This window comes from Pseudomonas sp. 5P_5.1_Bac1 (assembly GCF_025466015.1).
In the GTDB taxonomy this organism is placed as follows: domain Bacteria; phylum Pseudomonadota; class Gammaproteobacteria; order Pseudomonadales; family Pseudomonadaceae; genus Aquipseudomonas.
In genome coordinates, this window is record NZ_JANLNX010000091.1 from 1 (window position 1) to 55,960 (window position 55,960).

At 62.0% G+C, this 55,960-nt stretch carries 50 protein-coding genes, 1 tRNA gene and 1 pseudogene (1 of these 52 cut by a window edge); 28 read left to right on the forward strand and 24 right to left on the reverse strand.

From position 1 onward, the window contains the following. Nucleotides 1-139 precede the first annotated feature (139 nt). From NTD82_RS18405 to NTD82_RS18420, 4 genes are all read right to left on the reverse strand, one after another. On the reverse strand, nt 140-925 hold the full coding sequence (locus NTD82_RS18405; protein ID WP_095159420.1) for a MetQ/NlpA family ABC transporter substrate-binding protein: 786 nt from the start codon (nt 923-925) through the stop codon (nt 140-142). Between the two features lie 175 nt (nt 926-1,100). Continuing rightward, on the reverse strand, nt 1,101-2,042 hold the full coding sequence (locus tag NTD82_RS18410; protein WP_095159421.1) for a sigma 54-interacting transcriptional regulator: 942 nt from the start codon (nt 2,040-2,042) through the stop codon (nt 1,101-1,103). A 69-nt stretch (nt 2,043-2,111) separates the two neighbouring features. Next, nucleotides 2,112-2,693 (reverse strand): alpha/beta hydrolase, encoded by a 582-nt coding sequence (locus tag NTD82_RS18415; protein WP_095159422.1) that lies wholly within the window; start codon nt 2,691-2,693, stop codon nt 2,112-2,114. Between the two features lie 132 nt (nt 2,694-2,825). Further along, a complete protein-coding gene (locus tag NTD82_RS18420; RefSeq protein ID WP_095159423.1) occupies nt 2,826-3,128 on the reverse strand; it encodes a DUF3077 domain-containing protein in 303 nt (100 codons plus the stop codon). Nucleotides 3,129-4,183: 1,055 nt separating this feature from the next. On the opposite strand from NTD82_RS18420, the gene NTD82_RS18425 reads away from it, so the two are divergent. Beyond that, a complete protein-coding gene (locus NTD82_RS18425) occupies nt 4,184-4,624 on the forward strand; it encodes a hypothetical protein (protein ID WP_315974965.1) in 441 nt (146 codons plus the stop codon). A 273-nt stretch (nt 4,625-4,897) separates the two neighbouring features. Here the strand turns inward: NTD82_RS18425 and NTD82_RS18430 are convergent, their stop codons facing one another. The 4 genes from NTD82_RS18430 to NTD82_RS18445 form a co-directional block, all read right to left on the reverse strand. Continuing rightward, nucleotides 4,898-5,299: an ExbD/TolR family protein gene (locus tag NTD82_RS18430; RefSeq protein ID WP_095159424.1), complete on the reverse strand. Its 402-nt coding sequence runs from the start codon at nt 5,297-5,299 to the stop codon at nt 4,898-4,900. 1 nt (nt 5,300) lies between these two features. Continuing rightward, entirely contained in the window at nt 5,301-6,023 is a 723-nt protein-coding gene (locus NTD82_RS18435; RefSeq protein WP_095159425.1) for a MotA/TolQ/ExbB proton channel family protein, read from the reverse strand. 33 nt (nt 6,024-6,056) lie between these two features. After that, on the reverse strand, nt 6,057-6,863 hold the full coding sequence (locus NTD82_RS18440; protein WP_095159426.1) for an energy transducer TonB: 807 nt from the start codon (nt 6,861-6,863) through the stop codon (nt 6,057-6,059). 259 nt (nt 6,864-7,122) lie between these two features. Then, on the reverse strand, nt 7,123-9,474 hold the full coding sequence (locus tag NTD82_RS18445) for a TonB-dependent receptor (RefSeq protein WP_262129720.1): 2,352 nt from the start codon (nt 9,472-9,474) through the stop codon (nt 7,123-7,125). Nucleotides 9,475-9,618: 144 nt separating this feature from the next. On the opposite strand from NTD82_RS18445, the gene NTD82_RS18450 reads away from it, so the two are divergent. The 4 genes from NTD82_RS18450 to NTD82_RS18465 all read left to right on the forward strand — a co-directional run bounded on the left by NTD82_RS18450 (nt 9,619) and on the right by NTD82_RS18465 (nt 13,547). Further along, nucleotides 9,619-10,569: a LysR family transcriptional regulator gene (locus NTD82_RS18450; RefSeq protein WP_095159428.1), complete on the forward strand. Its 951-nt coding sequence runs from the start codon at nt 9,619-9,621 to the stop codon at nt 10,567-10,569. Nucleotides 10,570-10,669: 100 nt separating this feature from the next. After that, complete coding sequence (locus tag NTD82_RS18455; protein WP_262129723.1) at nt 10,670-12,283, forward strand: alkaline phosphatase family protein; 1,614 nt, start codon at nt 10,670-10,672, stop codon at nt 12,281-12,283. Between the two features lie 320 nt (nt 12,284-12,603). Beyond that, nucleotides 12,604-12,843 carry a DUF2789 domain-containing protein gene (locus NTD82_RS18460; protein ID WP_095159430.1) on the forward strand — a complete coding sequence of 80 codons (240 nt, stop codon included), beginning with the start codon at nt 12,604-12,606 and terminating at the stop codon, nt 12,841-12,843. A gap of 65 nt (nt 12,844-12,908) precedes the next feature. After that, nucleotides 12,909-13,547 (forward strand): NADH:ubiquinone oxidoreductase subunit N, encoded by a 639-nt coding sequence (locus NTD82_RS18465; RefSeq protein WP_095159431.1) that lies wholly within the window; start codon nt 12,909-12,911, stop codon nt 13,545-13,547. Nucleotides 13,548-13,554: 7 nt separating this feature from the next. Here the strand turns inward: NTD82_RS18465 and NTD82_RS18470 are convergent, their stop codons facing one another. Together NTD82_RS18470 and NTD82_RS18475 are read right to left on the reverse strand one after the other, a co-directional pair. Beyond that, complete coding sequence (locus tag NTD82_RS18470; protein WP_095159432.1) at nt 13,555-13,995, reverse strand: CBS domain-containing protein; 441 nt, start codon at nt 13,993-13,995, stop codon at nt 13,555-13,557. A 148-nt stretch (nt 13,996-14,143) separates the two neighbouring features. Next, on the reverse strand, nt 14,144-16,003 hold the full coding sequence (locus tag NTD82_RS18475) for a DUF3857 domain-containing transglutaminase family protein (protein WP_262129724.1): 1,860 nt from the start codon (nt 16,001-16,003) through the stop codon (nt 14,144-14,146). A 233-nt stretch (nt 16,004-16,236) separates the two neighbouring features. Here NTD82_RS18475 and NTD82_RS18480 point away from each other — a divergent pair, with 233 nt between their 5' ends. Then, entirely contained in the window at nt 16,237-17,145 is a 909-nt protein-coding gene (locus tag NTD82_RS18480; RefSeq protein ID WP_262129725.1) for a hypothetical protein, read from the forward strand. A gap of 49 nt (nt 17,146-17,194) precedes the next feature. Next, complete coding sequence (locus tag NTD82_RS18485) at nt 17,195-17,764, forward strand: hypothetical protein (protein WP_262129727.1); 570 nt, start codon at nt 17,195-17,197, stop codon at nt 17,762-17,764. 94 nt (nt 17,765-17,858) lie between these two features. Here the strand turns inward: NTD82_RS18485 and NTD82_RS18490 are convergent. Then, a tRNA-Arg gene (locus NTD82_RS18490) sits at nt 17,859-17,935 on the reverse strand. A gap of 354 nt (nt 17,936-18,289) precedes the next feature. Here NTD82_RS18490 and gabD point away from each other — a divergent pair. The 3 genes from gabD to NTD82_RS18505 all read left to right on the forward strand — a co-directional run bounded on the left by gabD (nt 18,290) and on the right by NTD82_RS18505 (nt 22,536). Next, nucleotides 18,290-19,732 carry an NADP-dependent succinate-semialdehyde dehydrogenase gene (gene gabD, locus NTD82_RS18495; RefSeq protein ID WP_095159436.1) on the forward strand — a complete coding sequence of 481 codons (1,443 nt, stop codon included), beginning with the start codon at nt 18,290-18,292 and terminating at the stop codon, nt 19,730-19,732. Nucleotides 19,733-19,910: 178 nt separating this feature from the next. Then, a complete protein-coding gene (gene gabT, locus NTD82_RS18500) occupies nt 19,911-21,188 on the forward strand; it encodes a 4-aminobutyrate--2-oxoglutarate transaminase (RefSeq protein ID WP_262129728.1) in 1,278 nt (425 codons plus the stop codon). Between the two features lie 136 nt (nt 21,189-21,324). Next, a complete protein-coding gene (locus NTD82_RS18505; protein ID WP_262129729.1) occupies nt 21,325-22,536 on the forward strand; it encodes a response regulator in 1,212 nt (403 codons plus the stop codon). 221 nt (nt 22,537-22,757) lie between these two features. Here the strand turns inward: NTD82_RS18505 and NTD82_RS18510 are convergent, their stop codons facing one another. Together NTD82_RS18510 and desA are read right to left on the reverse strand one after the other, a co-directional pair. Further along, entirely contained in the window at nt 22,758-23,735 is a 978-nt protein-coding gene (locus NTD82_RS18510; protein WP_095159439.1) for a GGDEF domain-containing protein, read from the reverse strand. A 143-nt stretch (nt 23,736-23,878) separates the two neighbouring features. Continuing rightward, nucleotides 23,879-25,063, reverse strand: a complete 1,185-nt coding sequence (gene desA, locus NTD82_RS18515) for a delta-9 fatty acid desaturase DesA (protein WP_095159440.1) — start codon at nt 25,061-25,063, stop codon at nt 23,879-23,881. 148 nt (nt 25,064-25,211) lie between these two features. Between desA and dibA the strand changes: the two genes are divergently transcribed. The 6 genes from dibA (at nt 25,212) to NTD82_RS18545 (ending at nt 31,349) form a co-directional block, all read left to right on the forward strand. Continuing rightward, on the forward strand, nt 25,212-27,104 hold the full coding sequence (dibA, locus tag NTD82_RS18520) for a phosphodiesterase DibA (protein WP_262129731.1): 1,893 nt from the start codon (nt 25,212-25,214) through the stop codon (nt 27,102-27,104). Between the two features lie 214 nt (nt 27,105-27,318). Beyond that, nucleotides 27,319-27,501 carry a sulfur starvation response protein OscA gene (gene oscA, locus NTD82_RS18525; RefSeq protein WP_095159442.1) on the forward strand — a complete coding sequence of 61 codons (183 nt, stop codon included), beginning with the start codon at nt 27,319-27,321 and terminating at the stop codon, nt 27,499-27,501. Between the two features lie 55 nt (nt 27,502-27,556). Continuing rightward, nucleotides 27,557-28,564 (forward strand): sulfate ABC transporter substrate-binding protein, encoded by a 1,008-nt coding sequence (locus tag NTD82_RS18530; protein WP_262129732.1) that lies wholly within the window; start codon nt 27,557-27,559, stop codon nt 28,562-28,564. A gap of 87 nt (nt 28,565-28,651) precedes the next feature. Continuing rightward, entirely contained in the window at nt 28,652-29,470 is an 819-nt protein-coding gene (cysT, locus tag NTD82_RS18535) for a sulfate ABC transporter permease subunit CysT (protein ID WP_262129733.1), read from the forward strand. A 13-nt stretch (nt 29,471-29,483) separates the two neighbouring features. Next, entirely contained in the window at nt 29,484-30,356 is an 873-nt protein-coding gene (gene cysW, locus NTD82_RS18540; RefSeq protein ID WP_095159445.1) for a sulfate ABC transporter permease subunit CysW, read from the forward strand. Nucleotides 30,357-30,359: 3 nt separating this feature from the next. Next, nucleotides 30,360-31,349, forward strand: coding sequence for a sulfate/molybdate ABC transporter ATP-binding protein (locus tag NTD82_RS18545; protein ID WP_095159446.1), 990 nt, complete (start codon nt 30,360-30,362; stop codon nt 31,347-31,349). Nucleotides 31,350-31,397: 48 nt separating this feature from the next. On the opposite strand, the gene tcyN is transcribed toward NTD82_RS18545, so the two are convergent. The 4 genes from tcyN to NTD82_RS18565 all read right to left on the reverse strand — a co-directional run bounded on the left by tcyN (nt 31,398) and on the right by NTD82_RS18565 (nt 34,732). Continuing rightward, nucleotides 31,398-32,147, reverse strand: coding sequence for an L-cystine ABC transporter ATP-binding protein TcyN (tcyN, locus tag NTD82_RS18550; RefSeq protein WP_095159447.1), 750 nt, complete (start codon nt 32,145-32,147; stop codon nt 31,398-31,400). Continuing rightward, nucleotides 32,144-32,818: a cystine ABC transporter permease gene (gene tcyL / locus NTD82_RS18555; protein WP_262129737.1), complete on the reverse strand. Its 675-nt coding sequence runs from the start codon at nt 32,816-32,818 to the stop codon at nt 32,144-32,146. The genes tcyN and tcyL overlap by 4 nt, the downstream gene beginning before the upstream one ends. After that, the gene (tcyJ, locus tag NTD82_RS18560; protein WP_371864345.1) at nt 32,815-33,609 is read right to left on the reverse strand and encodes a cystine ABC transporter substrate-binding protein; all 795 of its coding nucleotides are present in this window, start codon (nt 33,607-33,609) and stop codon (nt 32,815-32,817) included. The genes tcyL and tcyJ overlap by 4 nt, the downstream gene beginning before the upstream one ends. A gap of 124 nt (nt 33,610-33,733) precedes the next feature. Further along, entirely contained in the window at nt 33,734-34,732 is a 999-nt protein-coding gene (locus tag NTD82_RS18565; protein WP_262129738.1) for a D-cysteine desulfhydrase, read from the reverse strand. A 264-nt stretch (nt 34,733-34,996) separates the two neighbouring features. Between NTD82_RS18565 and epsC the strand changes: the two genes are divergently transcribed. The 6 genes and pseudogenes from epsC to NTD82_RS29410 all read left to right on the forward strand — a co-directional run. Next, on the forward strand, nt 34,997-35,932 hold the full coding sequence (epsC, locus tag NTD82_RS18570) for a serine O-acetyltransferase EpsC (protein ID WP_175652950.1): 936 nt from the start codon (nt 34,997-34,999) through the stop codon (nt 35,930-35,932). 270 nt (nt 35,933-36,202) lie between these two features. After that, nucleotides 36,203-38,203 (forward strand): choline transporter BetT, encoded by a 2,001-nt coding sequence (gene betT / locus NTD82_RS18575; RefSeq protein WP_095159452.1) that lies wholly within the window; start codon nt 36,203-36,205, stop codon nt 38,201-38,203. A 137-nt stretch (nt 38,204-38,340) separates the two neighbouring features. Beyond that, nucleotides 38,341-38,823, forward strand: coding sequence for an Hcp family type VI secretion system effector (locus NTD82_RS18580; protein WP_262129741.1), 483 nt, complete (start codon nt 38,341-38,343; stop codon nt 38,821-38,823). Beyond that, nucleotides 38,820-39,530, forward strand: a complete 711-nt coding sequence (locus NTD82_RS18585; protein WP_262129744.1) for a DUF4225 domain-containing protein — start codon at nt 38,820-38,822, stop codon at nt 39,528-39,530. Before NTD82_RS18580 ends, NTD82_RS18585 begins: the two co-directional genes overlap by 4 nt. A 373-nt stretch (nt 39,531-39,903) precedes the next feature. Beyond that, the gene (locus NTD82_RS29405; protein ID WP_371864346.1) at nt 39,904-40,071 is read left to right on the forward strand and encodes a DUF4225 domain-containing protein; all 168 of its coding nucleotides are present in this window, start codon (nt 39,904-39,906) and stop codon (nt 40,069-40,071) included. An 819-nt stretch (nt 40,072-40,890) separates the two neighbouring features. Beyond that, nucleotides 40,891-40,978, forward strand: a pseudogene (locus NTD82_RS29410) (hypothetical protein); the annotation flags it as partial. A 115-nt stretch (nt 40,979-41,093) separates the two neighbouring features. On the opposite strand, the gene NTD82_RS18590 reads toward NTD82_RS29410, so the two are convergent. Next, nucleotides 41,094-42,134 carry a LacI family DNA-binding transcriptional regulator gene (locus NTD82_RS18590; RefSeq protein WP_262129745.1) on the reverse strand — a complete coding sequence of 347 codons (1,041 nt, stop codon included), beginning with the start codon at nt 42,132-42,134 and terminating at the stop codon, nt 41,094-41,096. A gap of 214 nt (nt 42,135-42,348) precedes the next feature. On the opposite strand from NTD82_RS18590, the gene NTD82_RS18595 reads away from it, so the two are divergent. Genes NTD82_RS18595 through NTD82_RS18610 form a run of 4 tightly spaced genes read left to right on the forward strand, consistent with a single transcriptional unit; the run spans nt 42,349 to nt 47,910 of the window. Continuing rightward, nucleotides 42,349-44,601 (forward strand): TonB-dependent receptor, encoded by a 2,253-nt coding sequence (locus NTD82_RS18595; protein WP_410017068.1) that lies wholly within the window; start codon nt 42,349-42,351, stop codon nt 44,599-44,601. 1 nt (nt 44,602) lies between these two features. Beyond that, entirely contained in the window at nt 44,603-45,934 is a 1,332-nt protein-coding gene (locus tag NTD82_RS18600) for an LLM class flavin-dependent oxidoreductase (RefSeq protein WP_262129747.1), read from the forward strand. 11 nt (nt 45,935-45,945) lie between these two features. Next, entirely contained in the window at nt 45,946-46,983 is a 1,038-nt protein-coding gene (mgrA, locus tag NTD82_RS18605; protein WP_262129748.1) for an L-glyceraldehyde 3-phosphate reductase, read from the forward strand. Between the two features lie 3 nt (nt 46,984-46,986). Beyond that, nucleotides 46,987-47,910 carry a sulfonate ABC transporter substrate-binding protein gene (locus NTD82_RS18610; RefSeq protein WP_262129749.1) on the forward strand — a complete coding sequence of 308 codons (924 nt, stop codon included), beginning with the start codon at nt 46,987-46,989 and terminating at the stop codon, nt 47,908-47,910. Between the two features lie 129 nt (nt 47,911-48,039). On the opposite strand, the gene tauD is transcribed toward NTD82_RS18610, so the two are convergent. The 5 genes from tauD to tauA (NTD82_RS18635) form a co-directional block, all read right to left on the reverse strand. Continuing rightward, nucleotides 48,040-48,873: a taurine dioxygenase gene (gene tauD / locus NTD82_RS18615; protein ID WP_262129751.1), complete on the reverse strand. Its 834-nt coding sequence runs from the start codon at nt 48,871-48,873 to the stop codon at nt 48,040-48,042. Between the two features lie 23 nt (nt 48,874-48,896). Then, the gene (tauC, locus tag NTD82_RS18620; RefSeq protein WP_262129752.1) at nt 48,897-49,733 is read right to left on the reverse strand and encodes a taurine ABC transporter permease TauC; all 837 of its coding nucleotides are present in this window, start codon (nt 49,731-49,733) and stop codon (nt 48,897-48,899) included. Then, nucleotides 49,730-50,524: a taurine ABC transporter ATP-binding subunit gene (gene tauB, locus NTD82_RS18625; protein ID WP_262129753.1), complete on the reverse strand. Its 795-nt coding sequence runs from the start codon at nt 50,522-50,524 to the stop codon at nt 49,730-49,732. Before tauB ends, tauC begins: the two co-directional genes overlap by 4 nt. Before the next feature lie 14 nt (nt 50,525-50,538). Next, nucleotides 50,539-51,516: a taurine ABC transporter substrate-binding protein gene (tauA, locus tag NTD82_RS18630; RefSeq protein ID WP_175652940.1), complete on the reverse strand. Its 978-nt coding sequence runs from the start codon at nt 51,514-51,516 to the stop codon at nt 50,539-50,541. A gap of 225 nt (nt 51,517-51,741) precedes the next feature. Continuing rightward, on the reverse strand, nt 51,742-52,716 hold the full coding sequence (gene tauA, locus NTD82_RS18635) for a taurine ABC transporter substrate-binding protein (RefSeq protein WP_262129754.1): 975 nt from the start codon (nt 52,714-52,716) through the stop codon (nt 51,742-51,744). A 341-nt stretch (nt 52,717-53,057) separates the two neighbouring features. Here tauA (NTD82_RS18635) and NTD82_RS18640 point away from each other — a divergent pair, with 341 nt between their 5' ends. Next, nucleotides 53,058-54,389, forward strand: a complete 1,332-nt coding sequence (locus tag NTD82_RS18640) for an OprD family porin (protein WP_262129755.1) — start codon at nt 53,058-53,060, stop codon at nt 54,387-54,389. Nucleotides 54,390-54,554: 165 nt separating this feature from the next. After that, the gene (locus tag NTD82_RS18645; RefSeq protein WP_095159464.1) at nt 54,555-55,193 is read left to right on the forward strand and encodes a peroxiredoxin; all 639 of its coding nucleotides are present in this window, start codon (nt 54,555-54,557) and stop codon (nt 55,191-55,193) included. Nucleotides 55,194-55,367: 174 nt separating this feature from the next. On the opposite strand, the gene ycaC is transcribed toward NTD82_RS18645, so the two are convergent. After that, nucleotides 55,368-55,960: the 3' portion of an isochorismate family cysteine hydrolase YcaC gene (ycaC, locus tag NTD82_RS18650; protein ID WP_175652878.1), read on the reverse strand. It continues 37 nt past the right edge of the window; only the last 593 of its 630 coding nucleotides appear in the window; its start codon lies off the right edge, out of view — the gene reads right to left on this strand; its stop codon occupies nt 55,368-55,370.

Consider the following 55,960-nt stretch of genomic DNA (forward strand, 5'->3'; position numbering starts at 1 on the left):
AAGCTCGGCCATAGGGTTTGTTTGCGTTTGCTGTAGGAGCGAGCTTGCTCGCGAAGGCCACAACTGGCCTGACTGACTGGCATTACGCCGCAACGGCGGTTTTTACGATTCAGCTTCGGTTTCCTGGCGCCTCAGTCCATCAGAACGCCGGCAGTACCGCGCCGCTGTACTTCTTCTCGATAAAGGTTTTCACCTCAGGCGAGGTCAGGGCCTTGGCCAGTTTCTGGACGGCATCGCTGTCCTTGTTGTCCGGACGGGCCACCAGGAAGTTCACGTAAGGCGAGTCGCTGCCTTCGATCACCAGCGCGTCTTTCGCCGGGTTCAGACCAGCTTCCAGCGCGTAGTTGGTGTTGATCAGGTCCAGGTCGACCTGGTCCAGCACACGCGGCAGCATGGCCGATTCCAGCTCGCGGAATTTCAGTTTTTTCGGGTTCTCGGCGATGTCTTTCGGGGTCGCCAGGGCGTTTTTCGGATCCTTCAGGGTGATCAGGCCAGCCTTCTGCAACAGCAGCAGGGCACGACCACTGTTGCTGCCCTCGTTCGGGATGGCCACGGTAGCGCCTTCCTTCAGCTCGCTCAGGCTCTTGACCTTCTTCGAGTAGCCACCGAACGGTTCGACGTGAACGCCGATCACGGTCACCAGATTGGTGCCTTTGCCTTCGTTGAAGTTCTTCAGGTACGGCAGGGTCTGGAAGTAGTTGGCGTCCAGACGCTTCTGGTCAACCTGCACGTTCGGCTGCACGTAGTCGGTGAAGACTTTGATTTCCAGGTCCACGCCTTCTTTGGCCAGGGTCGGCTTGATCAGCTCGAGGATTTCAGCGTGGGGAACCGGAGTCGCGGCAACCACCAGTTTTTCACCGGCGTGGGCAAAACCGGCAACCGACAGCGCGGCGGCCAGGGCGGTCATCAACAACGTCTTTTTCATGTGCAGTCCTTATTGGTATCCGCGCCTTGTGGGCCTCGGTAAGTGTTGGTTGGCCGGGCCCGTATTGCCCGGCGTGAGGCGGACAATACCGAGATTTTTTATTCCTTAAAAATATCTTTTGCTTAGCTGGTTATGCCTTTTTGTTCGCACCCTGCCATGCAGGACGCGCAACGCTCTAGCTCGCGGCTTGTGTGAGACGCAACAGGGTTTTCTCCAGCAAACGCTGCAACGCTCGACGCTCCGCGGCGTCGCCTTGCTTGCTGATGTGCTCCAGCCGTTCGGCCAGCGCCGAAAGTGGCGTCGGCAAATTCAGGTGTTCCGGCAGGATCTCGTCACCGCTGCCCAGCAACAGGGCGAAGTGAATGACGTTCTCCAGTTCGCGGGTATTGCCCGGCCAGTCGTGCAACTCCAGCACCCGCTGCGCCGCCTCGCTCAGCAGCGGCACCGGCAGGTTCAGCCGTGGGCTGTAGATCCCGATGAAGTACTCGGCCAAGGGCAGGATGTCGCCAACCCGCTCGCGCAGCGCCGGCAGTTCCAGCCGGCCTTCGTGGAGGTAGTCGTACAAGCGCTGGTGGAAGCGCCCCGCCGCCACGGCCTGGGCCAGGTCGATGCTGGTGGCCGCGACCAGGCGCACGTCCACCGAATGCGCCTGCTGCGCGCCGACGCGAGTGACCTCGCGGTTCTCCAGCGCCGCCAGCAGCTTGACCTGAATCGCCAACGGCAGGTCGGCGATTTCGTCGAGATAAAGGGTTCCGCCGTTGGCCGAGCCGAACCAGCCGGCGCGGCTGCTGGCCGTGCCGCTGTGGGCCCCTGCGGCGTAGCCGAACAGCTCGGCATCGGCGTAAGTCGGGCTGATCGCCCCGCAGTTGACCGAGACGAACAGCCCGCCGCGATCACTGGCGCGGTGAATCTGCCGTGCCAGCAATTCCTTGCCGGTGCCGGATTCGCCGCGGATCAGCACCGGCAGCGCCAGCGGCGCGAGAATTTCCAGTTCCTCGCGCAACTGGCGCGAACGCGGATCGACAAACACCAGCGCCTTGGCGCGGATGCTCAGCGGGCTCTTGTCGAGTTCGGGGAAGGTCAGCAGCGGCTGGCCGAAAGTGTCTTGTGCAGTCATGGCAAAACTCCCGCCCGGGCACTCCTGGCCCGGGCGTTAAGCGGTAAAAAGAAAAAGAGTGCGGTGGAATCAGGCGCGGCGAAGGGCGCCTTGTTCCAGACGGCTTTGCAGGCGGTACAGGTAGGCGAAACCCTGCTCCCAGCGGCGATGCCCGGATTTGACGTTGATGTGTCCGGCGCCGCCGAGCACGCCGGCTTCGGCGCCCCAGGCACGGGCCAGTTGCATCGCCCGTGGGGCGCTGACGGCCGGGTCGTTGTCCGACGTGACCACCTGGCTCGGGAACGGCAGTTGTTGCATGGGAATCGGTGCGAAGTTACGCAGCGCCGGCGCGCAGGCTGGGCGTTCGACATCTGCCGGCGCAACCAGCAGCGCCCCGCGTACCCGCCGCAGCAGCGCCGGGCTGGCCTGGGCCGCCCAGTGGGAAACGGTGATGCAACCGAGGCTGTGAGCGATCAGAATCACCGGCGCGTCGTCGGCGGCAATCGCCTGCTCCAGCGCGGCGACCCAGTCCTCGCGCTTCGGCGTCAGCCAGTCGGCCTGCTCGACACGGGCGCTATTGGGCAGCGTGCTGTGCCAATGGCTTTGCCAGTGCTCGTCTGGCGAACCTTGCCAGCCGGGGACAATCAGGTAACGGATCGACTCGTTGCGCATGGGGAATTGCCTCCTGCTGCGGTTGCGTGCATGCCGGCAAGTATTAGCGCTGGGGTTATATCCGTAAAGGAATAAGAAGCTATTTATTAATAACCAAAACAAGAGAAGGACCGCAGGGCGGTCCCGTTGTCGTTACTCGGTGGCTTGCTGCCATTCGGCCTTTTCCATGCCGTCGATCAGGGCATCGATCAGCGCCTTGGCGGCTTCCACGCCGTGCATCGCCAGCCAGACGAAGTTCGCTCTGCCGGCGTCTTGTCCGGTCGCTTCCTGGGCGGAGTAGTAAGCGCAGCGCAAGAACATCGAGGCGTGAACCAGGGTGCTGTGGGGGTCGATGCCGGCGTTGACAGAAAACAGAGGAGGGTGGTCGGCGGGGCATTCGCCGAAGTGGCGCGTGCAGGTGGGGGATAGGGGTGGGTCGGGGACTATTTTTTTCATCAGGAACTCCGGTGCGATATGGAGCTGATACCCGACCGTTTCCACACGGATAGGGTGGCAGCTGTACGCGGGGTGGAAAACCGGGGCACTGGAGAACCCGGCAGACCCGAAGGCCTCCCGCGCACAGCCGCCATAGCGACTGAACTCCAATACCCGGGTTTCCACGCCCGATCGCCGCTTTGACAGCGACCGGAGAAGCCTAGAGGGTGTGGGTTTCCCGGGCAAGGAAGGTGGGACCGACAGACCGCGTAGGGTACGTCCTAGGAGTTTTGGGTTCCACAAACTTTGTGTTTGCAGGTGTCTGGAATGGGGCTGTCTGGAGGTCGCGTCAGGGCCACCAGGCGCATGCCGATAGATATTTTTCGCTCTCAAGATCGAGCGCCGCCCGCGCGGCGCATCGCGAGCAAGCTCGCTCCTACATTGGTTGCAACGTGCCATGGCCTGACAGAGAGGCGTTGCCTGCTCTTGGCGCTTGGCGATGAATCGCGGGGAGGCTGTTGAGGTCGACTCGATACCGCGTCGTACAAACAAGGCTGCCAACCATGGCCTGGCAGACATAGGCACGTTGCAAACCTCTGTCTGTAGGAGCGAGCTTGCTCGCGATGCGCCGCGCGAGCGGCGCTCGATCTTGAGAACCCTGAAAACCTGTCGGCATGCACCTCATAGCCTGCATGCAGCCGCGAAATACCAATATCCAACAAAGGGGGGCGGCTGCATGCGCGGTGGAAAACCGAGTGAATGGCGAAACCCGGCAGGCCATTACGCCTCACGCACACAGCCGCCATAACGGGCGGGCCTGGAGAACGCGAACCCTAACCCTCAACTCCAGATCCCGGCCAGCAAGTTTGTGTTTGGAAATCTGTGACAGCCATCGAATACGGCGCGGGGTGTGAGGGCCTGCACGATTCCATTCGTACGGGTACCACCTCGCTGTAGCGTTTGAACAAACTTGCGTTGTTGTCGCGTCATTCCACCGCCCGTACGCTGCCTCGCTTTCCAGACGAGGGCACGTCATGAAGTGGAAGGATCTGATCATCGGCGGCAAGACATTATCGATGGCGCACTTACAGCCATTCGATTTGATGTTTGATGTGGCGGACGAGCAGGTCACGGTCAAATTCGAATTTGGCTTTCACTGCTTCACTGATGAAAAAGGCAAGGGAGAGTCGTTGTGCTTCAGGCATGAACGCCGTTATTTCTGTGAGGACCGGTATCACTGCAGCACCCAACTGCGCGACTACATGGAGCGACGCTTCTACAACGGTCTGGCGGTTCCGTATTTTGTTGAAAACAACCAACGGTACTACTGCCTGGACCTGCACGATTACGCAATTTTCTTCTCGATCAGCAAGCCCGCGAACACCACCAACCTACTCAAGCTGCGAGTCATCTCAGCCTATGAAGTCGCGACGTGGGGGCGGCATTCACTTCCTCGTGGAAAACCACACAATGTGCGTTACATCCTGGAAGTGCGTAATGCCGGAAAATCCATCTGAAAGCAAAAAGCCCCGAGGCTTTCGCACTCGGGGCTTTTGCTGAATCTGTATATCGGCCTGTTCTTTCGCCTTCGCTTATCCCGCTCACTGGCTAGGAGAGGCTTTCGCCTCCGAAATCGATACCCCCTTTCGGGTTCCGGTCCGTATCGATGGGGGCAAATCTACCGCTGCCTGACCTCTTCGTCAACCTGGGGTCCCCGTTACACCTGTCACAAAAAAAGGCCAGCCCCTGCCACAGGACCGGCCTTCAAGTTTGCCTGAGTTGCGTGTTGCTCAGCGGGCGGTGATCACCGAAAGCTTGGTAATCCCCGCACGTTCGATGGAAGCCATGGCGCGGGCCACTTCTCCGTAATTCACACCGTCATCAGCCTGCAGTTGCACCCGCACATCGGGGTCTTTGGCCTTGGCCGTCTGCAAGTTGATCTCCAGCAGATCCGGCTGGATTTCGTCCTTGTTGATAAATACCTTCCCTGCGCCGTCGATGCTCACCACCAGCGGGTCTTTCTGTTCCACCGGGGCCACGGCCTCGGTCTTGGGCAGGTTGATCGGGATCGCGTTGGTCAGCAGCGGCGCGGTCACGATGAACACCACCAGCAGTACCAGCATCACGTCCACCAACGGGGTGACGTTGATCTCACTCAGTACTTCATCACTGTCCTGGGTCGAAAAAGCCATGTCACACCGCCTCTTTCACGGGCTGGCCGGCCTGGGTGTTGGCCTTGTGCAGCGTTGGGTGGGCGATGACGCGGAAGGCACTCTTCTGCGCGAGGCTGTAGAAGTCGTGGGCGAAGTCGTCGAGGTCAGCCGCAGTCAGTTTCAGGCGACGCAGGAAGTAGTTGTAAACCAGCACCGCCGGGACGGCGACGGCGATACCCACGCCGGTGGCAACCAGTGCCGCACCAATCGGGCCAGCCACGGTTTCCAAGCTCGCGGAGCCCGCGGCGCTGATGCCTTTCAGGGCTTCCATGATGCCCCAGACAGTACCGAACAGACCGATGAACGGCGAGGTGCTACCGATACTGGCGACCACGGCCAGGCCGGTTTCCAGCGAGCGGCGTTCACGCACGATCTGTTGGCGCAGGGCACGTTCCAGGCGGTCCTGGTGGTTGATCGACTGGCTCAGGTCAGCGGCATGGCCAGGCTCGCCAACGGCGATGGCGGCATAACCGGCCTGGGCGACGCGGGCAGCGGAACCCGGTTGGGTCTGCGCCAGGTCGGCGGCCGAGTCGAGACTGGACGCGGCCCAGAATTGTTTGTGGAAGCGTTTGTCCTGGTTCTTCAGGCGGACAAACTGCACGGTCTTGACCAGGGCCAGGCCCCAGGTGACGACGGAGAAGCCGACCAGCAGCCAGATCACCGCGCTTTCGATGGATTCAAGTGGGGAGGCCAATACGCTCATGATGTGTTCTCTCTCGGGTTACGCGAATTTGGGTTAGCGAATCTTGAAATCGATGGGCACGCTCACCCAGCCTTCCTGGGCGACATCGCCCTGCTTGGCCGGGACGAAGCTCCAACGCTTTACCGCTGCCAGCGCGGCGTCATCGAGTTGGTCACGTCCGCTGCTTTTCTGGATCTGGATCTCGCCCGGCTTGCCGTTGGCGAGCACCTTGACCCGCAACAGCACCGTGCCTTCCCAGCCGCGACGCTGGGCCAGCGACGGGTATTCCGGCGCCGGGTTTTTCAGGTACGCCGCGTTGGCCGAAGCCGGGGTCACCGGGGCGGGCGCGGGCGGTGCCGGCGGTTGTGGCGCGGCGACCGGTGGAGCCGGGGTCGGCGGTGGTGTCTGCACCGGCGGCTGCGGTACCGGCTTTGGCACGGGCTTGGGCACAGGTTTTGGCTTGGGCACAGGCTTGGGCGGCGGCGGCTTCACGGCCAGTTCATCTTCCACCGGTGGTGGCGGCTCGACCGGAGGCGGTGGCTGGACCACGGGCGGCGGCGGTTCTACCACCGGCGGCGCCGGCTGGGAGAATTCGATGGTCATCGGTGGAATTTCTGGCGGTACGACCGGCAGAACCGGGGTCGGCGCCTGGCTGATCCAGTACGCGGCCGCGCCATGCAACACCAGGGCAAACACCCCAAGCAGGACTTTCTCACGACGGTTCAGGGCGCTGCGCGGCGTGCGCTGCAAGCGCTGCTGCGCCAGCGGAACACGGTGCGGACGGCCGAGATCGACCAGTTCGCCCGGCGCCGGGCGCCACAGCACATCGAGGGCGCTGGCGGCGGTCTGGACATTACCCATTGATAGACTCCTGGGGGTTCAATGCATTTCCTTCGAAGGCGGTCGGTCAGGGATGAAAAGCGCCTTCGCTTGCGGTGGATGATCGGGGCGAGACGCTTATCTCTGAAAGTAATCTTTAAAGTTATGGATAGAACTTGTTCGAATATGAGGTTTTGCCGAATCGCTACAGCCCGCGTATTTCAAGGGCTGTAGCGATGCGGGCATTTCGCCATGCTTTTGCGGCATGAAAAATATTCCTCAAAGGCATGGGGAAATCGCCTCAGAAGTCGTAGCGACCGGTCACGCCCAGGGTTCGCGGCGTGCCGAGCAGGCCTTCATAGCCACCGTTGGCCGCACTCCACAGCGTGGTGTAGTAGGTCTTGTCGAAGGCGTTTTTCACCCACAGGGAGACATCCCACTGGCCTTGACCGAGGTCGCCGCGCAGGCCGGTGGAGAGGTTGACCACGGCGTAGCTGGGGATGCGCGCGTAGTCCGAATCCTCGACCACGCCCACCGCTTTGGAGCGGAACGCATAGCTGGCGGTGACGTAGGGTTGCAGGCCGTTGTCGAGGTCCCACTGGTACTGGCCGTTGGCGTTGGCGATCCATTTCGAGGCGCCGACCACCTGGTGCCCGGAGAGGTCGCAGGACGCCGGGGCACCCGGTTGCAACGACACTTCCGGCGGGCACGGGGCATCTTTGTAGGAGAGGTAGCGGACGTCGTTGTAGGAGCCGTTGACGTTCAGCGTCAGCCCGCGCACCGGCACCAGGGTGCTTTCGAATTCCACCCCGCGTGAGCGCACTGAGCCGGCGTTGGTCAGGTACTGGACGCGGTTGGCTTCGTCGTAGGCGTTGGTCTGGTAGCCGTTGACCTGGGTCCAGAACAGGTTGGCGTTGAGTTGCAGGCGCTTGTCCCACAGCGTGCTCTTGAAGCCCAGCTCGGCGTTGTTGGCGCGCTCGGTGCCGACCAGCAGCGAATCGGCGCCGGCGACGGGCGCGGTGGCGACCGTCAGGTTGACCCCGCCGGACTTCTCGCCGTGGGACAGGGTGGCGTAGCCGAGCAGGTCATCGCTGAAGCGATAGCTGAGGTTGAGCAGCCCCGACGGGCTGGCGCTGTACTGGTTGAGGTCACCCGACTCGTAGGCGCCGACCCGGCCCTGCCGCGCGGTCGCCGCCGCCCCGGCGACCGCCGCGCCGCCCAGCGGAGCGTTGCGGTTGACCCAGGCGCTCTTCTCTTCATAGGTGCCGCGCACGCCCGCGGTGAAATCGAGGCGGTCGCTGAGGTGCCAGGTGCCTTGGGCGAACAGCGCGAAGCTGTCGGTTTCGATATGGCCCTTGCCGATAGTGGTGACGTTGGCCAGGGCGCCGGTCGGCGTGCCGTTCCAGATGTCGGCCTGCGGGCCGTAGTAGTTGAAGGAGCGGTTATCCAGGTCGGAGCCGAAGTAGTAGGCGCCGAGCACGTAGTCGAAGAAGCCGCCCGTGGGCGAGGCCAGGCGAAATTCCTGCGACCACTGCTTGTCGCGCACCGAGACGCCGGCGTTGTAGGCGGCCGGCACGTTGAGGCCGTCGTCGTTGCGCGGGGTGAAATCCCACCAGCGGTAGCTGCTGACCGAGGTCAGGGTGAAGTCATTGTCGAGGGTCCAGTTGGCTTCCAGCGAGGTGCCGCCCTGGAACACGGTGACGTGCTGGTCGTTGTCCAGATTGACCTTGCGCTTGCTGCCGTCGACCAGCGTCGCACCCGCCGCCGCCGCGCGGGTTTCGTAGCGGTTGACGCCGTTGATGGTCGGCCCGGTGCTGAACAGCACGCGGGTGCCGGCGCTGGAATCTTCCTCGTTGTAGTCGCCGATCCAGCGCAGGTTGAAGCGCTCGTTGGGCTTGTACAGCAGTTGTCCGCGGAAGCCCTGGCGCGAGCCGCCGTTGAGGGTGTGGCCGTCGTATTCGTTTTTGATGTCGCCGTCGTTGCGGGTGCGGTAGGCCGAGAAGCGTCCGGCGAGGGTGTCGCTGAGCGGGCCGGAGATCGTGCCCTTGGTCTGGAAATAGCCGTCCTCGCCCACCGAGGTTTCGATGCTGCGTTCCGGAGTGAAGCTCGGCGCGCGGGTGCTGATATTGATGACCCCGGCGGTGGTGTTCTTGCCGAACAGGGTGCCTTGCGGGCCGCGCAGGACTTCAAGCTGCTCGATGTCCATCAGGTCGAAAACGGCCATGCCCGGGCGCCCGAGGTAGACGTTGTCGAGGTACAGCCCGACGCTGCCTTCCAGGCCGTCGCTGGCCGGGTTGTTGCCCAGGCCGCGGATCGACACGCTGGACTGGCGCGCATGCATGTAGGCGACGTTGACGCTGGGCACCAGTTGCTGGAGGTCCTGGATGCGGTAGATGCGCTGGCTTTCCAGGGCCTGGCCGTCGAGCACGCTCATGGGGGTCGGCACGTCCTGGGCGCTTTCTTCGCGGCGGCGGGCGGTGACGGTGACCGTCTTCAACTGGCTGTCGGACTTGGCGGCGGGGGCTGGCTCGGCGCGGCCCGCATCGGCGGCCTGCGCCGGCAGCCAGTGCGCGCTGCCCGCCAGCAGCAAGGCCAGGGGCAGGCGCTTGAGCCGCCGTGAAGACAAGGGTGCAGCGGAAGACGAAAGGCTCATGAGCGGCTCCTGTTCAGGAAATTCTTATTCCCTGAAGTTATTTATTTATGTTTTTACATATGTTTACCGAATAAGAGATTGCCTTTATAAGGAGTGCAACCGAGGCAGAGCAAATGCATTTGCCCGATACTTTTTATGTGAAAAATGCATATCGATCTTCGCCAACTCCGCCACCTGATCGCCCTCGCCGAGCACCGCAGCTTCGTCGCCGCGGCGAGCGCGGTGAACCTCTCGCAATCGGCGTTCAGCCGCAGCATCCAGGCGCTGGAGCACAGCGCCGGGTGTCAGTTGGTGGATCGCTCGAACAAGGAATTGCCGCCGACCAAACAAGGGCTGGTGGTGCTGGAACATGCGCGCCGGCTGGTCAGTGGCGCGTGCCAGTTGAGCAACGAGATCCGCCAGTTCAACGGCCTGGAAGCCGGCGAACTGCGCTTTGGTTGTGGCCCGGCGCCCGCGGCGGGACTGGTGCCGCGGGCCATCGCCGGCTTCATCGAGCGCTACCCGAAGGCGCGGGTGCAGTTTCAAGTTGATGACTGGCAGAGCCTGAACCGCCGCCTGCTGGCCGAGGACTTCGAATTCTTCGTCGCCGACACCCGTAGCTTCGAGGCCGATCCCACCTACCAAACCCTGCGCCTGAAACCGCGCCGCTGGTATTTCTGCTGCCGCGCCGGGCATCCGCTGGCCGCCCGCGCCAGCGTCAGCGCCGAGGAATTGCTGCAGTACCCGCTGGCGGTGACCCTGCGCCCGCCAAACCTGCGCAAGGTCATCGCCGACCTCAGCGGCCACCCGGACGTGGAGGCCAATGTCGAATGCGAAAACAGCCACAGCCTGCTCACCGTGGTCCTGCACTCCAACGCCATCGGCATCTGCGGCGCCTACAGCGACAGCCTGCGCAGCACGCGGGGCGAGCTGGTGCGGCTTAAGATCGACGGGCTGAACGACGACTGTGAAGAGCTTTACACCCGCTACGGCATCGTCAGCCGCGCGCGCCAACGCCTGGCGCCACTGGCCGAGGCGATGATCGAGCAGATCGTGCGCACCGATCAGAACGAGGAAGACCTCGACGCCGCCGCCCTGGAGCGCCTGGCCGTGTAAGGCGTTGCGCCGGACGCATCGCCGGTATTCGGCAAATGCGCTTGTCGCCGGGCGCCGTGGCGGCGAAAACAGTCGCCTGCCTTTTCATTCGGTGACTGCCATGCCCCAGCCTTCTCCCGTGCGCAACGTGCTGTACATCATGTGCGACCAACTGCGTCGCGATTACCTGTCTTGCTACGGCCATCCGCACTTGCACACGCCGAACATCGACCGCCTCGCGGCGGCCGGCGTGCGCTTCAGCCGCGCCTACACCCAAGGCACGATTTGCGGGCCGTCGCGGATGTCGGCCTACACCGGTCGTTACGTCAGCAGCCATCAGGTGGCGTGGAACGCCGTGCCGTTGCCGCTGGAAGAACTGACCCTCGGCGACTACCTGCGTCCGGCCGGCATCCGCACCGCGCTGGTGGGCAAAACCCACGCCACGCCCAACCTCGACGCCCAGCAGCACCTGCACCTCGACCCGGCCAGCGCCGCCGTCGAGCAGCTCAACGAAGTGGGTTTCGAACCTTATGTGCGGCATGACGGCATCTTCCCCGACGACCCGCTGTTCGCCGAGAAACGCGAAACTGCGCCCTACACCCGCTACCTGCGCGAGCACGGCTTTGACGGCGACAACCCTTGGCACACCTGGGCCAACGCCGCCGAGGGCGAGCACGGCGAGGTGCTCAGCGGCTGGCACATGCGCAACGCCCATTTGCCGACCCGCCTGCCGGAACAGCATTCCGAGACCGTCTACACCACCGACCGCGCCATCGACTTCATCCGCGAACAGGCCGAGCAGCCGTGGTGCCTGCACCTGTCGTACATCAAGCCGCACTGGCCCTATATCGCCCCGGCGCCGTACCACGCGCTGTATGGCGCCGCGCAGGTGCAGCCGGCGGTGCGCGCGGAGGGCGCGCAGCTCAGTGACCACCCGGTGTACGCCGCGTTTCGCCAGCATCAGGAAAGCGTGAATTTCTCCCGCGACGACGTGCGATTGAAGGTGATCCCGACGTACATGGGCCTGATCAAGCAGATCGACGACCAGCTTGGCCGGCTGTTCGACGAACTGCAGAGCAGTGGCCGCTGGGACGACACACTGATCGTCTTCACCAGCGACCACGGTGATTTCCTCGGTGACCACTGGCTGGGGGAAAAGGAGTTTCTGCTGGAGCCGGCGGTGGGTGTGCCGTTGATCGTGCGCGATCCGCGTGCGCCGGCGGATATCACCCGGGGCACGGTGGATGAGCGGCTGGTGGAAACCATCGATGCCGTGCCGACCTTTCTCGACGCCCTCGGCTTGCCGCCCGCTGACCACCGGCTGGAGGGCCGTTCGCTGGTGCCGCTGCTGCATGGGAGCGCACAAAGCTGGCGGCGCTACGCGATTGCCGAGTACGACTACGCCTTCCAGTCACCGGCGCGGGAACGGCTGGGCCAGCCCATCGATCGTTGCCGCATGACCATGGTGCGCAGCGAGCGCTGGAAGTACCTGGCGTATGACGGTTTCAGGGCGCAGTTGTTCGACCTGGAGAATGACCCGGGAGAATTGAACGACCTTGGCGCTGATCCGGCGTATGCGGCGGTGCGCGAGGAGCATCAGGGGTATCTGTGGGAGTGGCTGCGCGGTTTGAAGCGCCGGACCACCATCAGCCATGCCGAAATCGAACGGCGAGGGCAGTGGTTCAGGTATGGCGAACCGCGTGAGGACAGTGTGGTGAAGATTGGGGTTTGGTGATTGGCGGGACTGGCATGTCTTCAGGGTCCTTGAGATCGAGCGCCGCCCGCGCATCGCGAGCAAGCTCGCTCCTACAGTGATTGCAACGTGCCATGGCCTGACAGACATAGGTACGTTGCAAACCTCTGTAGGAGCGAGCTTGCTCGCGATGCGCTGCGCCGGCCGCGCTCAATCTTGAAAGCGCTGAAGAACTATCGCCTAGCACTTGGTGGCCATAACCAGATCCTCTGAGCCCCAAAACAGCACCGACCATTCCCTGACCTAAACTTTCACTCCCCAAGGCGATCAATCCCTTAACCCCCCAGCCCAAGGAGTGCCCCATGGAATTGACCAACCACAAATTCTCGGAACTGTTCAAACAGCTTGGCCTGCCCGACGATCCCAAGGGCATCGATCAATTCATCACCAGCCATTCGCCGCTCAAAAATGAAATCAAGCTGGTGGATGCACCGTTCTGGACGCCCTCGCAGAGGGCCTTTCTCAAGGACCAGTTCATTGAGGATTCCGATTGGATCGTGATGGTCGATCAGCTTAACGAGGCCCTCAGAAATAAACGCTGAGCGGCACCCTATGTCCCCAGTTGGCGTTGCTATGCTCAGAAAAAAACAACAAGGGGACAGCGCCAATGAAAGACCCCTACGCCGTTGGCTTCTGGGCTGCCGTGACAGCCTTGAGCCTGCTGACCGCCGGTTATTTCTACGGGGTCAGGGAAGTCCACCAGCTCGATCAGGCCCGGCAGTTCCTCTACGGATCCGCCGGTCTGATTGCGGCCCTCGCCTTGAGCGCGTTGGCCTGGATTCGCTGGCAACTGCTCAAGGTGCGCCGACGCCAGTTGGAACAGGGCCGGACGATGGTCGCTATCTGGAACACCAAGGTGGCGCTGCGTCGGGTCGAAACCGTGTTCGATCGCTATTTTTGGGGGAGTTACTGGCAACCTGGGCGGACCTTCCAGGAAGTCATGGGCGAACTCGAAGGCACGCCGCTCGAGCGCAGCCTGGAAGCCCTCAAGGCGCAGTGCCAGGAACTCGATCAGGAAATCCACGACCACCACCGCCACTGGCTGAACAATGCCCGCGAGCTGTCCAGCGTGGCGGCGGCCATGGCCCGCGAGCGCTACCAGCTCGACCTGTGCGATTCGCAACAGAGCCAGCGGCGCGGCGGCGCGGTGCTCAACCGCGACCTGGAAGTGCTGGTGTACACCTGGTCGGCGCGGTTGCGCAGCTTCGACCACCAGCTCGACGAGCTGGAGGGCGAATACCGCTGAAGGGCGCTCATTCGCCGCGGATGTACTGCTCCAACTGACGAATCAGGTCAGCCTGTTCGGCGATGGCTTCCTTGACCAGGTCGCCGATCGACAGCAGGCCGAGCAGCTCGCCGTTCTCGACCACCGGCAGGTGCCGCAGGTGACTGTCGGTCATCATGTTCATGCAGGTGTCGACATTCTGGTGGGAATCCACGGTGATCACCGGCGAACTCATGATCTCGCTGACCGCCGTGCCGACCGAAGACCGGCCCTTGAGCACCATCTTGCGCGCATAGTCGCGCTCACTGACGATTCCCACCACCTTGCCGCCCTCGACCACCGGCAGCGCACCGACGTTTTTCTCGGCCATCACCAGCAGCGCTTCCAGCACCGTCTGGTGAGGCTTGATGGTGTAGACCTGCTGAACGTGCTGGGACTTCAACTTCAATAGCTGTGCCACGGTTTTCATTGCGCGCCCTCTGCATGGGGGTTGGGTGTAGGAACGCCAGATACCCTCAAGAATCGTGCACGCGGGGCAAGGGGGCAAGGCCGAAAACGGCATGAACCCGATTGAAAAGCGTCATCGCCGGTTTTTTTGTCGCCTTACCCCCGCTGGATCAACTTTTCTGCACGATCACCTGGCTGCCCAGGTCATGAATCATCGCTTCCAGCGTCGGCTGCAAGGCGCGGAACATCTCCGGCGAGCAGACCGCTCCCGGGTTATGGAAGTCCAGGCGCCGGGTGACCACCACGGTGTTGCCCTCGCGGCGGTAGTCGGCGCTGTAGTCGACGTACTCGGCCTTGAGCGACACCGGCTTGGGCGTGGCGATGATTTCCACCTGGGCCGGGAATTCGAAGCGGGCGACTTCCTCGGTCACCCCGGAAATGCAGGTGAACGCCTGGTTCCGTTCCTTCTCGGTGACGAAGCCGAACACGTTCTGCGCGATGCCGCCGGTGAAGCTGCTCAGGGTCGGCATACCGATCGGGCCGGGCAGGTTGACCAGGTTGCGGGTATGGCCGGTGATCGTCAGCGCGAAGTTGTAGCCCTGCTTGTCCAGTTTCTTGCCCTCGACGGAGCCGCTGCCGGACTGGCCATAGGCGCTGAGGATGCGCTGCATGAGCATGTCCCGCTCGGCCGCCGGCATGTTGCGCAGGCCGTAGCGGTTCAGCTCGGCGGCCCAGCCCTGGATGGTCGAGTCATGCTTGAAGTCCGCCGCGCCGCTGTCGCTGATGTTGAAGGTGGTGGTGCTTTTCACCAGGCTTGGCTGCACCGCTGGGGTGTGGCCGAGGGTGGCCGGACCGGTCAGCACGGTGGGTTTGTCGAGCACCGGAACGGGCAGGAAACCGGCGGCGATGGCTTTCATCGTCGGGTCCAGGTACAGGTCCAGGCTCGGCACGTAGGTAATGCTGTGGTTGATCACCCCGAGGGTCGGCACTTTCGGCAACACGTAGGCGGTGCCGAGGTTGACCAGCGCCGGCGTGCCGTGGATATCCACCGCCTCCAGCAGGGCCAGCAGCAGCGCGACATGGTCCTTGCAGTCGCCATAGCGGTTGCTCAGCACGGTATCGGCGGCATGCGGCACCACGCCGCCGGCACCGATATAGACGGCGACGTAGCGGATGTTCTTGCGCACCCAGTCACTCAGCACCAGGGCCTTGGCCCGTGGCTCGCTGACGTTGGCGGTCAGCGATTTTGCCAGCTCGGCGATGGCCGGGGTCACCTCGACCTTGGCCCGCGCCGCGTAGGCTTGGGCGAAGGCGGCGTAATCCTTGAAGGTCGATACCGCCAGGTACTGGCCGTAGTCGGCGTAAGCCACTGAGCCGATCTCCCGGCGCGGTTGCTTCGCGGGCTGGTAGTCCCAGCGGTAGACCTTGCGCCCGGCCTCGGCTTTCGGGCTCGATGCCTTGAAACCCTTGGCTTCGGCGTTCAGCGCGAGCCCGGCGGGGAGGTCGTAGATCAGGGTCAGTTGCTGGGTCGGGCTCAGTTCAGGGAATACCAGTTCCTCGAACTGATCGGGGAACAGCGCCGTGTTGCGCTGGCGCGTGTAGGTCAGCACCAGCCGGTCGCCGACCGCCACCTCGGGGAAGATCACCACTTTGACCAGGCTGTCGAAGAACATCGGCGCGTCGGCCGACGCCTGCTCCTGTTGTTCCTTGATCTGCTCGGCGCTGACCGCGACTTTGCGGCCGTCGGGCTTCTGGGTGTACGCCTCGACCACATCGAGCGTTTCCAGGGTGCGGTTGTAGGACAGGGACTGCTGGGCGCGGGCCTTGATCGCACGCTCTTCGTTGATCAGGTAAACCTGCTCATGGCGTACGTCGAAACTGCCATCGGCTTCTACGCGGGTGGTGCGGATGTCTTTTTCCACGGTGATCGAGGTGTCGTTGCCGTCTTCGGCAGCGTGGGCCAGGTTCAAGGTGAACAGGCAAACCAGCAGGCCCAGCCACTGTGCCGGGCGTGAAACGAACCACTTCATAGAGATCCTTCTTGCAAAAATTCCAGGACTGACAGACGAAATGCGAATCAGTTGTAGGAGATTTTGCCTGAGAAGGTGGCCGTGATGGAATGTTGCCCCTCGTGGCTCATGTGTCACGAGGCCATGACCGCATTTGCCACGTACCCTTCGCGCTTGCACGCATCGCAGGTTAAATTGCCATTATTTCCCGGCCATCGCCCGTGCCGCGGCACATCGAGCAAGGAGCAACAACCATGAGTCTGTGGGACGACCTGAAGAAGAAGGCCATCGACGCCAATCCCGAACTGGCCGCCAAGGCTGCCCAAGCGCTGGAAAAGGCCAAGGAAATGGCGGTGGAAGCCGGTCAGAAGGCGGCGCCGATCCTCAAGGAAGCCGGCGGCAAAGCCGCGGCCTACGCCCAGGAAAAGACGCCGATCCTCAAGGCCCAGGCGCTGAAGGCCATCGACGATGCCAAGGTCAAACGCGCCGAGCTGCGCGAGCAGGCCAAGCTCGACAAGGCGGCCCGCGCGGAAATGATCCGCACCATGTACGACATCACCCTGAATCCCGACGACGTGAACTTCATCGAAGAGCCGTTCAATCACTTCGATCGCCAGTTCAGCTTCTTCATAGTCAACGGCCAGGTGCTCGACACCCAGAAGCGTAACCAGACCCACCTCGACGCCAGCCACTCACACAGTGGCGGCAGCGGCTACATCGCCAACGGCTACGGCTCGATGAGCGGCGGATCGTCGTCCTTCCATATCAGCTCCAGCAACGTGCAGGAGCATGAATTCTGGGTCCGTGATGACGAAGACGGCAAGGAATCGTGCTTCCAAGTGCACAACACGCGCCTGCGTCTTCGCGAGGGGCAGCAGGTCAGCATGGTGTTCATGCACCCGGTGGACAGCAAGGTCGGCAAGATGGTCGCGCTGTACAACCACAACGCTGAAGAAAACTTCGTCATCAACGACCCGGCGCAGATCAACCAGTTGTTCGGCATCTACCTGGAGGAGCCGGGCTTCTTCAACCAGAAAGAAGTGCTGACCACCCGCAACCGGCTGTTGCAAGCGCTGGACACCCGCCTGGTGCAGCTCGCCGCCTACATGGCGCAACACGGCGCACGGCGGGGCCGACTGATCGAAGGCGAGCGGGTCGAGTGAAATACAACGCGACACGTCACAGATGATTTCAAACCACAAGGACCACCCCGTGTTTTACCCAGCGACCCTGAAAAAACTCATCGGCCTGCCGGCCGCGCTGCTGCTCGCGACCTTCTGCGCCAATGTCCAGGCGGGCGGTCTGATCGACCTCAAGGAAGGCGCGGGCAAGGACGTCGCGGCAAGACTGGGGATCAGCGCCCATCGCTACATGCTCAGCACCGACTTCAGCCCGGCTCGGCCGTACAGTTCCGTGGTGCTCAGCAACAGCGAGGGCATGGACAAAGACACCGTGGTCCACAACGCTTTGGTCCACAGCGCGGAAGGCGGCGCCCGCATGCTGTTCAGTCGCTTTGCCGCGTGCGGCAAGCCGCGGGTCGTGGATAACGTCGTGATCGAAGTGAACAGCCAGCCCATCGGCGCGCTGTATGAGTGCCGGATCGACGAAAAAGGCAACCCGGTGTCCATTTACCTGCCGACCTCGCCGGCGGCCCAGCAATTCATCGTCAACGCCTTCATGACCCACAAGCTGGTGCCGGTGGTGCTGGACAAATACACCGTGGCCTTCAGCACCGAGGGGTTCGGCGAGGTGTGGCAGCAGAAGAGCAAGCCTGTGCTTTGATGCGTCAGGGCAGGCTGGCGGTGATGCGGTCGAGTACTTCGGAAAACGGCAATGAAAAAGGCCCCGTGATTGCTCACGGGGCCTTTTCTGTAGATGGCGCACTCGGCGGGATTCGAACCCACGACCCCTGCCTTCGGAGGGCAGTACTCTATCCAGCTGAGCTACGAGTGCAACGCGGGCGCCATGATACCCATCTGCCGGGGCGCCGTCCATCGCCAGAACCGCTGTGCTGTATTTCCCACGGAATGAAGGTTCTCTCTGGCGGTCTGTTTAATAAGGACGACACGACTCGTCGCATTTTGTTCTTTTTTTCGAACGCCCTATTGTCCTTTTTCCTCGTTACTCCTAGGATTCGTTCGAGATTTCAAACGCTCTTGTCTGGTGCTGATACACACGAGCTTTTCTCTGTGGCTTGTGTCGTGCTTCGGCCCGGTGTGTGAATTCCTGACGGCAGCCCTCTCCGGGCTCCTTTTTCAAATCCAATAATTCGCTCCGTGCCAGCACGGTGCTGTTAAGGAAGCCGACATGCAGCTTAAAGACGCCCAATTGTTCCGCCAGCAAGCCTATATCAACGGTGAGTGGCTGGATGCGGACAACGGCCAGACCATCAAGGTGACCAACCCGGCCACCGGTGAAGTCATCGGTACCGTGCCGAAAATGGGCGCCGCCGAAACCCGTCGCGCCATCGAAGCGGCCGACAAGGCCCTGCCAGCCTGGCGTGCACTGACCGCCAAAGAGCGCGCTGGCAAGCTGCGCCGCTGGTTCGAACTGATGATCGAGAACCAGGACGACCTGGCTCGTCTGATGACCACCGAACAAGGCAAGCCGCTGGCCGAAGCCAAGGGCGAAATCGCCTACGCCGCTTCCTTCATCGAGTGGTTCGCCGAAGAAGCCAAGCGCGTCTACGGTGATGTCATTCCTGGCCACCAGCCAGACAAGCGCCTGATCGTTATCAAGCAGCCAATCGGTGTTACAGCGGCCATCACTCCGTGGAACTTCCCGGCAGCGATGATCACCCGTAAAGCCGGCCCGGCCCTGGCCGCTGGCTGCACCATGGTCCTCAAGCCTGCTTCGCAGACTCCTTACTCCGCTCTGGCTTTGGTCGAGCTGGCTACCCGTGCCGGTATCCCGGCTGGCGTGCTGAGCGTGATCACCGGCAGCGCTGGCGAAGTCGGCTCCGAGCTGACCGGCAACTCGCTGGTGCGCAAACTGTCCTTCACTGGCTCGACCGAAATCGGTCGCCAACTGATGCAGGAATGCGCCAAGGACATCAAAAAAGTTTCCCTGGAACTGGGCGGCAACGCGCCGTTCATCGTGTTCGACGACGCGGACCTGGATAAGGCCGTCGAAGGCGCGATCATTTCCAAATACCGCAACAACGGTCAGACCTGCGTCTGCGCCAACCGCATTTACGTGCAGGACGGTGTCTACGAGGCCTTCGCCGAGAAGCTGAAAGCCGCGGTCGCCAAGCTGAAGATCGGCAACGGTCTGGAAGAAGGCACCACCACCGGCCCGCTGATCGACGGCAAGGCTGTTGCCAAGGTTCAGGAACACATCGAAGACGCCGTTTCCAAAGGTGCCAAGGTGCTGTCCGGCGGCAAACTGATCGAAGGCAACTTCTTCGAGCCGACCATCCTGATCGACGTGCCGAAGACCGCTGCTGTCGCTAAAGAAGAGACCTTCGGCCCACTGGCGCCGCTGTTCCGCTTCAAGGACGAGGCCGAAGTCATCGCCATGTCCAACGACACCGAATTCGGTCTGGCTTCGTACTTCTACGCCCGTGACATGAGCCGTGTGTTCCGTGTTGCTGAAGCGCTGGAATACGGCATGGTCGGCATCAACACTGGCCTGATCTCCAACGAAGTCGCGCCATTCGGCGGGATCAAGGCGTCGGGCCTGGGCCGTGAAGGTTCCAAGTACGGCATCGAGGACTACCTCGAAATCAAATACCTGTGCATCAGCGTCTGATCCACGGTTAAGGCTTTACCTCTGCCAGCGGGGCGCGAGAGCGACGCCTCGCTGGCCTTTTTTACATAGATACATCCGGCCACCGGGCCCCTGCAGCAGTCGATCAACGAATGCTGACTGCAGTTGAATACCGGCGCCATCTTGAATCTCGCCACCACGCTGGCGAATTGAGGACTTTATGAGCAAGACCAACGAATCCCTGATGCAACGTCGTGTCGCCGCTGTTCCACGCGGTGTTGGCCAGATCCACCCGATCTTCGCTGAAAGCGCGAAGAACGCCATCGTTACCGACGTTGAAGGCCGCGAGTTCATCGACTTCGCCGGCGGCATCGCGGTACTGAACACCGGTCACCTGCACCCGAAAGTCATTGCTGCCGCTGAAGCTCAGCTGAAAAAGCTGACTCACACCTGCTTCCAGGTACTGGCCTACGAGCCGTACGTCGAGCTGTGCGAGAAAATCAACGCCCGCGTTCCAGGCGACTTCGACAAGAAGACCCTGCTGGTCACCACCGGCTCCGAAGCCGTTGAAAACGCCGTGAAGATCGCCCGTGCTGCCACTGGCCGCGCTGGCATCATCGCCTTCACCGGCGGCTACCACGGTCGCACCATGATGACCCTGGGCCTGACCGGTAAAGTCGTGCCTTACTCCGCAGGCATGGGCCTGATGCCAGGCGGCATCTTCCGCGCCCAGTTCCCGAACGAGCTGCACGGCGTGAGCATCGACGAGTCGATCGCTTCCATCGAGCGCATCTTCAAGAACGACGCCGAGCCACGTGACATCGCCGCAATCATCATCGAGCCAGTTCAGGGCGAAGGCGGTTTCCTGCCTGCTCCGAAAGAGCTGATGAAGCGTCTGCGCGCCCTGTGCGACCAGCACGGCATCCTGCTGATCGCCGACGAAGTACAAACCGGCGCTGGCCGTACCGGCACCTTCTTCGCCATGGAACAGATGGGCGTCGCGCCTGACCTGACCACCTTCGCCAAATCCATCGCTGGCGGCTTCCCGCTGGCCGGTGTGTGCGGCAAGGCCGAGTACATGGACGCCATCGCCCCGGGCGGCCTGGGCGGCACCTACGCCGGTTCGCCGGTTGCGTGCGCCGCGGCCCTGGCCGTTCTGGAAGTGTTCGAAGAAGAGAAACTGCTGGAGCGCAGCCAGGCTGTTGGCGAGCGTCTGGTTGCCGGTCTGAAGCAAATCCAGGCCAAGCACCCGATCATCGGTGACGTGCGTGCCCTGGGCTCGATGATCGCTGTTGAAGTCTTCGAGAAAGGCACTCACACCCCGAACGCTGCCGCCGTTGCCCAGGTTGTGGCCAAGGGTCGTGAGAAGGGTCTGATCCTGCTGTCCTGCGGCACCTACGGTAACGTCCTGCGTATCCTGGTTCCGCTGACCGCTGAAGACGCGCTGCTGGACAAAGGTCTGGCGATCATCGAAGAGTGCTTCGCTGAACTCGCGTAAACTGTGATCCGCTAGAAAAAAACCCGCTTCGGCGGGTTTTTTTTCGTCCCAGGGAACAGGTTGAGCGCTAAGGTTTCCATAGGAGACACCTTGGAAGGTGCACCGGACTGCGTGTGATGGCTGTAAGGAGAACCTGATGACTGCTGTAGATCCACCCGCTGCTGCACCCAAGGTGTTGATTGCCGAAGGTGATCCGTGGGTGCGCGACATGCTCACGCAAATGCTGCTGAGCGTGCGCTGTGACGCCAAGGTGAAGGTCTGCGCCAATGGCAACGAAGCGCTGGAAGGACTGACCGGGCAACCGGACCTGATCATCGCTGCGCGTGAACTGCCGGGCCTCGACGGCCTCGACCTGCTGCGCAAGGTCCGATCGCGACCGCGGACGCCGGTGCTGCCGTTCATCCTCATCAGTAGCCGTGCCGACGTGGCCAGCGTGCGCGAAGCCCTGCCGCTGGCACCCACGGCCTACCTGAGCAAACCGCTGAACCTCGACTCGCTGCGCCAGCGCCTTGAAGAGCAACTGCTCAAGCTCGGCGAGGCGGTCTCCTGCGAAGTGCCGCCGCTGCGCGCGGGGTTGACGCTGGCGCGCTTTATCGAAGAACACCGCGCTACCGCCGATGGTGGCCCGTTGTTCGCCGATGTGCAGCAGGCGATCAAGCGCGCGCTTAACCCGCAGGGGCTGGACCTGCGGGTGCTGGAAGAAGAAGTGCGTTCCGATCCGCAAATCACCGCCGTGCTGATCGCCGCCGCCAACAGCGCCGCGCTGCACCGCGAGGGCGCCGTGCAGACCCTGCTGCAGGCGCTGAACAAGCTGGGGACCACCCAGAGCATGAACCTCATCCTTGGCCTCGCGCTCAAGCGCAGCGCCCGTCTCAGCGACCCGGTGCTGGCGCGTTATGCCGAGCAGTACTGGAACCTGTCGCTGCGCACGGCGGAGTACGGCCGGACTCTGGCACAAATGCTCGAACTCGACCTGGAGCGCTGCTACTGCGCCGGGTTGCTGCATTGCCTGGGCGACCTGGCGCTGCTGCGTTGTCTGCAGGAGTGGCGTTTGGCGGGTGGCGAGCTGGACGAGAACGAAGTCGAACTGTCGCTGAGCCAATCCGGCGCGGGCTACGGCTCGGCGCTGCGAGCGCGCTGGCGCTTGCCGCTGGAGCTGCGCGAGTTGATCGCTGCGGTGTACCAATTGGGCGGTGGCGTGTATTCCCGCGAAGACCTGGTGATGAACCTCGCCGGGCAGATGGCGCGGTTGACGCCGGAAGAAGGGCTGGATGAGCTGGCGGCGGGGAAGACGGCACGGTTGCTGAAAGTGGGGCGGGCGGAGTTGGAGCGGTTGCGGAAGGTGTGAGGTTTCAGGGCCTTATCGCTGTATAGATATCTACACAGTTCATGGTCAAGTCGTGGCTGCCATGTGTCAGCCGATATGTCTTCAGCGCCCTTGAGATCGAGCGCTGAAGAGCTATCGCGTAGCACTTGGTGGCCATGGCCAGATCCTCTGACAGGCAACTCGTGGTCGCCACACAATTCCGAGATGGATAGATACCCCATGCAGCGATGAGGCCATTGAAATCACCCCAAAACGATCTGATTCTTGCCCTTGCGCTTGGCCTCATACATCGCCGCATCCGCCCGGGCAAACAGGTTATCGAGCACTTCATCGTCCTCGATCATGCCGGTCAGTCCCTGACTGACCGTCACGCCGTACGTGTGCCCTTCATGGCTGAAACTCAGCCGCTGAATCTCCCGCTGCAGCCGCTGCGCCACCTGCATCGCCAGCTCTGGCGTGCAACCCGGGAACACCGCCGCGAACTCCTCGCCACCAATCCGCCCGAACAGGTCGCCCCGGCGTAGCGCCGCCTTGCCGCTGTCGGCGATGCGCTGCAAGACTTGATCACCCTCGGGGTGGCCGTAGGTGTCGTTTACCTGCTTGAAGTCATCGATGTCCAGCAGCAGGAACGACAGCGGCGCACCATCCTGACGGGCCTTGTCGAAGGCCTGGCCGGCGCAGTCGAAGAAGTGCCGGCGGTTGCTGCTCTGGGTCAGCACATCGGTGGTGGCCAGGCGTTGCAGCTCGCCTTCGAGCAGTTTCTTCTCGGTGATGTCCTCGGCCATGCCCACCACGATCAGCCGCTGGCCGTCGGCCTGCTGGTTGATGAAGCATTTGTCGCTGAGCCAGCGCACCTGGCCGTCGGCGGCGATGATGCGGTACTCGCGATCTTCTACCGCGCCCTTGACCAGCACCTCGGCGAGGCTGCGTTCGGCGTAATCCAGGTCGTCGGGGTAGATGCTGTCGCGCCACTGGTTGTAGTCGGCCAGCAGCAGGTTCGCGGGACGGCCGAAGATACGCTCGTAGGCCGGGCTGACGTAGAGCATCTGCCGGGATTCCCAGTCGAAGGCCCAGAGAATGGCGTTGACGCTGTCGAGCAGGGAGCTGATCAGTTGCTCGCGCTCGCTCAGGCGGGCGACTTCGCCCTGAGCATGCATGAGCGCCAGCAAAACCTGAGCCGCCTCGGGAGGCGGATTGAACGGTGGGGTGCTATTGACCATGTTCGCAGTACTTCTTGTAAGGCGGGGACGTGCGGCCACGACCCGACCCGCCAGGCTGGCGGGCGACATGTTGGTAAGAGCGAAATGAAGGGGGGAAGTTCCAGGCGGAGCGCCCGCTGGCGGGGCGCTCCGATCAGTGGCCATCAGGCCAGGGCAGGGCGCAGCGAGTAGGTTTTCAATTGCGCGGCGAACTCGCGCAGCGAGTGGATACCGCTGGCCTCGGCCTCGTGGACCCAGTCCTTGATCGCGGCGAGCATGTCGTGGCCGTTGGCGCTGGTGCGGGCCCAGATCTGCTGTAGCGCCAGGCGCTTCTCGTAGATGGTCTTGAGCGCCTGGCTGTGCTCCAGCATGGTCTGGATGCGCTGGTGATGACGATCTTCCAGCAGGCTGGTCTCGCGCGACAGCAGGCGCTTGGCGCGGCGGAACTGATGGCGCACTGAGTCATCGACCCGGGCCAGTTCCTGCTTGACCAGCGGGCCGATTACCAACTTGCGGTACTGGGCCATGATCTGGAAGCGGTTGTTGAGGATCGCCATGGCGGTGTCCATGTCCAACTGGCCCTTGCCTTCGACCCGGTGGGCGATCGGCGCGACGCGTTGCACCTTGGCCAGGCGCAGCCAGGTGAACAGCTTGATCCAGGCCCAACCCATGTCGAACTCCCAGCGCTTGACCGACAGCTTGGCCGAGTTGGGGTAGGTGTGATGGTTGTTGTGCAGCTCTTCGCCGCCAATCACGATGCCCCATGGCACCAGGTTGGTCGCGGCGTCGCGGCATTCGAAGTTGCGGTAGCCCACCGCGTGGCCAAGGCCGTTGACCACGCCGGCAGCCCAGAACGGAATCCACATCATCTGGATAGCCCAGATGGTGATGCCGATGGTGCCGAACAGCAGCAGGTCGATCACCGCCATCAGCGCGATGCCGCCGAGCTTGTAGCGCGAGTAGAGGTTGCGCTCGATCCAGTCTTCGGGGCAGTTCTTGCCGTAGATGCGCAGGGTTTCCGGGTTCTGCGCTTCGGCGCGGTACAGCTCGGCGCCCTTGCGCAGCACCGTGGACAGCCCCTTGATCACCGGGCTGTGCGGGTCATCCACGGTTTCGCATTTGGCGTGGTGCTTGCGGTGGATGGCGGTCCACTCGCGGGTGTTCTGCGCCGTGGTCAGCCACAGCCAGAAACGGAAGAAATGCTTGAGGCCGGCGTTCAGTTCCAGGGAACGGTGCGCCGAATAGCGGTGCAGGTAGACCGTGACCGCAACGATGGTCACGTGGGTCATCAGCAGGGTGACCGCCAGCAATTGCCAGGCCGACAGGTCGAGTAAACCGTAGTACCACATAGGTGGATATGCCCTCTTAGAGCGGAAAAACAGCGATGAGTATTATCACTGGCATGTTAAATAAAACCAGTCGGCCTTTTTGATAGGAGGTCAACGAGGAATTCTGCCCTATAATGCCCCATCTTTTGATGTGGGCATCTGTGACCCTATGTCTGTTTCTGCACGAGACGCCCTGAGAATGGCCGCGTTTTACCTGGTGCTGTCAATTCTCTGGCTGGTGGTTTCTGATCAAATATTAAGCAATGTTTTCGATGATCCGGCCCAGATGGCGCGCTGGCAGCTTATCAATGCCTACACATGGGCCGCCTGCAGCGCCTTGCTGATCTTCGTTTCCCGCGTGCGTTTGCTCAATTTCATCGGCCTTGGTGCGCGCTTGCGCCGCGAAGACCGCGAACGCCTGCGCATGGCCGCGGCGGTGTTCGACAGCACCCTCGAAGGCGTGCTGGTCAGTAACGCCGATGGCATCATCGTCCATGTGAACCGCGCCTTCATGCGCATCACCGGCTACCAGAAGGACGAAGTCATCGGTCAGCGACCGAACAAGTTCAAGTCCGGCCGCCACGACCAGAAGTTCTACCAGCAGATGTACCAGACCCTGCACGACAAGGGCGAGTGGAGCGGCGAGGTCTGGAACCGGCGCAAAAGCGGCGAGGTGTACCCGCAGTGGCAGACCATTTGCGCGATCCGCGACGATGGCGGGATGTTGACCCACTATGTTGCGGTGTTCAGCGACATCAGCGTGATCAAGCACACCGAACGCGAGCTGGCCTATCTGGTCCACCACGACCCCCTGACCGACCTGCCCAACCGCTTGCTGTTCAACGACCGCGCCCAGCAAGCGCTGGCCACGGCGCAGGCCAACAAGCGCGGCTGCGCCTTGCTGCTGCTCGACCTGGACCACTTCCAGAGCATCAACGACAGCCTCGGCCACAACATCGGCGACCAGTTGCTCAAGGCCGTGGCCGATCGTCTCAAACTGGTGATCGACCCCGGCGTCACCTTGGCGCGCCTCGGCGGTGATGAATTCGCCATCCTCAGCGAAAACTGCTCTCAGGTCGGCCAGGCTGCGGACCTCGCGCAACTGATCGTCGATGTGCTCAAAGAGCCCTACGAACTGGAAAACCACCGCCTGTTCAGCAGCGCGAGCATTGGCATCAGCCTGTTCCCCAGCGATGCGCAAAGCGCCGAGCAGTTGCTGCGCAACGCCGATGCCGCGTTGTTCAAGGCCAAGAGCAACGGCCGTTCCGGCTATGCCCTGTACACCGAAGAACTCACTGCTCATGCCCAGCAGCGGGTCGAAACCGCCATCGAACTGCGCCGCGCGTTGGAGCAGGGCGAACTACGGGTCTACTACCAGCCGGTGCATGACCTGTTCAGCGGCCGGATGATCGGCCTGGAATCGCTGGTGCGCTGGCAGCATCCCGAACGCGGGCTGGTGCCGCCGGGGGAGTTCATCCCGATTGCCGAGCGCACCGGGCTGATCGCCGATATCGACACCTGGGTCATGCGCCAGGCCTGTTCGCAGATGGTGGAGTGGCTGGCGCAAGGGCGGGCGCTGGAGTTCGTCGCGGTGAACGTTTCCAGCCGGTTGTTCGCCAACCGCGACATGTACCAGCAGGTCGCCCGGGTGCTGGACGAAACCGGGCTGGAGCCGTCGCGGCTGGAGGTCGAAGTGACCGAAAGCGCGGTGATGGAAGACCCCGAAGTCGCCCTCGAACAACTGCATCGCCTGCGTGAACTGGGCTTGCGCCTGGCCATCGACGACTTCGGCACCGGCTACTCGTCGCTGCTGCGGCTCAAGCGCTTGCCGGTGCAGAAGCTGAAGATCGACCAGGGCTTCGTCGCCGGGTTGCCCAATGATGACGATGACGTGGCGATCGTCCGGGTCATCATCGCCCTGGCGCGCAGCATGGGGATGCAGATCCATGCCGAGGGCATCGAGCAGTCCGAGCAGGCGCGCTTCCTGCTGGAGCACCAGTGCGACATGGGCCAGGGCTACTGGTACGGGCGGCCGGTGCCGCCACAGGATCTGCGCTTCTAAGCCGCAAGCTGCAAGTCACAGCAGATCCGCGCCGTTGCTACCGCTTTTTCTTGCAGCTTGCCGCTTCAAGCTTGCAGTTGATTTTTCAGTTATATAAACATTCTTAAATAGTATTTTTAAGAATATTCAGCCCTCTCTAAGATTGCCCCTACACCAGGCGCAGTCACCTTCCTACACGCTGCTCCCGGGCCCCCTTATTCACAGGAGCACGAGCATGAGCGCATCTCTGCGTAGCGTTGACGGTCAGGACGAAGCCACCATCCTGCGTGAAATCCAGAGCGCATTGCGTGACCTGCGATTCGGCGCGGTGGAAATCACTGTGCACAACGCCCAAGTTGTACAGATCGAACGCAAGGAAAAATTCCGCCTGCAGAACTCCAGCAACAAACCAAGCTGAAGCGCTGCCAGCCGCACCAACACATTAGAAAAAAATGCCAATCGGGAGCTTCACCATGTCTATCCGCCGTTATGCCCTGGCTGCACTCGCCAGCGCCGTTTTTGCCGGTTCCGCCATCGCCAAGGACTACGAGCTGTTGAACGTGTCCTATGACCCGACCCGCGAGCTGTATCAGCAGTACAACGCCGAGTTCATCAAGCACTGGCAGCAGGCTCACCCGGACGACAAAGTGAAGATCCAGCAGTCCCACGGCGGTTCGGGCAAACAGGCCCGTGCCGTGATCGACGGCCTGCGCGCCGACGTGGTGACCCTGGCCCTGGCCGGTGACATCGACGAAGTCGCCAAGCTCGGCAAGACCCTGCCGGAGAACTGGCAGACCCGCCTGCCGGACGCCAGCACCCCGTACACCTCGACCATCGTGTTCCTGGTCCGCAAGGGCAACCCGAAAGGCATCAAAGACTGGGGCGACCTGATCAAGAAAGACGTTTCGGTCATCACCCCGAACCCGAAAACCTCCGGCGGCGCTCGCTGGAACTTCCTCGCCGCCTGGGCCTACGGCCTGAAAGCCGGTGGCAGCGATGCCAAGGCGCAGGAATACGTGAAAGAACTGTTCAAGCACGTACCGGTGCTGGATACCGGCGCCCGTGGTTCGACCATCACCTTCGTCAACAACGGTCAGGGTGACGTGCTGCTGGCCTGGGAAAACGAAGCGTTCCTGGCGCTGAAAGAAGACGGCGGTGCCGACAAGTTCGAAATCGTCGTGCCGTCCCTGTCGATCCTCGCCGAGCCGCCAGTGGCCGTGGTCGACAAGAACGCCGAGAAGAAAGGCAACGAGCAGATCGCCGAGGAATACCTCAAGCACCTGTACAGCCCGGCTGGCCAGAAGATCGCCGCCGACAACTTCTACCGTCCGCGTGACGCCAAGGTGGCCGCTGAATACGCCAAGCAGTTCCCGAAACTGGACCTGGTGACTATCGACAAAGACTTCGGCGGCTGGAAAACTGCCCAACCCAAGTTCTTCAATGACGGTGGCGTTTTCGACCAGATCTACACGGCGCAGTGATTGTTGCCCGATAGAGCAGGAGCCGTTTCGTAGCCAGCATGGGCCCGGGCATAGTCCCGGGCTCAATGCGTTCAACCAAGGACCTTTATGTCTCGTCGTATATCCCCCGTCATACCCGGCTTCGGGCTGACGCTGGGTTACACCTTGGTGTACCTCAGCTTGATTGTGCTCATACCGCTGGGGGCCATGTTCGTGCATGCCTCCCAGCTCACCTGGGAGCAGTTCTGGGCCATCGTCAGTGCACCGCGGGTGCTCGCGGCACTGAAGCTGAGCTTCGGCACCGCCCTCTGCGCCGCCATCATCAACGGCCTGATCGGCACGTTGCTGGCCTGGGTGCTGGTGCGCTACACCTTCCCCGGCCGCAAGATCATCGACGCGATGATCGACCTGCCGTTCGCTCTGCCCACCGCCGTGGCCGGTATCGCCCTCACCGCGCTGTACGCGCCGTCCGGCTGGGTTGGCCAGTTCGCCACCGACCTCGGTTTCAAGATCGCCTACACCCCGCTCGGCATCACCCTGGCACTGACCTTCGTCACCCTGCCGTTCGTGGTGCGCACGGTGCAGCCGGTGCTGGCCGACATCCCGCGTGAAGTCGAAGAAGCCGCCGCCTGCCTCGGCGCCAAGCCGCTGCAGGTGTTCCGTTATGTGCTGGCGCCGGCCTTGCTGCCGGCGTGGCTGACCGGCTTCGCCCTGGCCTTCGCCCGTGGGGTCGGCGAGTACGGTTCGGTGATCTTCATTGCCGGCAACATGCCGATGAAGACCGAGATCCTGCCGCTGCTGATCATGGTCAAGCTCGACCAGTACGACTACACCGGCGCCACTGCCATCGGCGTGCTGATGCTGGTGGTTTCCTTCATCCTGCTGCTGCTGATCAACTTGCTGCAGCGGCGTATCGAAACCCCTTGAAGGAGGCCTGAGCATGTCTGCATCTTCTGTTGGCGTAGCCGCTTCGGCCAATGCCGCCCGCCGTGGCAGCGATTCCGCGCGGCGTATCCTGATCGGCCTGGGCTGGCTGGTCTTCGCCCTGTTCCTGCTGTTGCCGCTGGTCATCGTGGTGTCCCAGGGCCTGAAAATGGGCCTGGGCACGTTCTTCGAGGCGATCTTCGAAGCCGACGCCCTGTCCGCGCTGAAACTGACCCTTATCGCCGTGGCCATCTCGGTGCCGCTGAACCTGGTGTTCGGGGTTAGCGCAGCCTGGTGCGTGAGCAAGTACAACTTCCGCGGCAAAAGCGTGCTGGTCACCCTGATCGACCTGCCGTTCTCGGTCTCGCCGGTGATCGCCGGTCTGGTCTACGTGCTGATGTTCGGCGCCCAGGGCTTCCTTGGCCCATGGCTGCAGGACCACGACATCCAGATCGTCTTCGCCCTGCCGGGGATCGTCCTGGCGACCATCTTCGTCACCGTGCCCTTCGTTGCCCGTGAACTGATCCCGCTGATGCAGGAGCAGGGCACCCAGGAAGAAGAGGCCGCGCGCCTGCTGGGCGCCAACGGCTGGCAGATGTTCTGGCACGTGACCGTGCCGAACATCAAATGGGGCCTGATCTACGGCGTGGTGCTGTGTACCGCGCGGGCGATGGGTGAGTTCGGCGCGGTGTCGGTGGTGTCCGGCCACATCCGCGGCGTGACCAACACCTTGCCGCTGCATGTCGAGATCCTCTACAACGAATACAACCATGTCGCGGCCTTCAGCGTGGCCAGCCTGTTGCTGATCCTGGCGCTCTTCATCCTGCTGCTCAAGCAGTGGAGCGAGAACCGCATTAACCGTCTGCGCCAAAGCGCAGCGGAGGAATAATTCATGTCGATCGAAGTTCGTAATGTCAGCAAGCGCTTCAATGCCTTCCAGGCCCTGAACAACATCAACCTGGATATCCACAGCGGCGAGCTGGTGGCCCTGCTCGGCCCGTCCGGCTGTGGCAAAACCACCCTGCTGCGCATCATCGCCGGCCTGGAAACCCCGGACGACGGCAATATCGTGTTCCACGGCGAGGACGTTTCCGGCCACGACGTGCGTGATCGCAACGTCGGGTTCGTGTTCCAGCACTACGCCCTGTTCCGTCACATGAGCGTGTTCGACAACGTCGCCTTCGGCCTGCGCATGAAGCCCAAGGGCGAGCGCCCGAACGAAAGCCGCATTGCCGAGAAGGTCCACGAGCTGCTGAACATGGTCCAGCTCGACTGGCTGGCTGATCGTTATCCGGAGCAGCTTTCCGGTGGTCAGCGCCAGCGTATCGCCCTGGCCCGTGCCCTCGCGGTCGAGCCCAAGGTGCTGCTGCTGGACGAACCGTTCGGCGCGCTGGACGCCAAGGTCCGTAAAGAACTGCGCCGCTGGCTGGCGCGGCTGCACGAAGACATCAACCTGACCTCCGTGTTCGTGACCCACGACCAGGAAGAAGCCATGGAAGTGGCGGACCGCATCGTGGTGATGAACAAGGGCGTGATCGAACAGATCGGCTCGCCGGGCGAGGTTTACGAGAACCCGGCCAGCGATTTCGTCTACCACTTCCTGGGCGATTCGAACCGCCTGCACCTGAGCGAGAACCACCACGTCCTGTTCCGTCCGCATGAAGTGTCGCTGTCGCGGCATGAAGTGGAAGGCCACCACGTCGCCGAAGTCCGCGACATCCGCCCACTGGGCGCCACCACCCGGGTGACGTTGAAAGTGGAAGGGCAGAGCGAGCTGATCGAAGCCGAAGTGGTCAAGGACCACGACAGCCTGACCGGGCTGGCGCGGGGCGAGACGTTGTTCTTCAAGCCGAAGGTCTGGCAGAAAGTCGAGAACATCTGACGGGGCTGCGGGGCTCATCGCTGCATAGGCGATGAGTCCCGAGAATGCTCAGGCCGACCCGAGAATCTTGCCGAGAAACTGCCGTGTCCGCTCATGCTGCGGATTGGCAAACAGCGCCTTCGCCTCGCCCTGCTCGACGATCACACCCTTGTCGAAAAAGATCACCCGATTGGCGACGTCGCGGGCGAAATTCATTTCGTGGGTGACGATGATCATGGTGCGCTTTTCCTCGGCCAGGCCGCGGATGGTCGCCAACACTTCGCCCACCAGCTCCGGGTCGAGCGCCGAGGTGGGTTCGTCGAAAAGGATCACTTGCGGCTCCATCGCCAACGCGCGTGCGATGGCGACCCGCTGCTGCTGGCCGCCGGAGAGCCGGCGTGGGTAGGCATCCTCTTTGCCCGCCAGGCCGACCTTGGCCAGCAAGGCCCGGCCCAAGGCCTCGGCTTTGTCGCGCGGGGTCTTCTTCACCACCACCGGGCCTTCGATGACGTTTTCCAGGGCGGTTCGATGGGGGAACAGGTTGAAGCTCTGGAAGACGAAACCGACCTCTTGGCGCAAGCGCCGGATCAGTCCCGACTGCTGGCTGAGCGGGCGGCTGCCGTCGATCTCGATATCGCCGACGCGGATCACCCCGCTGTCGGGGGTTTCCAGCAGGTTCAGGCAGCGCAGGAAGGTGGTCTTGCCCGAGCCGCTGGGGCCGATGATGGCGATGACCTCGCCGGGCTCGACCGTCAGGTCGATGTCTTTGAGCACGGTCTGGCCGTTGAACTGCTTGTTCAGCCGTTGTACCTGGATCATCGTCGCGGCTCCTCGTCATGCCGGTTGACCCGGGTTTCCATGCGCTGCTGGACGTGCGCGAGGACGCTGCAGAGCACCCAGTAGATGACCGCCACCGCGAGGTACATGGTGAAGACTTCGAAGGTGCGCGCGGTGATCAGTTGCGCCTGGCGGAACAGTTCGGGCACCTGGATGGTGGCCGCCAGGGCGGTGTCCTTGACCAGCGAAATGAAGCTGTTGCCCAGCGGCGGCAATGCCGTGCGCAGGGCTTGCGGCAGGATCGCCCGGCGCATCGCCTGGGTGCGGGTCATGCCGATACTGGCCGCCGCTTCCCACTGGCCACGGTCGATCGACGCGATCGCGCCGCGGAGGATTTCGCAGATGTACGCGGCCATGTTCAGCGACAGGCCGATCAGCGATGCCGGGATCGGGTCGAGTTCGATCCCGATCTGCGGCATGCCGAAATAGATCACGAACAACTGCACCAGCAGCGGCGTGCCGCGAAAGAACGACACGTAGATCCGCGCCGGCCAGTCCAGCAGCGGTGTCTTCGACAGGCGCATCAGTGCCAGGGCAAAACCGAGCACCAGGCCGAAGAACATGCCGCCGACACTGAGCAGCACCGTGTAGCCAGCGCCCTTCAGCAGGAAGGGCGCGGAGTCGGCAACGAGTTGCAGGCTTTCAGCGATCATTGCGTGACATCAGCACCGAAGTATTTCTCCGACAGCTTGGCCAGCGTGCCGTCAGCCCGCAGCTTGTCCAGTGCCTGGTTGATGGCGTCGAGCAGTTCCGGCTCGCCCTTGCGCAGTGCGATGCCCGACTCCAGGCGCGAGAAGGCGGCGCCGGCGAGTTCGGTGTCCTTGGCTTTCTGGGCGTATTCGAGGGCGGCGAGGCGGTCGATCAGGATGGCGTCGATGCGGCCGTTGCGCAGGTCGGCGAACTTGCTCGGGTCATCCTCGTAGGTGCGCACGTCGGCCTTCGGCACGTCCTGCTTGACCCACTGTTCGTAGTTGGTGCCCAGGCCGACGCCGACTTTCTTGCCGGCCAGGTCGGCGGCGGCATTGATATTCAGCTCCGCGGCCTTTTTCTTCAGGATCAGTGCCTGGATGCCGGACACGGTGTAGGGCTTGGAGAAGTCGTATTTTTTCTTGCGCTCTTCGGAGATCGTCACCTGGTTGACCACCACGTCCAGGCGCTTGGATTCCAGGGCGGCGAGGATGCCGTCCCATTTGGTCGGCTGCACCTTGGCCTTGACCCCGAGTTGCTTGGCCAGGGCCTCGGACAGTTCCACCTCGAAGCCGGTGAGCTTGCCGTCGGCATCGACGTAGCTGAACGGCGGGTAGGTGCCTTCCAGGCCGATGTTGATGACGCCCTTGTCCTTGATGGTCTGCAATTGCTCGCCGGCGATGGCCTGGCTGAGCACGCTGGCGCCCAGAACGATGCCGGCGCCGATACCCAGAATGCGTTTGGTGAAAACGGAAATCGTCATGCCCTGTCCCCAATCTTGTTGTGAAAGTGGTGGTGACTATAGGGCGCGATTCATAGAGTCAAAAAATAATAAAAAAGCATTTTCCTATAGCGGTTTGACCTATAAACCGACGCCAGTTTCAGCGTTTACAGACATCAGGGTAGGCGAATAATGCCGGGGCCCCGCCGGTGTGCAGAAAAATCAGCGGACCGTCATCGAATCGCTGCCGGGCGATGCCGTCCAACAGGCCGGCCATAGCCTTGCCGGTGTAGACCGGATCGAGCAGCAGCCCTTCGTGGCTGGCCAGTAAACGGATAGCCGCGAGGCCGCCAGCGTTGGCTTCGCCATAGCGTGGAGCGTAGTACTCGTCCCACAAACGTACCTTGAACGCGTCCGGCAAACGGACGCCCAACAACTCCGCGGTGCGCTCGGCGAGGCCCTGGACCTTGGGCAGTTGCGCCTCTTCGCTGCGCGACACGGTGATGCCGATCACCGGCAGGTCCGGCAAGCGCTCGGCCAGCGCCAGGGCCAGGCCGCTGTGGGTGCCGGCGCTGCCGGACGCGAGCACTACGCCGGCGAAGGTCTGGCCGCTCTGTTCGATCTGCTCGGCCAGTTCCAGGCCGGCGCGCACGTAACCCAGCGCGCCAAGGGCGTTGGAGCCGCCGATGGGCACCAAGTACGGCTTGCGGCCGCTGGCGTGCAGGCGCACGGCGAGGGCTTGCAGCAGGTCGTCGGCGTTGTCGAGGTTGTCCACCAACTCGACCTTGGCGTCGAACAGGTCCAGCAGCAGGCGGTTGCCGTTTTCCAGGTAGCTGGCCGAGTCGGTGCCGATCGGGTTTTCCAGCAGTGCCACGCAGCCGAGGCCGAGGCGGGCGGCGAGGGCGGCAGTCTGGCGCACGTGATTGGACTGGATCGCGCCGGCGGTGATCAGCGTGTCGGCGCCCTTGGCCAGGGCATCGGCGGCGAGGTACTCGAGCTTGCGCAGTTTGTTGCCGCCGAGGGCCAGCGGGGTGAGGTCATCGCGCTTGATCCAGATCTCGCGCCCGGCCCAGTCGGAAAGCCGCTGAAGTTTTTCCAGCGGGGTGGGCGTGGCGAGCAGTTCCAGGCGATTGAAGCGGGCGAGTTGTCGTTCGATCATGGCGGAAGTCGGTTGTAGGAAAATTCGAGCATAGGCAGGCATTCGGGCATGGGCAACCGTGCCTGGCAGCAGCACCGGATGAATTCTGCAGGAGCGAGCTTGCTCGCGATGGCCGCCTGAGGCAGGCCTAATCGGCTTATGCCATCTATATAGCCAACCGGCATAAACCATTATTTTTTCCCCCCCCGTTTCATGTCGTAGAGTGCGGTTCAAGAGAGCGGCCTTCCCCTTCCAGTCCCATGCCGCCGAGCAGGAGAAACAACCGTGAGCGACAACGCGCAATCCGGGTATTGGCAACTTCAGTCCATCGTCGGCCAGCTTCGTTCGGCCCGCGATCAGTGGCGCACCCGCAATGGCCGCAGCAGCGGCGAGCAGGGCGGGCGCGAATTGCCGTCGCGTGAGGCCGTGCGACAGATCCTCGAACAGTTGTGCGGCGCGCTGTTCCCGATGCGTCTGGGTCCGGTGGACCTGCGTGAAGAAAGCGAAGACTTCTACGTCGGCCACACCCTCGACGCGGCATTGACTTCACTGCTGGCCCAGGCCCGCCTGGAACTGCGCTATGCGGCGCGGCACGGCCAGGCCGAGGACGCCAATGTCGACGCCACCGCCCTGCGCCTGATCCAGGAATTCGCCGCCGCCTTGCCGGCCATGCGTGTCCTGCTCGACACCGACGTTCTGGCCGCCTTCCACGGCGACCCGGCGGCGCGCAGCGTCGATGAAGTGCTGCTGTGCTACCCGGGCGTGCTGGCGATCATCCATCACCGTCTCGCCCACCACCTGTACCGCGCCGGCCTGCCGTTGCTGGCGCGGATCAGCTCGGAGCTGGCGCACTCGGCGACCGGTATCGACATTCACCCTGGCGCGCAGATCGGCCCGAGTTTCTTCATCGACCACGGCACCGGCGTGGTGATCGGCGAGACCGCGATCATTGGCGAGCGGGTGCGCATCTACCAGGCCGTGACCCTCGGCGCCAAGCGCTTCCCCGAAGACGAATGCGGCAAGCTGCAGAAGGGTCACCCGCGTCACCCGATCGTCGAGGACGATGTGGTGATTTATGCCGGCGCGACCATTCTGGGACGGATCACCATCGGCAAGGGCTCGACCATCGGCGGTAACGTCTGGCTGACCCGCAGCGTGCCGGCGGAGAGCAACTTGACCCAGGCGAACCTGTTGCAGCATGCGGATGGGGCGCAGAAGTAAGAGGTCGTTTGGAGGCCTGATCGCGAGCAAGCTCGCTCCTACAGGCGTTGTTATAAACGCCCGATTTGTAGGAGCGAGCTTGCTCGCGATCAGGCCCCAAAAAACCAACGCTAACGGTCGGCTATCGGTCGCTTCAAATTCGTATCCATGTTTAACTTGAACGCTTGTTCAAATTAAACGCTGGTGAACTGCCGGTGTTCATCAGGAGGATTAGCCTTTGCTGAACCCGTTCAATCCGACCACTTTCCCGCCTTGCGAGGTGCACCGCCCATGAGTGCGCCGTCAAACAATTCCCGCGACAAAATCCGCATGAACCCACCGGTGTTCTATTTCGCCGCCGGCTTCATCCTGCTCTTCGCCCTGATCGTGATCGCCAACCCGCAAGCCGCGGGCGAGTGGCTGCTGGCTGCGCAGAACTGGGCGGCGCACACCGTCGGCTGGTACTACATGCTGGCGATGACCCTGTACCTGGTGTTCGTGGTGGTCACCGCGCTGTCGGGTTACGGCAAGATCAAGCTCGGCGCCGACCACGACCAGCCCGAGTTCAGCTACCTGTCCTGGGCCGGCATGCTGTTCGCCGCGGGCATCAGCATCACCCTGTTTTTCTTCTGCGTTTCCGAACCGCTCACCCACCTGATGCAACCGCCCCAGGGCGAGGCCGGCACGGTGGAGGCGGGGCGTCAGGCAATGCAGCTGCTGTTCCTGCACTGGGGCCTGCATGGCTGGGGCGTGTTCGCCTTCGTCGGCATGGCCCTGGCGTATTTCGCCTACCGCCACAACCTGCCGCTGGCGCTGCGTTCGGCGCTGTATCCGCTGATCGGCAAACGCATCAACGGACCCATCGGCTACGCGGTGGACGGCTTCGGCATCATCGCCACGGTGTTCGGCCTTGGCGCTGACATGGGCTTCGGCGTGCTGCACCTGAACTCCGGCCTCGACTACCTGTTCGGCGTCCCCCATAGCCAGTGGGTGCAGGTGGCGCTGATCGCGCTGATGATGGGCGCGGCGGTGATGGTGGCGGTGGCCGGGGTGGAGAAGGGCGTGCGGGTGATGTCCGATATCAACCTGTTCCTGGCCTGCGCGCTGCTGCTGTTCGTGCTGTTCGCCGGGCCGACCCAGCACCTGTTCAACACCCTGATCCAGAACCTCGGCGACTACCTCGCCGTGTTGCCGCGCAAGAGCTTCGACGTCTACGCCTACACCCAGGCCAATGACTGGCTGGGCAACTGGACGGTGTTCTACTGGGCCTGGTGGATTGCCTGGGCGCCGTTCGTGGGGCTGTTCATCGCGCGGATTTCCCGCGGTCGGACCATCCGCGAATTCGTCTTCGGCGTGCTGCTGATCCCGCTGGGTTTCACCCTGGCGTGGATGTCGATCTTCGGCAACAGCGCCCTGAGCCAGGTCCTCGACCACGGCATGACCGCGCTGGCCGACTCGGCCATCGAAAACCCGTCGATGACCCTCTACCTGCTGCTGGAAACCTACCCGTGGAGCAAGGTGGTGATCGCCGTCACGGTGTTCATCAGCTTTGTGTTCTTCGTCACCTCGGCCGACTCCGGCACCGTGGTGCTCTCGACGCTCTCGGCCAAGGGCGGCAGCACCGACGAGGACGGGCCGAACTGGCTGCGGGTGTTCTGGGGCGTGATGACCGCGCTGGTCACCAGCGGCTTGTTGTTCGCCGGCAGCATCGACTCGCTGAAGTCTGCGGTGGTGCTCACCTCGCTGCCGTTCTCGCTGATCCTGCTGGCGATGATGTGGGGGCTGCACAAGGCGTTCTACCTGGAATCGCAGCGACAGATTGCGCAGATGCACTCGCTGGCGCCGTTCGCCGAGTCGCGGCGCGGTCGCGGCGGCTGGCGCAAGCGCCTGAGCCAGGCCGTGCACTTCCCGTCACGCGATGAGGTGTACCGCTTCATGGACGACGTGGTGCGTCCGGCGATTGCCGAAGTGACCGAGGTGTATGCCGAAAAGGGCCTGAACGTCATCACCCAGGAAGACCCGAGCCATGACAACGTCAGCCTGAAGATCGGGCATGGAGAGGAACAGCCGTTTATCTACCAGGTGCAGATGCGCGGCTACTTCACTCCGTCCTTCGCCCTCGCCGGGCTGGGCACCCAGGAGCAGAAGAACCGTCGCTACTACCGCGCCGAAGTGCACCTGAGCGAAGGCAGCCAGGATTACGACCTGATGGGCTACAGCAAGGAGCAGATCATCAACGACATCCTCGACCAGTACGAACGGCATTTGCAGTACTTGCATCTGGTGCGTTGAGGACACGAGTTCGCGGGATGGCCGCTCGGCCCTTCCGCGAACTTGCTTAATTTCCCCAAGCTCTTTCAGAAACGTCTCACAGACGCTGCCGTGTCACCTCTCTAGGCTGCGAACTCCAACCTACAAGGAGTTCGACGATGGCCAGCCACAGCTACCTGAGCATCACCGGCAAGAAAATGGGGCTGATTTCTGCCGGATGTTCCACCCAGGCCTCCATCGGCAACAAATGCCAGGCCGGGCACACCGACCAGATCCTCATACTGGCGTTGAACCATGCGATGACCAGTGTCAGCAACCTCTCCGACGCTGTTCACAATCCCCTCGTCCTCCACAAGCTCCTCGACAAATCCAGCCCGCTGTTGGCGCAGGCACTGGCTGATCGGGAAGAAGTGTCCTGCGAGATCGATCTCTATCGCACCGCCGACGCGACCCAGCAAAAGTACTTCACCCTAGAGCTCAAAGGCGCGCGGATCGTCGGCCTCACCCTCGATATCCCTGACGTACTCATGTTCAACGATGCCGAGCCCACCGAGCAGGTGGTGCTGCGCTACGACAGCATCACCTGGGTTCATCACGCCGCCAGCACCAGTGGCTACGCCTTCTGGGGCATGAACGAATGAGCACGCGGCCCTCGCCCTATCGTCTGGATAACCAGCTCTCGGAGCTTCATCAAAGTGCGGCGAACCTGACGCGGTATGCCTGCATTGTCAGTTCCCGGCATATCAAGGATGGGGTGTTGCGGGGGCGGTTTAATCGGACGATGGCGTATTACGTGCGGCAGGTTTTGGCGGATGTGAGGAGTGCGAAGATCCCGCCTGAGGATGGACTAAAACACATTCAATCCTGGCACGATGAACTTAAGCCACATTTTGATACCGGTAGTGGGGTTGTTGGTCTGAGAGCCGCCTTTTATCAGATTTTTGATGGGGCGGATCTGTGTCGATCACGCGCAGGCTGCGTTATCGGACTTCCTATGGCAGTGCATGGCTTCAATAATTTTTACGAAAACGGTCGTAATCTCTGGACCGGGCGGTCTGACGCTACCGGCCCGGTGAGGTGGGCCTATCGGAGTGCCGCTGGCTGGATGGGCGAAGATCCAGCCAGAGGTGATATTGCTTATGGCTCTGTGGATATAACCTTCTCTGCAGTCTCATTTCTAAGGCCTGTGCCGAAGAGAGGCGCTTGGAAATTATTTAGATATATAGACTCTGATATGCAGCTCGCCTACGCAAGGATGGGCAAAGGTGCGCTTTTTCTGGATTCGCTCGCAACAGGTTTGACGATGAAAAAGCTGCATGAAGATGTGAGTAAGGATTTAGAGGAGTGATGATATTTCTGTTTTTTCTGCTTGCGCTAGGTAGTGTGTCGCTAGCCTATCTCTTAAGAGGGCATTTTTCCGGTGAAAATCTAAAGCTTAGAGATTCTGTAATCTGTCTTGTCTTTAATTCAGTGTTTGGTTTTTTTTACTTGGAGTTGGCAGAGCAAAGATGTATTTCATTTTACGGGTGCTTTCCGGAGTTTATCGATAAGCACCCAGTTGTTTTTTGGGCGGCTCTGGCATGTCTATTTCTGCATGCCTTCGCTTTTCCCGTGAACTCGAAGATTAAACGCTGGGTTTTTCGTGCGAAAAATTCAAATTAGTTCTGGGGTGTTAATTGTTAAGAGTTAATGGCGCCAATCTCTGGACCGACGGGTCTGATGTGGTCGGGCCTGTTAGAGGTATGTATCAGAACGCTGCAGTCGCTGTCGGAGGCACTAAGAGCCAAGGCAGTGTTGCCTATTGGCTGGCAGATATGGGGTTAGCTGGCTATGGACTTGTACGTCCTGTTCTTAAGTTCGTGGAAACTTTTTTACAGAATGAAAACTGACCATGTTCCGGCCTACAAACTGATGGGCAGTGGGGCGCTTATATTTGAAGCGTATATAGCCTGGCTCACCTCTCTTCAGATTATGGAGGAGGTTGATAAGTGATTACGGCGGCATTTATTTTTTCCTCCTCTCTGATTCTCTTTGTGTCTTACTGGTTGCGCCGAAGGTTTTCCGGAAAAAATTTTACGGGGGGACATTTCTTACTCTGTGTGGCCTGCAATTTTCCTTTTGGGATTTTTCATCTGGAAATAATAGCGAATAGCTGCATTAAGTTTATTGGATGTTTCCCAAATCTGCATTTTGATTATCCAGTTCTAAGTTGGTTTGCGTTTGCCTGCGTTTTTCTTCATTGCTTCGCTTTTCCGGTGGAAAGTGAGCCAAGGTGGATTTTTCGGAAAAAGCCGAAATTCTGACGTTGGGAGCGGAGATAGACTTTTGAAATTATTATGGGGTTGTGGGCGGCAAGTCAGGTGGTTAAAGAGGTGGATGAATGATCACGGTTGTATTTGTCTTTCTTGCGGTGTTGGTTGTGGCTATTTCTTATTATTTAAAGTTTAGGTTTTCGGGTATAAATTACACAACAGGATCAGCTTTGGCAGTTGTTGTGTTCAACCTCTTTTGTGGCTTTTTCCATATGGAACTCACGCAAAAAGAATGCATGCTATTTTACAAGTGCTTCCCCCGGTTGGAAGATGACTATCCTGTAATCGCATGGATTTCTCTTATCTGTATTTTTCTACATTGTTTTGCTATTCCTACAGCGTGGGAACCTTGGCGATTGTTTCGAATAAGGCGAAAAGTCTTGTAGATGCACACTGCTGATGGGCTCCAGCAAGGAACCGATCATCAACGACATTCCTCGACCAGTACGAAAGGCATTTGCAGTATTTGCATCTGGTGCGTTGATCATTGTCGGGCTGGGCCTGTAGGAGCGAGCTTGCTCGCGAAGGCTCCCACAGGGTCCAGCTACTGCACGCTTGAACAGGGCGCCGGTCGTTACAGGGATGTTCTCTGGTGGGCTTCAAGCACTCTCCCGCCCAATCACCCGACACTCCAGCAAATTCAACTGCTCCGCCTCCCCCTCAATCACCCCCAACTGCTGCAACACCCGTTCTGCCGCCAGCACCCCCATCTGCAACGCCGGCGGCTTCACCGTGGTCAGCCCCGGCATCAGCATGGCGGCGAACGGGTAATCGCCAAACCCCATCACCGCGCAGTCTTGCGGAATCTTCAGCCCCGCGCGTTGGCCCGCCAGTAACGCGCCGGCAGCGAGGTTGTCGTTGGCGAAGATGATCGCGTCGGGGCGTTGCTCGGCGTCCATCAGTGACAGCATCGCCTGCTTGCCCGCCTCGAACGGCGCCAGGCCCGTGTCCGGTGCGAATACCCGCGGCTCACCACCCAGGCTCTTCAAGGTCTCGATATAGCCGTCACGCCGCTCCAGCGCGCTGAAGTCGCCGGCCGCGCTGTTCTGCACAAAGGCGATGCGCCGGTAGCCTTTGTCGTGCAGGTAGCGGGTGGCGACGACGCCGACTTCATGGTGGGAAAAACCGATCTGGATTGGCGACCGTTCCGGGCGGTAGTCCCAGGTTTCCGCCAGCGGGATGTCGGCCTCGGCGAGCATCTTTTCCGTGGCCGCGCTGTGGAAGTGGCTGGTCAGCACCAGCGCCGCCGGTGACCAGCCGAGGAAGGCGCGCACGGCGTTTTCTTCCTGCTCGGTGGAGAAGTAGCTGGAGGCCAGCAGCAGTTGGTAGCCGTGGCGGCTGAGGGTGTCGCTGAAGCCCTGGATGGTGTCGGCGAAGATCGGTCCGGAAATGTTCGGGATCACCATGCCGACGATCCGCCCCCGCGCCGAGGCCAATCCGCCGGCCACGAGGTTGGGTACGTAACCCAGTTCCGCGACCACTTCGGCGATGCGCTCGCGGCGTTCTGGGGAAACCGATTCCGGCTGGTTGAAGTAACGCGACACGGTGATCGCCGACACACCGGCGGCCCGGGCCACTGCCTGCAGGGTCACGCGGCCGGCGCCGCGACGTTTGCGGACGGGGGCTTTTTCATCGCTCACTGCGTCAGTCCTTAAAAACCAGAAGGCATATAAAAGTAATTTTTCATTATTGGACGATCTATTTGGCGCCCGATGATACTGGCGATGTTAGCGCTAACAAAGTGGTTTGTCTGCTACTCGCACGAGCGAATGCCCAAGGACCCCGCGCTGACGTTTCATCAGGGCGCCGCGGTCAGCGATCGCGGTGGACAGGGCATTCTTCGAGTAGCACACCATGCAAAGCCGCGCCGCATTCGTACCCGCAACTTCCCCGTTGGCCCAGGCCATCCGTCGTCAACGCCTGAGCCTCGGGCTGGTCGCGCTGAGCGCCTTGCCGTTCGCGCCTGCCATGGCCGCCGATACGGCGCCCGCCGCTCAGAGCGACAGCCCGACCCTCAAGGCCGTGACGGTCACCGCTACCCGTCGCGAAGCTTCGCTGCAGAAGGTGCCGGTGGCGGTTTCGGTGGTGGATGGCGAGCAACTGGAGCGGGAAAACCGCAACAGCGTGGCGAGCATCGTGCAGCAGGTGCCGAGCCTGAATTTCCGCACCGGCGCCTCGAACAAGGACACCTCGCTGTTCATTCGCGGCGTGGGCACCATTTCAACCTCGCCGGGTGTCGAGCCGACCGTGGCGACGGTGATCGACGGCGTGGTCTTCGGCCGTCCCGGCCAGTCGACCCTCGACCTGCTGGATATCGAGCGCCTGGAAGTGCTGCGCGGTCCGCAGGGCACGCTGTTCGGCAAGAACGCCTCGGCCGGCGTACTGAACATCACCACCCGCGCCCCGACCGAAGAAACCCATGGTTTCGTCGAGCAGTCGTATTTCAGCGGCAACGAAAGCCGCACCCGCTTCGGCATCGGCGGCGCGCTGATCCCGGACACCCTCAAGGGCTCGATCAGCACGCTGTTCGGCAGTTACGACGGCAACGTCGACAACAAGGCCAACGGCCAGGAAGTCAACGGCTACAACCGCAAGGGTGTGCGCGGCAAGCTGGTGTTCACCCCCAGCGACGACCTCAGCCTGACCGTCGCCGCCGACTACCTGCAATCCCATGACGACGCGCCCAACGGCGTGGTCAGCAAGTCGCTGCTGCCGGCGTTTTCCAACGCGCTGGCGCCGGTGCGCGCCGACAGTGACAACCGCGATATCGTCAGTGACTACCGCAGCCACGTCGAAGACATTAACAAAGGTCTGTCCGCCCAGCTCGACTGGAACCTCGGCGACTACACCCTGACCTCGATCACCGCCTGGCGCGGCTGGGACAACACCCAGTGGCAGGACGGCGACCGCCTTTCGACCATCAGCGCGGCCTTCCCCGGCATCGAAGACAAGGGCGAACTGGCCTACGACCAGTACTCCCAGGAGCTGCGTCTGGCCTCGCCGAAAGGTGAGTTCCTCGAATACGTCGGCGGCCTGTTCTACATGCACGGCAAGGACGAGGAAACCTACCGTCGCACCCTGAAGACCACCACCGTCACCCAGCAGGGCGTCGCCGACTACAGCACCACCAACGACAGCTACGCGGTGTTCGGCGAAAGCACCCTCAACTTCACGCCGACGTTCCGCGGTATTGCCGGCCTGCGCTGGACCCACGACGACCTCGAATACGACCATCGCCGCGTCTCCACCTCGGCTGTCGCGGTCAACGGCATCCAGCCGGGCACCAGCAGTTCTGGCTCGGTGGACGAAGACGGCTGGTCCGGTCGCCTGGGCCTGCAATACGACCTGACCGACGACATCACCAGCTACCTGACCTATTCCCGTGGCTACAAAGGCCCGGCGTACAACGTGTTCTTCAACATGCAGCCGCGTGACACCGACGCGCTCAAGCCGGAGACCTCCAACAGTTGGGAAGCCGGCCTCAAGGCCAGCCTGTGGAACAACCGCCTGACCACCAACGTCGCGGTGTTCCATACCGAGTACGAAAACTACCAGGCGAACTTCTTCGACAGCGTCGCCGGGCAAGTGGTGACCCGCCTGATCAACGCCGGCAGCGTCAGCAGCGAAGGCGTGGAACTGGACTTCGCCCTGCAGGCCACCTCGCAACTGAAATTCTCCGGCGCCGTGGCCTACACCAAGGCGCGCATCGATGAATTCGCCTGCCCGGCGGGCGCCGCGGCGTCGTGCAACGTCAACGGCAAGCCACTGCCTTACAGCCCGGACTGGAAGAGCTACGTGCGCGCCGACTACAGCATCCCGCTGGATAACGGCCTGGATATCGAACTGGGCACCGATTTCAGTTGGCAGAGCAAAGTGCAGTACGACATTTCCCAGAACGCCGACACGGTTCAGGGCGCTTACGGCATCTGGAATGCCAGCGTCGCCCTGGCCGATTACAACGAAGGCTGGCGCGTGGCGCTGCTGGCCAAAAACCTTGCGGACAAATCCTACTCACCTCTTCTGGCTACCGGGGGCAACTACGTTTATCGCGCGGTTCCGCGCGATGACGAACGTTACTTCGGCATCCAGCTTCGCAAGGACTTCTGACATGAGCACAACCCCACGGCAAATGAGTCTGGGCGCCTTTTTGATGGCAACAGGGCATCACGTTGCCGCCTGGCGTCACCCCGATGTTCCGGCGGATGCCGGACTGGATATCCAGCACTACCGGCACTTGGCCAAGGTCGCGGAAGGCGCCTGTTTCGATGCGATTTTCGTCGCCGACAGCGTTGCCGCCGCCGAAGGTGAAATTGCCAGCCGAATGGCACGCTCCGACCACTTCGAGCCCTTGACATTGCTATCCGCTTTGAGCGGGGTCACGGAGCGCATCGGATTGGTGGCCACAGCTACTACAACGTACAACGAGCCATACCATGTGGCACGGAAATTCGCTTCGCTGGATCATCTGTCTGGAGGGCGCGCAGGCTGGAATCTGGTGACGTCCGATGCGGCCGCCGAAGCGCTGAATTTTGGCCTAGACGAGCACGTTGGCCACTCAGATCGGTACGTTCGCGCCAAAGAGTTCCATGAAGTGGTTGTCGGGCTGTGGGACAGTTGGGCCGACGATGCCTTCGTTCGCGACAAGAAATCCGGTACGTACTACAAGCCTGATTCAGTACGATTGCTCAATCACCAGGGCGAACACTTCAAAGTCAGGGGCCCTTTGAATGTAGCTCGCACTCCGCAAGGCCGCCCGGTGGTCGTCCAGGCCGGTTCGTCGCCGGCCGGTCTCGATCTGGCCGCGCGCACTGCCGATGTGGTGTTCACCGCGCAGACGTCGCTGGCCGCAGCGCAGGCGTTCTATGCCGACCTCAAGGGTCGCCTGGCCGCCTACGGGCGCAGCCGCGACTCGCTGAAGATCATGCCGGGTGCCTTTATCGTGGTCGGCGAGACCCAGACCGAAGCCGAGGATAAGTTCGCCGCGTTTCAGGAATTGGTTGAGCCGCAGGTCGGCATCGCGTTGCTCGGGCGCATGCTCGGCAACTTCGACCTGTCCGGTTATCCACAGGACGGCCCGCTGCCCGAGCTGCCGCTCACCGACAGCGGCCAGCGCAGCCGCCAGCAACTGCTGAGCGAACTGGCGGTGCGCGAAAACCTCAACCTAGCCCAGTTGGGACGGCGCATTGCCGGCGGTCGCGGGCACCACAGCCTGATTGGCACCCCGACGCAGATCGCCGATCAATTGCAGGAATGGTTCGAAAACGAAGCCGCCGACGGCTTCAACGTGCTGGTGCCGCACCTGCCGGGTGGCCTTGAAGACGTCGCCCGACACCTGGTGCCCGAACTGCAGCGGCGCGGCCTGTTCCGCACCCATTACGAAGGGCGCACCTTGCGCGAGCACCTCGGCCTGAGCCGGCCGAACAACCCCTATTTCTCCTGAGGAAGACACCGATGACCTACGTCGCTGCGGAAAACCGCAACACCTCCATTCCTTACCGTCGCGTGGGCCGCAGCGGCCTGGTGCTGCCGGCGCTGTCGCTGGGCCTGTGGCACAACTTTGGTGACAGCACGCCGCTGAGCGATCAGCGCGCGCTGTTGCGCACGGCCTTCGACCTGGGCATCAACCACTTCGACCTGGCCAACAACTACGGCCCGCCCTACGGCAGCGCCGAGATCAATTTCGGTCGCCTGTTGCGTGAAGACTTCAAGGGCTACCGCGACGAGCTGATCATCTCCAGCAAAGCCGGTTGGGACATGTGGCCCGGCCCGTACGGCCAGGGCGGCGGCTCGCGCAAACACATCCTCGCCAGCCTCGACCAGAGCCTGTCGCGGTTGGGCGTGGACTATGTGGATATCTTCTATTCGCACCGCTTCGACCCGGACACCCCGCTGGAAGAAACCGCCAGCGCCCTCGCCACCGCAGTGCAGCAGGGCAAGGCGCTGTACGTCGGCATCTCGTCTTACTCCGGGGCCAAGACCCGCGAAATCGCGCGTCTGTTGCAGGCGTGGAAAGTCCCGCTGCTGATCCACCAGCCGGCCTACAACCTGCTCAACCGCTGGGTGGAAAAAGACCTGCTGGACGTCACCGATGAGCTGGGCGCCGGCGTGATCGCCTTCACCCCGTTGGCTCAGGGCTTGCTCACCGGCAAGTACCTCAACGGTGTGCCGCAGGACGCGCGGGTCAACAAGCCGGGCGGTGGTTCACTGTTGCCGTCGCACCTGTCCGAGGCCAACCTGGCGCACGTCCGCGCGCTCAACGAAATTGCCCTGGCGCGCGGCCAGAGCCTGGCGCAACTGGCCTTGGCCTGGACCCTGCGCGACCCGCGGGTGACCTCGGCGCTGATCGGTGCCAGCCGGCCTGAGCAGATCATCGAGAACGTCGGTGCGCTGAACAACCTGACGTTCAGTGCTGAAGAGCTGGCGCTGATCGACCGTCATGCCGTCGAAGGTGGCATCAACCTCTGGGAAAAACCCTCGTTGGCGGAGTGACGCATGAAGGCGATTGCACTACTGAGCGCCGGCCTGGCCCTGTTGGGCCTGGCGACGGCAGCGGTCGCCGATCCGCAGGAATTGCGCATCGGCTACCAGAAGGGCTCCATCGCGTTGGTCCTGGCCAAGGAACATGGCCTGCTGGAGAAACGCTTCGCCGGGACCAAGGTGCAATGGATCGAATTCCCGGCCGGGCCGCAGATGCTTGAAGCACTGAACATCGGCAGCCTGGACGTGGGTTCGACCGGTGATATCCCGCCGCTGTTCGCCCAGGCGGCGGGCGCCGATCTGGTGTACATCGGCGCCGAGCCGGCCAAGCCGTCGGCAGAAGTGATCCTGGTGCGCAGCGACAGCCCGCTCCAGCAGGTGACCGACCTCAAGGGTCGCAAGGTCGCGCTGCAGAAGGGCTCCAGCTCGCACAACCTGGTGCTGCGGGCGCTGAACAAGGCGGGCTTGAGCTTCAAGGATATCCAGCCGGTGTACCTCACGCCGGCGGATGCCCGCGCGGCGTTCGAGCACGGCAGCGTCGATGGCTGGGCGGTGTGGGATCCGTATGTTTCGCTGGCGTTGAGCGAAGGGCACAGCCGCAAATTGGCCGATGGCGAAGGGCTGGGATTATCCGGTCCGGTGTACACCGCACGGCGCGACTATGTGGCGGAGAACGGCGAGTTTATCCACAGCCTGCTGGACCAGCTCACCGCTGCCGAAGACCTGACCCGCAGTGAGCGGGACGCCAGCCTGAAGGTGCTGAGCAACTCGATGGGCTTGCCCGAAGCGGTGGTCGCCCACTATGTGGATAACCGCCCGCCATCGCCGGTGCTGCCGATTACCGATGAGGTGATCAAGGCACAGCAGGCGACGGCGGATCTGTTCTATGAGAACCGGTTATTGCCGAAGAAACTGGATGTGAGGAAGGCGCTGCCCTGAGTCAGGGTTTCTCCCACAGGAACCAGGTTGGTCACAGAACCTGTGGGAGCCGGCCTTGCCGGCGATGAGGCCATCACCAACAGCAGGGCATTCAGATCGATCCACACCCCATGGGCTGTGGATAACCCATCAGAACGGCACATCCCCCAGGATCGTCGCCCGATGCATCACCCGCCGCGCCGGGCGGTAATCATCCACCGCGTAATGCTGGGTCACGCGGTTATCCCAGAAGGCCACATCGTTTTCCTGCCAGCGCCAGCGAATGGTGAACTCTGGCCGGGTGGCGTGGGCAAACAGGAATTTCAGCAGCGCCTCACTTTCCGCCTCGCTCAGTTCGTTGATGCGGGTGGTGAAGCCGTCGCTGACGAACAGCGATTTGCGTCCGCTCACCGGATGCGTGCGGATCACCGGATGGGAAATCGGCGGGTTGGCGCGGCGGGTCGCTTCCCAGCGCTCCAGGTCTTGCGGCGTGGAGCCGAAGCGGGCCAGCGGGAAGGACTTGGTGAAGTCATGGGTCGCGGTCAATCCGTCCAGCAGGATCTTCAACGGTTCCGACAACGCTTCGAACGCGGCGATACCGCTGGCCCACAAGGTGTCGCCGCCATACACCGGCAACTGTTTCGCGGCCAGTACCGCGCCCAGTGCCGGGGTCGGCAGGAAGGTCACGTCGGTGTGCCAGATGGCGTTGTCGCGCACGTCGGTGACGGCGGTGTCGAGCACCAGCACTTGCGGTGTTTCCGGCACGTTGGGGTAGATCGGGTGAATGTGCAGGTCGCCGAACTGCGCGGCGAAGTTCGCTTGCTGCGCTGGCGTAATCGGCTGTTCGCGGAAGAACAGCACCTGGTGGGTCAGCAGCGCTTGCTCGATGGCGTCGCGCGCTTCCGCGCTGATATCGCGGCTCAGGTCAACGCCACTGATTTGGGCGCCGAGCGCGGGGCTCAGCGGGGTAATGATCAGGCTCATGTCTGTCTCACTAATGCGGTTGTTCAGTGGCTCTGGCCGTGCCAGGGCACCAGCTTGCGTTGCAGGGCGCGCAGGCCCATTTCCAGGGCGAAGGCGATCAGGGCGATGACCAGGATGCCGAGCACCACCACGTCGGTGACCAGGAATTGCGCCGCCGACTGGACCATGAAGCCCAGGCCGCTGGTGGCGGCGATCAGCTCGGCGGCAACCAGGGTCGACCAGCCGACACCAAGGCCGATGCGCACGCCAGTGAGGATGTCCGGCAGGGCGCTCGGCAGGATCACGTGGCGAATCAGTTGCACCTTGCTCGCGCCCAGCGACAGCGCCGCGCGCAGCTTGGCCGGATCGACCGTGCGCACGCCGGTGGCGGTGGCGATGGCGATCGGGGCGAAGATCGCCAGGTAGATCAGCAGCACTTTCGACAGCTCGCCGATGCCGCACCAGATCACGATCAGCGGCAGGTACGCCAGCGGTGGAATAGGGCGGTAGAACTCGATCAGCGGATCGAGAATGCCGCGGGCGATACGGTTGCTGCCGATGGCGATACCGACCGGGATCGCGGTGAGAATCGCCGCGCCCAGCGCCAGGCCAATACGGCTCAGGCTGGCACCGAGGTGCTGCCACAAGGTCGATTCCATGTAGCCCTGGGTCAGCAACAGCCAGGCCTTGCCCGCCACCGCTTCGGGCGAGGGCAGGAACAGCGGCTCGATCCACTCCGCGGCCGTCACCAGCCACCACACCAGCAGCAGGGCGCCGAGGGTCAGGCCGCTGATCCAGCGGGTGCTCAGGGAGCGCCGTGCCTTGAGCGGGCGCGACGCGGTGGAAGGTTTGGCCGTCACCGGCAGTTCCAGACTGCTCATGCGAACTCCTGCCGCCCGGCGGCGCTGCGTTGAGAAAAGACCCGCGACAGTACGTGCTCGCGGGTTTCGATAAAGCATGGATCGGACTTGATCGAACGCGCCGATTCACCGGCGGCGTAGCGCTGGCCGAAGTCCAGGTGCAAGCGCTCGACCACGCGGCCGGGGTTGGGCGCCAGGAGGATCAGGTCGGTGGCGAGGAACACCGCTTCTTCGATGTCGTGGGTAATCAGGAACACCGGTTTGGCGGTGCGTTGCCAGACCTGCAACAGCAGCTCTTGCATCTGCTCGCGGGTGAACGCGTCGAGCGCGCCGAACGGTTCGTCCATCAGCAGCACCCGTGGATCGGCGGCCAGCGCGCGGGCCAGGCCGACGCGCTGTTTCTGGCCACCGGACAACTGCCAGATACGCCGCGCGGCGAAATCGGCGAGGTCCACCAGGGCGAGCATTTCCCGCGCCTTCTGCTCCCGCTTCGGGCGGGAGACGCCGGCCAGCTCCAGGCCGAAGCCGACGTTGGCCAGCACATCCTGCCAGGGCAACAGGGCGTCGTCCTGGAACACCACGCCACGCTCGGCGCTCGGCCCTTGCACCGGCACGCCGTCGAGGGTGATGCGCCCGGCGCTCGGGCTGACGAAGCCAGCGATCAGGTTGAGCAGCGAGGTCTTGCCGCTGCCGGACGGGCCGAGGGCCACCAGCAATTGCTGCGGGCCCAGGCTCAGAGAAATGTCGGACAGCACAGGCTCGGCGGCGCCGGGGTACTGTGCGCTGATGCGCTCCAGTTGTAACAGGGCCATGACGACTCCGTGACTCAGTTGGTGATGAACGACGCGCTGACGTACGGCGAGTAATCCGGCAGCACGGCCTCGACCTTGCCTTGTTCCTTGAGGAAGGTGGCGGTGTCGGTGATGGCCTTGGTGGTCGGCGCGCCGAGGGCGGCAACCTGGTCGGCGGCCAGCGGGAAGACGTTGCCTTGCAGCAGGGCCGGAATGTCGCTGGCCTTGGCGCCGGACAGCTTCACCAGCTTGTCGACGTTGCTCTTGTCCGCGAGCCAGGCTTGCGGGTCTTTGCGGTAATCGGCGTAGGCATCGAGGGTCACTTTGGCGAAGGCCTTGACCACTTCAGGGTGCTTGGCGGCGAAGTCCTTGCGCACGATCCAGGCGTCGAAGGTCGGTGCGCCTTTCTTCGCCAGTTCGCCGGAGGTGATCAGCACCTTGCCGTTTTCCTTGGCCACGCCCAGCGCTGGGTCCCAGACGTAGGTGGCGTCGATGTCGCCGCGCTTCCAGGCCGCGGTGATTGCCGGTGGCGCGAGGTTGAGGATCTGCACTTTGGCTGGGTCGATGTTCCACTGCTTCAGCGCGGCCAAAAGGCTGTAGTGACCGGTGGAGACGAAGGGCACGGCGATCTTCTTGCCAACCAGGTCCTGGGGCGAATTGATGCCGGCGCCATCGCGGGCGACCAGGGCTTCGGCGGCGCCGATTTCGGTGGCGATAAGGAAGGTTTCCACCGGCAGCTTGCGGGTCGCGGCGGCGGCCAGCGGGCTGGAACCGAGGTAGCCGATCTGCACGTCGCCGGAGGCCACGGCGGTGATCACGTCAGCGCCGTTGTCGAATTTGCGCCAGTCGATGCTGGCCTTGCTGGCTTGCTCATAACGGCCATCGACCTGGGCGACTTTGGCCGGATCGACGGTGGTCTGGTAGGCGACGGTAAGGTCCGCGGCCTGGACGAAAAACGCAGCACCGGCCAGGGCCAGGGCGGAGAACAGGCGCAGTGGGGCGAAGAAGGTCATGTTGAACTCCTGGTCAGGCGGAATAGGGTGGGAAGTGGTGAAAGACTAATTGATCTAAGAAATCGTAAATAAATAACTTTTTCGAATTAGCTTAGGAGACAAAGAAAGGGAGGTGCCCTTCGCGAGCAAACTCGCTCCTACAAAGCGCTGAATCTGTAGGAGCGAGCTCGCTCGCGAAGAGCCTTGAATCAGGTGTCAGCCGTTTCTATGGGAAGCTGGCCGGGCTTACTGCACGAACTTCGCACTCACGAACGGCGAATAATCCGGCAGCACCGTCTCCACCTTGCCTTGCTCCTTGAGGAACTTCGCCGTCTCGGCAATGGCGGCAGGTGTCTGGTTCTGCAGCAGCGCCGGTTGTGCCTGGGCATCGGGGAACGCGGAGCCGGCGAGCAGTTCAGGAACGTCCGCCGGGTTGGCGCCGGTCAGCTTGGCGATCTTCTGCACGGGCAGCGAATCCGCCGTCCACTGCGCCTTGTTGGCGGTGTAGTCAGCGAAGGACTGCAAGGTGACCTTGGCGAACTTGGCGACCACGTCCGGATGCTTCTCGGCGAAGTCCTTGCGTGCGACCCACACCTCGAACGTCGGCGCGCCCCAGCCACCCACTTCGGCGGCGTCGGTCAGGGTCTTGCCGGTCTTGCGGATTTCGCCCAGCGCGGGCGACCAGACAAAGGCGCCGTCGATGTCGCCACGCTTCCACGCCGCGGCAATTTCTGCGGGTTGCAGGTTCACCACTTTCACCTGGCGGGTATCGAGGTTCCAGTGCTTCAGCGCGCCGAGCAGGCTGTAGTGCGAGGTGGACACGAACGGCGTGGCGATGGTCTTGCCCACCAGGTCTTGCGGGCTGTTGATGCCGCTGCCGTTGCGCACCACCAGCGCCTCGGCGGCGTTGATCTGCGCAGAGACGATAAACGCCACGATCGGCAGCTTGCGCGACGCCGCCGCTGCCAGCGGGCTGGAGCCGAGGTTGCCGATCTGCACGTCGCCCGAGGCGATGGCGGTGACCACTTCCGGGCCACTGTTGAAGCGCCGCCAGTCGATTTTCTCGCCGATGGCCTGCTCGTAGGCACCGTCCGCCTGGGGGACTTTGCTGGGATCGATGCCGGTCTGGTAGCCGACGGTGATTGCGGCGGCGTGGCTGACCAGGGTCAAGCCGGTGAGGGCCAGGGCGGTGAATAATCGGAGCGGGAGCGAGGGCTTCATGGTGGCCGGTTCCTGGGAGGGGAAAGCCATAAAACTAATTGATCTAAGACCGCCTATATAAATACGTTTTGGTAATTAGCTTATGTATGAATACTTTGTGAAAATTTCGTGAGATATTCCGAAAAAATCTTAAAAAAACACAAATAATTCTTTTTGGATTTATCAAATTGTCATTATCCTTCGTCCCCAGCGCGACGCATTAGACCAAAGTCGCGAAACGAATAGTTACGATTGACTTGATAGTCACCCTTTGGTGCTAATCGACCATCGACGGCGAGCAGGACGACAGATCCTGCCGTCAACGAACCACAAGAATTAGAAACGATAGGAGCAATTCATCTATGAAGAAGTCGACCCTGACTCTTGCCGTGGCCCTTGGGGTTCTGGCCCAGCAAGCAGGCGCTGCCGGTTTTATTGAAGACAGCAAAGCTACCTTGAAGCTGCGCAATTTCTATATCAACCAAGACAACCGTAACCACAGCACCAGCACCACCCAACCGAACTACACGGAAGAGTGGGGCCAAGGTTTCCAATTGGACTACACCTCGGGTTACACCGAAGGCACCGTTGGTTTTGGTGTTGATGCTATCGGGCTGCTGGGCATCCGTCTTGACTCTGGCAAGGGCCGTCACGGCAACCGTGACAGCAGTGCTTACGGTGGTCTGGTTTTCCCTACCGATAGCGACGGCCGTGCAGTCAACGACTTCTCCAGCCTGGGCGCCACCGCCAAGGTAAAAGTTTCCCAGACCGAACTGCGCTACGGCACCCTGCTGCCGAAGCTGCCGGTCATCTCGTACAACGACGGTCGTCTGCTGCCGCAAACCTTCGAAGGTGGTCAGATCACCTCGAACGAGATCAAGGACCTGACCCTGATCGGTGGTCAGATCGAGCACGTGAAGGGCCGCAACTCCTCGAGCAGTGAAGGGCTGTCCATCGCTGGCGCCAACAACGCTCGTACCGGTAAGTTCAGCAACCAGTTCCGTTATGCCGGTGCTGACTACAAGGTCACCAAGGACCTGCTGCTGCAGTACTACTACGGCAACCTGGAAGACTTCTACAAACAGCACTTCCTGGGCGCGGTACACAACTGGGCAATCGGCCCGGGTACTCTGAAGTCGGACTTCCGCTACTTCCATAGCACCGATGATGGCAAAAACGGTGATACGGCGGCCTACTACACCACCGGCTATTACGGCGGCACCACCACCAGAGGCAAGGTCGACAACGACCTGTACAGCGCACTGTTCCTGTACAGCGTTGCCGGTCACACCTTCGGTGGCGGCTACCAGAAGAGCCGTGGCGATAGCGACTTCCCTTGGCTGAACCAGGGTGACGGCTCGTCCAACTACACCATCACCGACTCGCAGATCCAGAAGTTCGGCCGTGCCGGTGAGAGCACCTGGCAAGCTCGCTACTCCTACGACTTCGCCAAGGTCGGCTTGGCAGGTCTTACCGCAGGCGTGGTTTACCTGAAGGGCGATAACATCGATACCATCACTGGTGACCGCACCGAATGGGAGCGGGATATCACTGTGGCCTACGTCGTACCGGAAGGTCCGCTGAAGAACTTCGGCGTCATGTGGAAAAACGCCATGTGGCGCACCGACATTGACAACCAACGGGACCAAGACGAAAACCGTCTGATCCTCAGCTACTCCATCCCGCTGCTGTAAGGCGAGATACAACAACGCCCGCCCGGCTTCACGCCGCGCGGGCGTTGTTTTGTCTGTTATTTGTTATTTCTTTCAGTTCTAAATAAATCAATATTTATTCTTTTTAATTTGGCGCGACCACAGGCACAGTGAAGCCATCACGCACTTAGCCCAAGGAGCCGCACCATGAGCCTCAGACTCGGCGATATCGCCCCCGACTTCGAACAGGATTCCAGCGCCGGCAAGATCCGCTTCCACGAGTGGCTCGGCGATAGCTGGGGCGTGCTGTTCTCGCACCCGGCCGACTTCACCCCGGTGTGCACCACGGAACTGGGCTTTACCGCCAAGCTGAAAGAGCAATTCGCCGAGCGCGGCGTCAAGGCCATCGCGCTGTCCGTCGACCCGGTCGATTCCCATCACCGCTGGATCGAAGACATCAACGAAACCCAGAACACCACGGTCAACTTCCCGATCCTGGCCGACGCCGATCGCAAAGTGTCCGACCTCTATGACCTGATCCACCCCAACGCCAGCGACACCCTGACGGTGCGTTCCCTGTTCGTGATCGATCCGAACAAGAAGATCCGTCTGACCATCACCTACCCGGCCAGCACCGGCCGCAACTTCCACGAAATCCTGCGGGTGATCGATTCGTTGCAGCTCACCGACAACCACAAGGTTGCGACCCCGGCCAACTGGCAGGACGGTGATGAAGTGGTGATCGTGCCGTCGCTCAAGGACGAAGAAGAAATCAAACGCCGCTTTCCGAAGGGCTACCGCGCGGTCAAGCCATACCTGCGCCTGACCCCACAGCCCAACCGCTGACAGACCGTTTTCATCGTAGTGCTTTAGCCATCGCAGGGATTTTCGGGCCGTTTCGACGGCCCTTTTTTTTGCCTGAAGAAACCAATTCGGGCCCTTCGCGAGCAAGCTCGCTCCTACAGAGACGGTGATGAATCTGTAGGAGCGAGCTTGCTCGCGATGGGCTCAACGGGGTTTTTACTTACCCGCAGTCAGCGCGTTATAGCTGGTCATCAGATTCCGGTAATCCGGAATGTGATTCGAGCACAGCGCCGCCAGGCCTTCGACATCGTTGCGCCAGTCGCGGTGCAGCTCACAGGCCACGCCGAACCAGGTCATCAGTTGCGCACCCGCCGAACTCACACGATTCAGCGCCGCATCACGGGTCATCTCGTTGAAGGTGCCGGAAGCATCGGTCACCACAAACACTTCAAATTCTTCTTCCAGGGCCGACAGCGCCGGGAACGCCACGCACACCTCGGTTACCACACCCGCAATGATCAGTTGCTTCTTCCCGGTAGCCTTCACCGCTTTCACGAAGTCCTCGTTGTCCCAGGCGTTGATCTGGCCAGGGCGAGCGATGTACGGGGCATCCGGGAATAGTTCTTTCAGTTCCGGCACCAGCGGGCCGTTGGGGCCTTGTTCGAAGCTGGTGGTGAGGATGGTCGGCAGGTTGAAGAACTTGGCCAGATCCGCCAGGGCCAGAACGTTGTTCTTGAAGCGGTCCGGCTCGATATCGCGCACCAGGGACAGCAGGCCAGCCTGGTGGTCCACCAGCAGGACAGCGGCGT

Excerpts from the sequence above, each read along its gene's own strand:
- NTD82_RS18405 (WP_095159420.1), bottom strand. The coding sequence starts at position 925 with ATGAAAAAGACGTTGTTGATGACCGCCCTGGCCGCCGCGCTGTCGGTT.
- NTD82_RS18410 (WP_095159421.1), bottom strand. The coding sequence starts at position 2,042 with ATGACTGCACAAGACACTTTCGGCCAGCCGCTGCTGACCTTCCCCGAA.
- NTD82_RS18415 (WP_095159422.1), bottom strand. The coding sequence starts at position 2,693 with ATGCGCAACGAGTCGATCCGTTACCTGATTGTCCCCGGCTGGCAAGGT.
- NTD82_RS18420 (WP_095159423.1), bottom strand. The coding sequence starts at position 3,128 with ATGAAAAAAATAGTCCCCGACCCACCCCTATCCCCCACCTGCACGCGC.
- NTD82_RS18425 (WP_315974965.1), top strand. The coding sequence starts at position 4,184 with ATGGCGCACTTACAGCCATTCGATTTGATGTTTGATGTGGCGGACGAG.
- NTD82_RS18430 (WP_095159424.1), bottom strand. The coding sequence starts at position 5,299 with ATGGCTTTTTCGACCCAGGACAGTGATGAAGTACTGAGTGAGATCAAC.
- NTD82_RS18435 (WP_095159425.1), bottom strand. The coding sequence starts at position 6,023 with ATGAGCGTATTGGCCTCCCCACTTGAATCCATCGAAAGCGCGGTGATC.
- NTD82_RS18440 (WP_095159426.1), bottom strand. The coding sequence starts at position 6,863 with ATGGGTAATGTCCAGACCGCCGCCAGCGCCCTCGATGTGCTGTGGCGC.
- NTD82_RS18445 (WP_262129720.1), bottom strand. The coding sequence starts at position 9,474 with ATGAGCCTTTCGTCTTCCGCTGCACCCTTGTCTTCACGGCGGCTCAAG.
- NTD82_RS18450 (WP_095159428.1), top strand. The coding sequence starts at position 9,619 with ATGCATATCGATCTTCGCCAACTCCGCCACCTGATCGCCCTCGCCGAG.
- NTD82_RS18455 (WP_262129723.1), top strand. The coding sequence starts at position 10,670 with ATGCCCCAGCCTTCTCCCGTGCGCAACGTGCTGTACATCATGTGCGAC.
- NTD82_RS18460 (WP_095159430.1), top strand. The coding sequence starts at position 12,604 with ATGGAATTGACCAACCACAAATTCTCGGAACTGTTCAAACAGCTTGGC.
- NTD82_RS18465 (WP_095159431.1), top strand. The coding sequence starts at position 12,909 with ATGAAAGACCCCTACGCCGTTGGCTTCTGGGCTGCCGTGACAGCCTTG.
- NTD82_RS18470 (WP_095159432.1), bottom strand. The coding sequence starts at position 13,995 with ATGAAAACCGTGGCACAGCTATTGAAGTTGAAGTCCCAGCACGTTCAG.
- NTD82_RS18475 (WP_262129724.1), bottom strand. The coding sequence starts at position 16,003 with ATGAAGTGGTTCGTTTCACGCCCGGCACAGTGGCTGGGCCTGCTGGTT.
- NTD82_RS18480 (WP_262129725.1), top strand. The coding sequence starts at position 16,237 with ATGAGTCTGTGGGACGACCTGAAGAAGAAGGCCATCGACGCCAATCCC.
- gabD (WP_095159436.1), top strand. The coding sequence starts at position 18,290 with ATGCAGCTTAAAGACGCCCAATTGTTCCGCCAGCAAGCCTATATCAAC.
- gabT (WP_262129728.1), top strand. The coding sequence starts at position 19,911 with ATGAGCAAGACCAACGAATCCCTGATGCAACGTCGTGTCGCCGCTGTT.
- NTD82_RS18505 (WP_262129729.1), top strand. The coding sequence starts at position 21,325 with ATGACTGCTGTAGATCCACCCGCTGCTGCACCCAAGGTGTTGATTGCC.
- NTD82_RS18510 (WP_095159439.1), bottom strand. The coding sequence starts at position 23,735 with ATGGTCAATAGCACCCCACCGTTCAATCCGCCTCCCGAGGCGGCTCAG.
- desA (WP_095159440.1), bottom strand. The coding sequence starts at position 25,063 with ATGTGGTACTACGGTTTACTCGACCTGTCGGCCTGGCAATTGCTGGCG.
- dibA (WP_262129731.1), top strand. The coding sequence starts at position 25,212 with ATGTCTGTTTCTGCACGAGACGCCCTGAGAATGGCCGCGTTTTACCTG.
- oscA (WP_095159442.1), top strand. The coding sequence starts at position 27,319 with ATGAGCGCATCTCTGCGTAGCGTTGACGGTCAGGACGAAGCCACCATC.
- NTD82_RS18530 (WP_262129732.1), top strand. The coding sequence starts at position 27,557 with ATGTCTATCCGCCGTTATGCCCTGGCTGCACTCGCCAGCGCCGTTTTT.
- cysT (WP_262129733.1), top strand. The coding sequence starts at position 28,652 with ATGTCTCGTCGTATATCCCCCGTCATACCCGGCTTCGGGCTGACGCTG.
- cysW (WP_095159445.1), top strand. The coding sequence starts at position 29,484 with ATGTCTGCATCTTCTGTTGGCGTAGCCGCTTCGGCCAATGCCGCCCGC.
- NTD82_RS18545 (WP_095159446.1), top strand. The coding sequence starts at position 30,360 with ATGTCGATCGAAGTTCGTAATGTCAGCAAGCGCTTCAATGCCTTCCAG.
- tcyN (WP_095159447.1), bottom strand. The coding sequence starts at position 32,147 with ATGATCCAGGTACAACGGCTGAACAAGCAGTTCAACGGCCAGACCGTG.
- tcyL (WP_262129737.1), bottom strand. The coding sequence starts at position 32,818 with ATGATCGCTGAAAGCCTGCAACTCGTTGCCGACTCCGCGCCCTTCCTG.
- NTD82_RS18565 (WP_262129738.1), bottom strand. The coding sequence starts at position 34,732 with ATGATCGAACGACAACTCGCCCGCTTCAATCGCCTGGAACTGCTCGCC.
- betT (WP_095159452.1), top strand. The coding sequence starts at position 36,203 with ATGAGTGCGCCGTCAAACAATTCCCGCGACAAAATCCGCATGAACCCA.
- NTD82_RS18580 (WP_262129741.1), top strand. The coding sequence starts at position 38,341 with ATGGCCAGCCACAGCTACCTGAGCATCACCGGCAAGAAAATGGGGCTG.
- NTD82_RS18585 (WP_262129744.1), top strand. The coding sequence starts at position 38,820 with ATGAGCACGCGGCCCTCGCCCTATCGTCTGGATAACCAGCTCTCGGAG.
- NTD82_RS18595 (WP_410017068.1), top strand. The coding sequence starts at position 42,349 with ATGCAAAGCCGCGCCGCATTCGTACCCGCAACTTCCCCGTTGGCCCAG.
- NTD82_RS18600 (WP_262129747.1), top strand. The coding sequence starts at position 44,603 with ATGAGCACAACCCCACGGCAAATGAGTCTGGGCGCCTTTTTGATGGCA.
- mgrA (WP_262129748.1), top strand. The coding sequence starts at position 45,946 with ATGACCTACGTCGCTGCGGAAAACCGCAACACCTCCATTCCTTACCGT.
- NTD82_RS18610 (WP_262129749.1), top strand. The coding sequence starts at position 46,987 with ATGAAGGCGATTGCACTACTGAGCGCCGGCCTGGCCCTGTTGGGCCTG.
- tauD (WP_262129751.1), bottom strand. The coding sequence starts at position 48,873 with ATGAGCCTGATCATTACCCCGCTGAGCCCCGCGCTCGGCGCCCAAATC.
- tauC (WP_262129752.1), bottom strand. The coding sequence starts at position 49,733 with ATGAGCAGTCTGGAACTGCCGGTGACGGCCAAACCTTCCACCGCGTCG.
- tauB (WP_262129753.1), bottom strand. The coding sequence starts at position 50,524 with ATGGCCCTGTTACAACTGGAGCGCATCAGCGCACAGTACCCCGGCGCC.
- tauA (WP_175652940.1), bottom strand. The coding sequence starts at position 51,516 with ATGACCTTCTTCGCCCCACTGCGCCTGTTCTCCGCCCTGGCCCTGGCC.
- tauA (WP_262129754.1), bottom strand. The coding sequence starts at position 52,716 with ATGAAGCCCTCGCTCCCGCTCCGATTATTCACCGCCCTGGCCCTCACC.
- NTD82_RS18640 (WP_262129755.1), top strand. The coding sequence starts at position 53,058 with ATGAAGAAGTCGACCCTGACTCTTGCCGTGGCCCTTGGGGTTCTGGCC.
- NTD82_RS18645 (WP_095159464.1), top strand. The coding sequence starts at position 54,555 with ATGAGCCTCAGACTCGGCGATATCGCCCCCGACTTCGAACAGGATTCC.